Raw genomic sequence first — 57,671 nt, forward strand, 5'->3', positions numbered from 1 at the left:
TCGCTTTTTCATACGGCGACCAGATTTGATCCATGTCTTCAACAGGAGGCTTCAGCTGGTTCGGCGTGCCGCGGACGAGGTCTAAAAATCTTTGATAATGCGATGTTGCCAGATGCTCCGCCTTTTCATCCGTATCGGCGGCAATGACGGTGACGCCGACCATCGCGTACGGTTGATCGAGTACGTCTGACGGACGGAAGGAGCTGCGGTACAGCTCAAGGGCGGGCACGGTGTTTTTCGGTGAAAAGTGAGCCGCAAAGGCGAACGGAAGCCCGAGCTCTCCCGCAAGACGCGCGCTGAAGCCGCTTGAGCCCAGAAGCCAGATCGGCACGTCCAGCCCTTCGCCCGGAATGGCGCGGACTTGATTGCGCACATTGCCTGACGGTTTGAAGTAATTTCTCAATTCTTCAAGCTGCTCCGGAAAATCTTCCCCGCTGTTTATGTTTCTTCGTAAGGCTCTCGCCGTTAATTGGTCGGTTCCCGGCGCGCGTCCGAGCCCCAGGTCAATCCGCCCCGGATATAACGTTTCAAGGGTTCCGAATTGCTCCGCGATCACAAGTGAAGAATGATTCGGCAGCATAATACCCCCAGAACCGACGCGGATTTTTTTCGTGCCGCCGGCGATGTGGCCGATCAGCACCGCTGTTGCCGAGCTGGCAACTCCTTCTATATTATGATGCTCCGCAAGCCAATAGCGGTTATAGCCCCACTCCTCGGCGCGGCGCGCTAAATCCATGCTGTTGCGGAACGATTCAGCAACCGTTCCTCCCTGTACGACCGGCGATAAATTCAATACGGAAAACGCAGTATCTTTCAATGTATGTTCAGCCATCGTTTTCTCCTTTGCGGTTTAGTGTAAGCAGATCTTAAACAAGGTCTCTACCACACACCTTACCACAGCTTTTCCCGTGAGTTAAACAATTTGATTCGATGATCTTCGAACAATCAGTCAGCGGCGGTTTTCTTACGGATGAACAGCTCCTCGGCGACATCAATAAAAAGCTTGGCGGCAAGTGATGCGTCTTTCATGGAAGGAACCGCCAGCTGCACCTCCCTGAATACATCCGGCGCAAACTCTTTAATCACCACTTCTTCCGGGAGGGGATTGCCGGCCATGGACATATCGGATAAGATTGCCATGCCCAACCCCTCCCGCACCATATTGATGGACGTGCTGACATTAAACACGGTAAAGGCCGCGCAAAGTTCGGCACCGGCTTGTTTAAACAGGCCTGCAAAAGGTGACGTGTAACCGCCTTCGCAAACCACCATCGGTTCACCGTCCAGATCTTTTATCGTTACGGTTGAGCGTGCGGCGAGAGGATGATCTTTATGCATAACCGCTGCCATTTTGTCTTTTTTCAGCAGAAAGTAATCCATATCCTCTGTCGGGAACAGCAGAATGCCCGCGTCAATCATCCGGGATTGCAGCCATTCTTTTACTTCGTCCGCCGTTCCTTCATGAAGCACCAACTCAAGCTTCGGATACCGTTTTTTAAACACGCTGATCAGCTTTGGAATGAAATAAGCGGAAGCGGCCGGAAATGTGCCGATGTGTATCGTTCCCTGTTCAAGCCCTCTTTCCGCGGCCGCCAGCTGCTCGGCTTTTTCTATGCCTTTGAGCACCTCTCTGATATGGACGAGAATTTTTCCGCCCGTGTCCGTGAGCCTTACGCCGTTGCGGCGCTCGCGGATGATCAGCTTGATGCCGAGCTCTGACTCAAGCGCAGAGATGGCATGGCTGACAGCGGGCTGCGTCATATTCAGCGCCTGCCCCGCTTTTGTAAAGCTTCCCGTTTCAGCGATTTGAACAAAAACCCGCAGTTGTGTAATCGTCATAACGTTTTACTTATGCTCCTTATAAAAAAGATTCATTTTATTTATCTTACTGATTACCGTATCATATGATGGAATTGTTCTACAAGGAGTGAACGACGTGAAACAGCTTTCGAAAATACAGACGGCTCTTATGCTGGCGTTTCTAGTCACGGTATGGGGAATTAACTGGCCGCTGACAAAGGCCGCGCTTGCCTATTCGCCGCCTCTTCTGTTTGCCGGAATCCGCACGCTGATCGGCGGACTTCTATTATTAATGGTGGCGCTGCCCCGTTTTAAAAAGCTGCGTTTTAAAGAAACGTGGCCGATCTATCTTATTTCTGCCATTTTAAATAATTTTCAGCCATCGTGTTTTTCCAGCCGGTTTTAATGGGCGTTTTTTCTTGGCTGTGGCTCGGGGAATCGATGTATCCTTTAAAAATAGCCGGTCTTATTCTGGGCTTTGCCGGTGTCGCCGTCATCAGCGCAGCCGGTTTCGGAGGCCATATTTCCATCGCCGGCATTCTTTTGGCCTTAGGCTCTGCGGTCAGCTGGGCGCTCGGCACGGTATATGTGAAAAGAACGGGCGGACGCGCGGATTCTATCTGGATGGTCGCTCTTCAGCTTCTGATCGGCGGCGTGCTGCTTGTCAGCTCCGGCCGTTTTTCAGAAAGCTTTTCAGCCATTCAATGGAAAGCTCCATTCATTCTCAGCCTTCTGTTCATTTCAGTTTTTGTTATCGCGCTCGGCTGGCTCGCCTTTTTTACGCTTGTCGGTTCAGGGGAAGCAAGCAAGGTTGCCTCTTACACCTTCCTGATCCCGCTCATATCCATTGTCGTCAGCTCGATATTCCTGCATGAGCCGCTTACCGTCAGCCTTTTAGCCGGACTGCTTCTGATCGTCACAAGCATTTGTTTTGTGAATATAACACCGAAAAAACTGAAAACACCTGCTCTGGCCGCAGAAAAAAAGGCCGTTCATTAAAAAAACTCTTGCCGCGGGGCAAGAGTTTTTTTATTTATTGACGTCTCCCTTTCACAAGATACGCAGCCGTAATGAGGAGATAGATGGCCGCAGTGATGCATGTGATGACGATGGATGTCGTCGCAATTACGCCGATCAGGATGGCCAAAAGCGCAAGCACCGCGAACCATGTCGTGTATGGGAACCATTTGACGTAATAAGCCGGCTGTTCTGTTGAATGTTTTCTTGATTTCAAATGGGCGAAGCCGATAATCAGCCAGATGAACAGCACCGTATAGCCGAGTGAACCCATCAAATAATTAAACGTCCGGCTTCCTGCGAATAAAGAAATCAGGACGCCTACATATAAAAATGACGTACAAGTCAGAATCGCATAGACGGGAACCTTTTTCTTCGATAGTTTTGAAAAAACTTTCGGCACCCGGCCGTCAGAAGCCTGCGTAAACAAGACGCGGGATGATCCGTACAGTCCCGAATTCATAGACGAGATAATCGCAAGAAGAATGACGGCATTCATAATATGGTCGGCACCCGGAATTCCGATCATCTTAAATACTATGACAAACGGGCTTTCGGGAACGCTGTTGACTTGATTCCAAGGAATCAGGCTGACGATGATGAAGAACGGCAGCAAGTAAAAAGCGACAATCCGCGTTAACGTGCTTCGGACAGCTTTCGGGATCACCTTTTCGGGATTTTTTGTCTCCGCCAGCGTGACGCCGATGATTTCCGTTCCGCCGTATGAGTAGATCACGACGAGCATCGCCGTAATGACGCCCCCCGCTCCATGCGGGAAAAATCCTCCGTGATCCGTTAAATGAGACAGCCCCGGCGCCGTGTGATTGCCGAATGAGAAAAATAAAAGCAGAATCCCGCATAAAATAAAGATGACAATCACTGTAATTTTAATAAGCGCGAGCCAGTACTCCGTCTCGGCAAACAGTTTCACAGAAAGCATGTTTACGACCGTCACCACGATGGAAATGATCAGAGCCAGTATCCATATCGGACATTCCGGCAGCCAATATTGAATGAAAATGGCGGCTACGACCGCCTCCGCGGCAATATTGAGCACCCACATTTTCCAATAGATCCAATCTAAAAAGTATGCAGCGTACGATCCGAGCGACTGCTGAACCAAATCACGGAACGTCCTTGCATGTTTGTTTCTGACTGCCATTTCGGCCAGCCCTTGCATAATAAATAGCAGAATGATTCCGCCGAGGAGGTAGGCCAGCAGCACGGACGGCCCCGCCTCATCAATCGCCGTGCTGCTGCCTTTAAAGAGCCCGGCCCCGATCGCGCCTCCAAGCGCCATCATCATAATGTGTCTGGACGACATCGTCCGTTTTAACGTTTGCTTGTCCTTTTCCATCTATCACACGCCCTCTCGCAAAAAGTGTTCATCACATAAAAAAGCACGCCGCCTCTTTAGGAAAAGAGACGGCGTGCCTTAGGCAGCCGCGGTACCACTCTTGTTGATCCCGAAATATCCGGAATCCAGCTTAAAAACCTTTTAACGAAGGTCAGCCGTTAGGACATAGGGAATATTCCGACAATTCCGTTCCGCCCTGCCACTTCCGGGCGAGTTCAAAGAACAATCAGTCCGCGTTGCACCAACCCGCGGCTCTCTTTTTCTGACTGGATTCTTTTACTGCTCCCGTTCACAGTGTTTTATGTTAAATAAATCTCTTGAGTTTTTATTTTCTGAATATAGTATCATAATATACAGTCTTCTATTTTCAAAGTCAATACTAATTTTTGCCGCCTATTGTCCTACCCGGTGATTCGGAAATTTCAGCTGAAATCCGGACACAAGGCTTTGCTTTCCGGGCGCCGCGCTTTCCGCTTTCACCTTTGTGTTTGCGTATAAAAACAGCGCAAGCGCAATGCCGAATGATATGACGAGAATCCATACTTTTTTCATTCAGGTGCCTCCTCACTTTCTATCATCGGCGGCTTTTTCTCTTTTTTTATATACAAAATTGAAAAAACAATTTTAAAATTCTGTTTTCCTTATATTGAAACTTGCTTTATCATAAAAGTATGCGTTTACATTCAAGTAGGGAGGTTATAGCATGACCCCTGTGAATTCAAGCAGCATCGGGAAGATTCAGGCGGCCAGCAAAGGTTTGTCGCCAAAATTGAGAGCGATTGCACACCATATCGTGAAGGAACCGAAAGACGTGATTCACCTTTCCATCATTCAGCTGGCGGAAAAAACGAAAAGCTCTGAAGCGACGATTTTCAGGCTGTGCAAACGGCTCGGTTTTTCCGGCTATCAGGATTTAAAAATCGCGCTTGCTCAGGAGATCGTTCAGGAGCCGGTGCAGCACATTCATGAAGAAATGAGCCCCGACGACGATATCGAAGTCATCATCCGGAAAGTTTTCCGCACAAACATTTCCGGTCTGACCGATACCTTTCATTTATTAGATCCGGCCGACGTTGAAAAAGCGGTAGAAATGATCCACCGCGCGGACAGAATCGAATTTTACGGAAACGGCGGTTCCGGGCTGATCGCCACAGACGCGTATCATAAATTTATGCGTACGGGTATAAATTGCATCGCGCACACGGATTCTCACTTTCAGGCGATGTCAGCTGGTCTTCTCGGTCCCGAAAGCGCAGTCATCGGCATTTCTCATTCGGGGAGCAACAAGGACGTGCTCGACGCGGTGAAAACGGCCAAATCGCTCGGCGCCGGCACGATCGGCATTACAAGCTACCAAAAGTCGCCGCTCACCCAGATTTCCGACGTGGTGCTGTATACGTCAACAAGGGAGACGGCTTTCAGAACGGAAGCAATGTCCGCAAGGCTTGCCCAGCTGTCGGTCATTGATACACTGTATTTCGCCACGGCCCGGCTGCGGCAGGAGAAAACGCTCGCCAACTTGCAGCGAATCAGAAAAATGATCGCGCACAAACGTTTGTAATCGCTTTCTGAATATTTATTTTTCAAAAGAGAGAATACCGATACAGCGGGAATTGAGGCAATTTTATGAAAAAAATTTTCTTCTTCATCGTTGATTTATAAAAAAATTATTCCTATAATTGACTTTGTAAGGGCATACATTATCAATCTATCTTATTATTCAATCAGATTAGGCGGGATATATTATGAAGGAAACCCAAGCTGTTATCGGTCTGGATATCGGCACGACCAGTACGAAAGCCGTTCTGTTCGGACCAAGAGGCAAAGTGTTAGCCAAGCATTCGGTTCACTATGATTTAATACAGCCAAAGCCGGCATGGGCCGAGCAGGATCCTGAGCACATTTTGGAAGCGGTTATCGGAAGCATCAGGGGAGCCGTCACAAAGGCCGGACTGAGTCCTGACAATCTGCTTGCAATCGGCATCAGCACCGCCATGCACTCATTGATAGCTGTCGATCAAAACGGCGGCCTGCTGACCAAAAGCATCATTTGGGCGGACAACCGCAGCGCCGAGCAATCAAAACGGATTTTAAAAGAGATGAACGGTTTTGATATTTATAAAAGAACGGGTACGCCGATTCACCCGATGTCTCCGCTTTCCAAAATTGTCTGGATGAAAGAACAGGACAAGGAGACATTCGCGAAAACCGCCAAATTCATCAGTATGAAAGAATATATTCTGCACGAGTTTTTCGGAACTTATGTCGTCGATTATTCGATCGCTTCGGCAACGGGGCTGTTCCGTTTAGATACGCTTTCCTGGGATGAAGAAGCGCTCCGGATTGCCGGAATCCGGGAAGATCAGCTGTCGGACATCGTGCCGACCACTCATCAGCTGCGCGGCCTTGCGCCGGAAATCGCTGCACGGATGGGCATTCATGCGGATACACCGTTTATTATCGGCGCAAATGACGGCGTGCTCGCCAACCTTGGAGTCGGCGCGATCGGCAAAGGCGAAGTGGCCGTTACGATCGGAACGAGCGGAGCCGTGCGTTCGGTGACGGATGCGCCGATTATGGATGAAAAAGCGCGGACATTCTGTTACGCGCTGACTGACAAGCATTGGGTCATCGGAGGCCCGACGAATAACGGAGGCATTATGCTGCGCTGGCTTCGAGACGAATTCGCTTCTCCGGAAGTCGAAACGGCGAAGCGGCTCGGCATTGATCCGTACGATTTAATGATTGATATCGCTGATAAAGTGCCCGCAGGCTCTGAGGGATTGCTGTTTCTGCCGTTTTTATCAGGGGAGCGCGCGCCGTTTTGGAATCCGAATGCCCGCGGAACGTTTTTCGGCATCAGCCTCCGCCATAAACGGGAGCATTTTATCAGAGCGGTGCTGGAAGGCGTCATCATGAGCGTCTTTTCAATCGGTGTCGCACTGAGAGATTTGGCGGGCCCCGCAAAAGACGTGCGGGCTTCAGGAGGATTTGCGAGATCGCCGCTTTGGAGGCAGATTTTGTCCGATACGATGGGACGGGAAGTCCTCGTTCCGGAAAGTTACGAAGCCTCGGCGCTCGGAGCGGCCGTTCTCGCTTTGCACAGCCTTGGCGAAATGGAACGGATCGAGGATGTTCAGGACTGGATCAGAATTTCTCACCGTCATGAACCGAACGTCAAAAACAGCGAAACATATATTGAGCTGTTTTACTTATACGAGCGGCTGTATGACAAGCTCAAAGATGAATTTGACGTCATCAGTGAATTTCAGCTCAAACAAAGCCGTTAATTCTTCTTTGAAAGGGTGAAAAGGTCATGTTACTGTTTATTGTCATTGCCGCTATTATCGTTTTACTCTTATTGATTACGGTCGCTAAATTAAATCCGTTTATCAGTCTTTTGATTACATCCATCCTTGTCGGTTTCGCAACGGGCATGAATCTGCCGGACATTATCGCTTCGATGAAAACCGGGCTCGGCAATACGCTGTCGCTGCTTGCGATCGTGCTGGCCCTCGGTACGATGCTCGGAAAAATGATGGCTGAATCAGGCGGTGCGGAGCGTATCGCCCACACCCTGATCGGCCGCTTCGGCAAAAAGAAAGTGCATTGGGCGATGATGGCCGTCGCTTTTATCGTCGGCATCCCGGTCTTTTTCCAGGTCGGTTTCGTCCTGCTCGTGCCGCTTTTGTTTACGATTGCGATTGAAACCGGCGTTTCATTAGTGACGATCGGGATTCCGCTCCTTGCGGGACTTTCCGTCGTGCACGGATTGGTTCCGCCCCACCCGGCGGCGATGGCGGCTGTCGGCATTTATCACGCCAATGTCGGAAAAACGATTTTGTTTTCTTTAATCGTCGGCATTCCGACTGCCATCATCGCGGGGCCGCTTTACGGAAAATGGATTGGTAAGCGCATTCATAAACCCGTTCCCGAACTGTTGAAAAAACAATTTATTGAACGGAATGAAAAACGCAAGCTTCCGGGATTCGCAAATACATTGTTTACGATATTGGTACCGGTGATCCTGATGCTTATGGCAACGCTTGCCGAAATTGCGCTTCCGGAAAAAAGCGCGCTCTATGAAACTTTTAAATTTATCGGCGACCCTGTCACGGCGCTTTTGATCGCCACGGTGTACTCCTTTTTCAGCCTTGGTTTTTATCAGGGCTTTGACAGAGAAAGCATTTTAAAATTCAGCAATGACTGTCTCGGACCGATCGCTTCCATTCTGCTTGTGATCGGAGCCGGCGGCGCTTTTAACAACGTCCTGATTGATTCAGGCGTCGGCACGTATATTGCTGACATTGCGAAGCATTCAAGCTTCTCTCCCGTTCTTTTAAGCTGGACGATCGCAGCGGTCATCCGTGTCGCCACAGGTTCAGCGACTGTCGCCATGATGACGGCGGCCGGCATTGTTGCACCGATTGCATCTGTCATGCCGGGCGTCAGCAGTGAGCTTCTCGTTTTGGCAACGGGAGCGGGCTCTTTGATTCTGTCACATGTCAATGACTCCGGTTTCTGGCTCATTAAAGAGTATTTCGGAATGACAGTAAAAGAAACATTCCTGACATGGACGGCGATGGAAACGATTATTTCTGTCAGTGCGATCTGTTTTATCATGATTATTAACGCGTTTATATAAAAACAAACCCCGGCCGAAAACCGGGGTTTGTTTTTTTATCGGTCATTCACAAGGATATAAGCGGCTTTAACGGGTCCGTGGACGCCGACAACCAAATCCATTTCGATATCGGCCGAGTTGCTCGGTCCAGTAATATAGTTGATGCAGGAAGGAACGGTGACGCCGTCTCTGATCTGCTGTTTCAGTATATCGCTGGCCTGTGTCATTCTCGGCACAATGGAAGATTTCGGGATGATTGCGATATAGGTGGTCGGAAGCAGGCTGACAGAACGGCCGGCATGCTCTGACGCATACAAAACGACGGTGGCTGATTCTGCAAGCGTAATCTCGCTGAATGTGATGCCCACATTCGCTTGTTCCGCTTTTTCAATATTTTTCGCTCCTTGTTCCGCGTCCCATTCCCAAACTGGAATCCCTTCATCCGGCCACTCTTCTGTCATAAGGGTCTGCAAGCCGTACGTTTCAAACCGGCTGTCCTTCGGAATGATGACAGGCCCTCCTTCAAAGCGGTTCACCTGCGTGCGCAAAGCGTCGTAAAGCCCGGCTGCATCCGTTTCGATCAGTTCCGTATGAATGTTGACGCAGTGGTCTTTCAGCATCGTGACAAGATCGTCTTCCGTACAGTCCGCATGCGTTTGATATTGAGGCTGATACTTCCATTCAGGCAGGGACACGCCTGATTTTCTGCGCTCTCTGCCCAGATTTTCGGCGATCCGGTTTAAAAAGGATTCCTGATGTGTAACCGTCCCTTTCATCATCATTCTTCCCCCTTTTGTTTTTCCCGGTCTTTAAACCAATCTCTGAATCTCGATTTATGCGGCGCCGGGAAATCCCGTATTGCCGTCCATTCTTTTAACGGCCCCGGCCCTTTTGATATTTTGTCATCTTCCGTAAACGGCGTCATGGCGGCAGGCGCCCATTTCGATCCCATTTTATAAAGGGACGGGGATGACGAGCCGAGCCCGAAGGCTTTCATCGCCAGTTTTTCACTGATCGGCGCTTTGCCCTCTTTTTCCACGATGTTCTGCCGATGCTTGAGCAGCAGCTCGTGCAGCGGAATTTTAACGGGACATGCTTCCGTACAGGCCGCACATAAGGAAGATGCGTACGGGAGCTCCTTGTATTCGTCATATCCGCCGAGAAGAGGCGATAAGACGGCGCCGATCGGACCCGAATAGATGGACCCGTACGAGTGTCCGCCGACATGCCGGTACACGGGACAGACGTTGATGCAGGCGGCGCAGCGGATACATTGCAGCACCGATTGAAATTCCGTGCCGAGTATGCGGGAACGCCCGTTGTCCACAACCACAAGGTGGAATTCCTCAGGCCCGTCAGCTTCTCCTTGCTGACGAGGTCCCGTCAGCGCCGTAATGTAACTTGTAAGCCGCTGGCCGACCGCGCTTCTCGTCAGCATGCTGACAAGCACTTCAAACTCAGAAAATGACGGAACGATCCGCTCCATTCCCATCACGGTGATCTGCGTCTTCGGCAGCGCGGACACAAGGCGGCCGTTTCCTTCGTTCGTCACGAGACTGACCGATCCGGTATCCGCGATCGCAAAGTTGCAGCCTGTAATGCCGACATCCGCTTCGAGAAATTTTTTCCGGAGAACGCTGCGCGCGTGCATGACGAGCTCTTCCGGTTTTTCCGTCTGTTTGTATTCGAGTCTCTCTTTAAACACGTCACGGATCTGCTCTTTGTTTTTGTGAAGAGCGGGAGCAACGATATGTGACGGCGGATCGTGATCGTCAATCTGGAGAATGTATTCGCCGAGATCCGTTTCTGTGACTTCACAGCCCTCTTCCTCAAGCACTTCGTTCATATTGATTTCTTCTGTCACCATGGATTTGGATTTTACGATTTTTTTGGCGTTTTTCTGCCGGATGACATCGCGGATATAGGAGGACGCTTCTTCCGCCGTTTCGGCGAAAAAGACGTGTCCGCCTCTGTTGGCGACATTTTCGGCGAGCTGTTCCAAATAGAAATCAAGATTGTCCAGCACATGCTGTCTGATTTCTTCCGCATGGGAACGCCAATCCTCCCAGTTTCCCAATTCCTCGGCCGCCTGAAGCCTTCTTGTCCTGAGCCGTTCCTGCGCACCGGAGACGGCTCCTCTCATAAACTCATTATCTATTCCTTCTGATACCCGCTCTTTAAAAGCGGCGGTACCGATTTTCATCGCCATGATTTTCCCCCCTTGTTGTTTCTCGTGTTATCTGCTGTTCAGCACTTCGGCGATGTGCATGACTCTGACGTTTTTATCCTTACGGTCAAGACGCCCGCCGATATTCATCAGACAGCCGCAATCCGCCCCGATCAGCACTTCGGCCTCCGTGTCTTCCACGCAGGCGACCTTCTCATCCACCATTTGTTCAGAGATTTGCGCCATTTTCACAGAAAACGTTCCTCCGAATCCGCAGCATTGATGTTTTCCGGGAAGCGCGGTCAGCTCGAGCCCCTTGACATGGCGCAAAAGCTTCATCGGCTCCTCCGACACGCCGAGCAGCCTCGTCATGTGGCACGATGTATGGACTGTCGCTTTTTTTTGCAGCACCGCCCCGACATCCTCCACCCCGAGAACGTTGACGATAAAATCTGTTAACTCATATGTTTTGTCCGCAAGCTGCTGCGCTTTTGCCGCCCACTTCGGATCATCCTGAAACAGATGCGGATATTCACGGAACATCGTCGTACAGGAACCTGACGGACTGACGACGTACTCCGCTTCTTCAAACGCGGCAATCATCCGCTTCATCGCTTTTTTCGCATCCGTCACATACCCGCTGTTGTATGCGGGCTGCCCGCAGCAAATCTGCCCCTCGGGAAAATCCACCTCACACCCGAGCCGTTCCAGCACCTCAACCGTTGCCTTTCCGACATTGGTCTGGAACATATCCACAAGGCACGTGACAAATAATGAGACTTTCATGATGAACCCCTCTTTCATCCTCAATATGTGATCCGGTCATCTGATGACCTGTTTTTGGGAAAGCTCTATGAATATCCTACACTATTCTGAATATGGATTGGAAGGTTTTTCTGAAAAATCCTTTCGCCTGATGTGCTGAAGGGGACAAAAAAAGAGAAGCCCGAAAGCTCCTCATGCTGCTCTACATCCCGTTTTCCAGCAGGCGTCCCAGTTTTTGCACACCCTCTTTTATCGCGGCTTTACCGGCATAACTGAACGACAGGCGAAGATATTCCGCACCGTCTTCCTGATGCAGAAAAAAATATTTTCCGGGGACATAGGAAACGCCGTGAGAAAGAGCCCTCGCCAGCATTGCGGATGTACCCGCCCCAGGCGCTTTCACCCATACAAAGTAACCGCCTTCAGGCACGTGCCAGGATGCGGATTCCGGAAGATATCGCGCTGATGCGGCGAGCAAAACGTCACGTTTGCTTCGATATGCTTCCCGCAAGGCGGCGAGCCGTTCTTCCACATTCGTTTGTTCCAGATAGACGGCGGTCACCGCTTGGGAAAACGGGTGGCCTAAGTCTTTTTTTAACCATGACAATGCCGTGATGAATGCGGCGTCCCCTGCAATCCAGCCGATCCTCATACCCGGGGCGATGACTTTTGATAATGAACCGGCGTACAGCACCCGGCCGTTTTGATCCATGGCTTTCAAAGGCGGCGGAATATCGGTGAATCCGAGCTCACCGTATGCATCATCCTCCAAGATGAGAAAATCATACGCTTCGGCAAGCTGAAGCAGGCGGGTTCTCCGCTTCGCTGACATTACGGTTCCCGCAGGATTCTGAAAAGCGGGTATCGTGTAGAGAAGACGGGGAATCAGAAGCCCTTTTCGTTTTCTTTCCTCAAGCATGAACGCTAATGTTTCTGTTTGCAGGCCCTCTTGATCTGTCGGAATGCTCATGATATGCAGTGTGTAATTTTTAAAAATCTCGAGGGCTTCCATATAGACCGGAGCTTCAACGGCAGCGGCGGTTTGTTCATCGAGGAAAACCCGGGCTGCCAGATCTATCGCCTGACAGGCGCCTGACGTCACGAGCAGCTCATCGTCCCGACAGTGAATGCCGCGGGTGGCTAACCGTTCTTGAATCTGCTTTTTTAAAACGGCCGTCCTCGGGCTTCCCATATAATGCAGCGGCAGATCGCGCTCCTCATCCAGAAGGCGGGCGGCGGCTTCTTTCAGCTCCTTCTCAGGAACGAGTGCGGGATCGGGATAGCCGGAATGCAGGGGGATGCACGCTTTCGGAACTGCCGGCATCCATTCCCCGGGAGGATCGTTTGTCAGAGCTTTCTTTACATGGTCAGAAAAAAAAGATTCGGCCTGCATGTGATGTTATCCCCTTTCACAAGTCAGCTTCTATACATTTTCTTCAAAATAAGCCCCCAGCACTTCTTCCACATTCGTCAGATGCGCCGTCATCGCCGCTTCCGCTTCATCCGCGTCTCCGGCGGCGACGGCGCTGTAAATGCGTTCATGCTCTTCATACAATCGCTGCACGCTCGTTCGTTTAGAAAACAGCCAAATTTTTCTCGTTTCTCTCATTGTTTCCAAAAGGAGCGCGGAGACATGATTCATGAGATGCTTGAGCAGCCCGTTTTGTGATGCTTCCGCCAGCGCCATGTGAAAGGAGAAATCCGCTTTTTCGCCCAATTCCTCGTCTCCATCAATGTCTTTCATCTCCAGGAGAGCTTGGCGGATTTTTTGTAAATCGTCTTCGGTGCGTTTTTCAGCGGCCATGGCGGCGACGCCGAGTTCAAGCAGCTTTCTGACTTCGAGCAGCTGTTTGACGTCCTCTTTTTTCATCAAGAGGGCGGAAGAAAGCGGCTGGGAAACATGAGACGGCTCAAATTCTCTTATGTATGTGCCTTCTCCCTGCTTCATGTCGACGAGCCCCATCGCTTTCAAAGCCGACAGCGCTTCTCTGACCGCCGAGCGGCTGACCTGAAAACTCTCAGAAAGCGCCTGAACGGAATCAAGCTTTTCACCCGGCTTAAGCTCGCCCGCTTTTATCTTCTCCAGCAATGCGTCAGCGACTTCTTCGTAGATTTTTTTCGTTTTAATTTGTTTATATTTCAACGCGATCACCCCGTCACTTGTGAATCTTGATGTTTATCGTCTATTATACTTCTTTTTTCGCACCGCCGACAGGTTCAGACAATTTGTTCAAGAAAAGTATTGTACTTTCAAAACTTTCAAAATATAATGCTAATTAACCCGGTCATCAGATGACCTTATCATAAAAAGTAATCGCTTACATGACATAAGGAGGGGTTTTTTAGGGATGCAATGGACACAGGGGTACGCTCCTTTAGGGGGAAATTTGCTTTTATCGGCAGCTTGCGCGCTCGTGCCGATTATCTTCTTTTTTTGGGCGCTTGCGGTGAAACGGATGAAGGGGTACATCGCGGGGCTTTTCACGTTAGCCGTTTCACTTTTAATCGCTGTATTTGTTTACGGCATGCCGGCGGAAAAAGCGGTGATGTCCGCTTCTCAGGGAGCGGTGTACGGGCTGCTTCCGATCGGCTGGATTATCGTCACATCGGTCTTTCTGTATAAAATCACCGTGAAAACGGGACAGTTTGAGATTATCCGGAGTTCGGTGCTCTCAATTACAGATGACCGGCGTTTGCAGGCGCTGCTCATCGCCTTTTCATTCGGGGCGTTTTTAGAAGGCGCCGCCGGTTTCGGCGCTCCCGTCGCGATCTCGGCTGCTTTGCTCGTCGGACTTGGTTTTCAGCCGCTGTATGCGGCGGGGATTTGCCTGATTGCCAATACGGCGCCCGTTGCCTTCGGTGCGATCGGCATTCCGATTACCGCCGTCGAAGGTCCGACCGGGATACCGGCAATGGAAATTTCTCAAATGGTCGGCCGGCAGCTTCCGTTTTTATCCGTCTTTATTCCGCTTTACTTAATCATTTTGATGAGCGGGTTTAAAAAGGCTTTTGAGATATGGCCGGCCATTCTTGTTTCCGGCGTCTCCTTTGCGGCCGTGCAGTACGCAAGCTCGAATTTTTTAGGGCCTGAGCTGCCGGATGTGCTGTCGGCGCTTGTTTCCATGGCCGCGCTCGCTGTGTTTTTGAAATTTTGGAAACCGAAAACGGCCTTTCGTTTCGCGGCAGAACGGGAATCAGCAGCGGCCGCTGACCGGGCGCCGATCAAGTACGGGGGCGCCGCGGTGTTTAAAGCGTGGTCTCCTTTCCTTCTTCTGACGGCCATGATATCCGTCTGGGGGATTCCCAGCGTGAAGGCTGCCTTAACCGGTCATTACGAAGGAACGTCAATGTGGCTTTCCTGGCTGAATGCAGCCGGGCGTGCATTGACCTTCACGCCTCCCGTCCCATTTGTAAATCAGCAGATTCTTCAGGCGGACGGCACGCCGATTGAAGCCGTGTACAAACTTGAGCTTTTCGGTTCAGCGGGAACGGCGATTCTGATTGCCGCCGTCATCTCCAAGTTCGCCCTCGGCATGTCGTGGAAGACATGGGGCGAAGCGTTTATAGAGACGGTGAAAGAGTTAACGCTTCCGGTCGTCACCATTGTTTCTGTTGTCGGCTTTGCTTATGTGACGAATGCTTCCGGCATGAGCACGACACTCGGTCTTGCGCTTGCCATGACGGGCGCGATGTTTACCTTTTTTTCGCCGGTGCTCGGCTGGCTCGGCGTATTTATTACCGGCTCTGATACGTCGGCCAACCTGTTGTTCGGCGGATTGCAAAAGGTAACGGCGCTCTCTGTCGGGATGGACCCGGTTCTCTCCGTCGCCGCCAATTCATCAGGCGGTGTCACCGGAAAAATGATTTCTCCGCAATCCATTGCGGTTGCCTGTGCCGCTGTCGGTCTGGCGGGCAAGGAAGCCGACCTCTTCCGCTTTACGATTAAGCACAGTCTGTTTTTGCTTCTGCTCGTCTGTCTTATTACATTTTTACAGCATCATCTGTTTTCATGGATGATCCCGTAACACGGAGAACCTCCCCGGGGTTTGGCTCGGGGAGGTTTCAGCTGTACCGTTTTCTCGCCGATGACGGCGGAATATTTAATTGGTCACGGTATTTGGCGACGGTGCGCCTTGAGATTCGGATGTCATATTGTTCATGCAGCAGATCGGCAAGCTTTTGATCTGAAAAAGGCTTCTTTTTATCTTCTTTACCGACCAATGCCTCCAGATGCGCTTTTACGGCATAATTGGAGGCGCCGCCGTCCCCCGACGATTCAGCTTTCGCCGAGAAAAATGTTTTCATTTCAACCAGTCCGTACGGCGTCTGAACGTACTTCCCTTTGATGGCCCGGCTGATCGTTGATTCGTGGAGCTCCAGCGTTTCTGCCACCTCTCTTAAGGTCAGCGGCTGCATTCCGCTTTTTCCTGTGAGAAAAAAAGATTCCTGCCGTTCAGTCAGGACGCCGATAATTCTCGTGATCGTTTGTTTTCTTTGCGACAAAGCCCGGTTCAGCCAGCGCCATTCCTGATATTTTGCCGACAGATAATTTTTCGTGTCACGGCACCCGGCAGCTGACAAGAGCGGCTGATAATGGGTATGAAGCTGGATGTCAGGAAACGAACGGCTGTTGAGCCGCGCTTGAATGATGCCGTTTTTCACCGTGATGAAAATATCCGGTTCCACGTAAAAACCCGGCTCCTCATGCGCATAACGGAGCCCCGGCCTCGGATCAAGGGCGCTGATCATGTCAGCGATGTCCTGAATGTCTTTAAGCGGAATGCCCGTTTTTGTTGTAAGCGCTTTCCCGTTCTTTCTTGCAAATAGCTCAAAATAGGCTTCGGCAATCCATTCCGCCTGTTCGTTCCGCTCAGGAAGACGGCGGAGCTGAAGAAGGATGCATTCCTGCAAAGACCGGGCGCCGATTCCCGCGGGCTCAAGGGATTGAAGCTTTTTCAGAACCGCTTCCGTCTCCTCTTGTGAAGCGGATACATGGTCGGCGGCAGCTGGTATGTCCTCTTTTAAATATCCGTTTGCGTCCAATGAATGTATCAGATAATTGAAAATCTTTTTCTCATCATCGGACAGCTTCATGTCTAAGGCTTGCTGTTTGAGCGAATCCTGCAGCGTTTTGCGGGTATGTCTGATCTGCTGGCTTCCGTCCCGTTCTTTCATCCTGTTTTTATTTGTTTTATGGTAAGATAGTGGCGGCGTGTCTGTTTCCTTTCGTTCAATCAGAGGGTTTTCCAGTGAGAGCTCATCAATATATCCGGCCAGTTCCGCGGAATTGTATCCGAGTAATGTGATAGCCTGTTTAAGCTCTTGCGTTAATTGAGGCTTTAACATTTGTGTTTGCTGAAGTTTGATATCAATCATGCTCACTCCCCTTTTTTCATTGTACATGATTGGTTTCATACCGTATATACTTATTAAAAGGAGTTGCTTTATAAATGTCAGAACTTTTTTCTGTTCCTTATTTTATTGAAAACTTTACACAGCACATTGAAATGAATCCGAATGAAGACCGAATTCATGCGATGAACAGCTATTACCGCTCCGTCGTCTCAACCCTTGTTCAGGATCAGCTGACGAAAAACTCGGTTGTGCTCAAAAGAATTCAGCATTTGGATGAGGCGTACAACAAAGTAAAACGCGGAGAAACAAAATAAACCTTCCGCTTATTCAAAGCGGAAGGTTTTCCTTCGTGCCGGCGGTTTCCCCGATCAGACGGACGTCCGGCGCTTCGTGCATCCAGGTGTGATAATAGTTGGCGTTTTTCCCGTATGAATTATCAATGACGGTATTCGGTTTCCCGAGAAGCGAGGACAGGATGTGGCCGTGAAGCCTTGACGTTTCCACTGATTCGTACCTGCTGAAAAACAGAACCGCTTTTTTCGTCAAGAAATCGGAATAGCGTTTCCAAAACCGCGCAATCGGCAGCGGGTTTCCCGCTTTTTTATTCAAAACATTCAGTGTTTGGAAAAAAACGATTCCCCTGCGGTCGCTTGCTGACAGCACATCCTGCCAGTCGCAGCTTTTAACGGAAGGATTGTTTTGCAGCTTCGGATTGATTTCCCCATCCGTGCGGATAAAATGAAGCCTGCCGCGTGACGGAGCCGCTGACGCCGCGATCGGATACAGCTGATGGGCCATATCAGGCATAAGCCCGATATGATTCGCCGAAAAAAAGCGTTTCGCGGTCTCGTATGACACATGATCCCTCGTAAACAGGTGGAGATCCTTGTGCCCCGCAAAAAGCGCCGATGTCTTTTGCAGCCGTGTCTCATCCTGATAATAAATCGATTGCGGCAGGATGACGATCCTGTTTTCCGGAAAGGATTTGACGATTTTTTCCCTGAACGTCTGATAGTACGGATAGAGATCCCCGAAATTTCCGCCACCCTGACAGACGATGATCGTCTTTTTGTCCGCCCGGCGCCCGAATGGAAAATTGTCGGGATTCCAGCGCTGTTTCACGCGGATGCCGTGCGCTTTAAAAAACGCCTCCGTCCCTTTCATAATCAATAAATCCCCTACATTTCCGTATAGGGGATAGTCGGCATATATGATGTCAGATTGCGGCGGTATAACGCTGAGCAGACCCGTCAGCGTCTCTTTTAATCGGCTCATAACATGGCGGCTGTCCATGTTTTCTCCCCTTTCGTTTCAAACAGTTGCGCAAGTGCGTCAATGACACGCTGCTGCTCCTCAGAAGACAGGTCAGACCCGGATGGCAGACAGATGCCCCGGCTGAAAAGGTTCTCAGAGACACGCTCATGTTCGCTGTGAGGATAAAAGACGGAAGATGAGAAAAGCGGCTGCGTATGCAGCGGTTTCCACAGCGGCCGGGCCTCAATATTCTGTTCCGCAAGACAGGCGACGGCTTCTTCCGGCGTCACGCCGTTATCAAGCGTCAGAGCCGTCAGCCAGCGGTTTGAAACCGTTCCTTCAAGCTCCGGCATCATGCGGATGCCCGGATACGTTTCCAGCGCTTCCCGATACCTGTGAAAGATTTCTCTCCTCGCCCGGACGCGATCTTCAAGCACTTCCAGCTGCGATATCCCCACGCCCGCGAGAATGTTGCTGAGCCTGTAGTTATAACCGAGCTCGCTGTGCTGGTAATGAACGGCGGCATCTCTCGCCTGTGACGCAAGAAACCTCGCTTTTTCAATCGCGGCTTCATCGTCAGACACGAGCATGCCGCCTCCCGATGTTGTAATGATTTTGTTGCCGTTAAAGGAATATATGCCGAAACGGCCGAACGTGCCGCTCTGCCTGCCTTTATATGTTGATCCTAAGGACTCGGCAGCGTCTTCAATCAGACAGACGCCGTATGCGTCACAAAGGCTCATTAATTCATCCATTTTCGCGCTTTGGCCGTAAAGATTGACGGCGATCACCGCTTTCGGGAGTCTGCCGCGCCGTTTTGCATCCCGCAGCGCCCGCTCAAGCGCATCAGGCGACATATTCCACGTCTCCCATTCCGAATCAATAAAAACGGGCTCAGCCTGCTCATACACAATCGGATTCGCCGTGGCGACAAACGTAAAGGAAGGACAAAATACAGCGTCTCCTTTTTTCACACCCGCAAGCCGCAGGGCAAGATGGATGGCCGCCGTTCCCGAGCTTACTGCCGCCGCGCTTTTCACTCCCGCATATTCCGCGAGCCGCGCTTCAAACGAATTGACGAGCGGACCGAGCGGGGCAATCCAATTGGATCGGAAGGCTTCTGCGATGTATTCCTGTTCTTTTCCGCTCATATGAGGCGGAGACAAATAAATCCGTTTGTTTGTTTGCATGAAATCATCCTTTTTCATTATGGATAGGGGAGATGACGCGGGCCGGAACGCCGACCGCCGTCACATGGCCGGGAATTCGGCTGATGACCGCAGCCCCCGCGCCGATAACGGACCAAGGGCCGATGTCAATCTGCGGTATGACGGACGCGCCGATTCCGATGTGCGTTCCTTCCCCGACTTTCACTCCGCCGGCAAGCGCCGCGCGCGGTGAAAGATGGACGTAATCTCCGATTGCATTGTCATGATCGGCAACCGCGCCCGTATTGATGATGCAATGGGCGCCGATGTCAGCGCCCGCCTGAATGACGGCGCCCGCCATCACAACCGTTCCGTGTCCGACGGAAGCCGTTTCACTGACGATCGCCCCGGGGTGAATGAGTGCGGCATAATCGTCATCTTCAAGCCCAAGCGTTTCAGCGAACTGCTTTCTGACGCCGTTGCGGCCGATGCATATCGTGAATACGGCCTCGGGGACGAGTTTCCGAAGCATGGGCACGTCTTTCGTCCGGCCCGTATATAAACCGTTCCGAACGGCAAAACCGCTGAATCCGTCATCCAATATGCCCGCAAGCTCCATATCGGAACGGGCCTGCACGATTTCCTTCACGACTTTTCCGTGTCCGCCGTTTCCGATCAGCACGACCTTTTTCACGATGACATATCTCCGCTGCCTGTGAAGCGCTTTGCCGTCACATGGCCGGCTTGATGTATGCCTTCTGACACGAGAACTTTTTTCACTGTTAAAAGCAGAATCTTTAAGTCGAGAAGAAATGTGCGGTTGTCGACGTACCACACGTCGAGCTTGAATTTTTCCTCCCATGAAATCGCGTTTCTCCCGTTAATCTGCGCCCAGCCCGTAATCCCCGGCTTCACCTCGTGGCGCCGCGCCTGCTCCGCCGTGTAAAGCGGCAGATAATCCATCAGCAAAGGGCGGGGGCCGACCAGACTGATATCTCCTTTGAGCACATTAAAAAGCTGGGGAAGCTCATCGATGCTCAGTTTTCTGATCAGCCTTCCCGTTTTGGTCAGGCGGAGATGATCCGGAAGCAGCACACCGTTTTCATCACGCGCATCCGTCATCGTCCTGAGTTTATACAACGTAAACGGACGCCCGTTATGCCCCGGTCTCGTCTGTTTGAACAATACCGGAGACCCGATGGCGCATCTGACGGCGGCCATGGCGAAGAGAAGGATGACGCTTGCGCCGCACAATAACAACACCGCGGCCGCTATATCAAATACACGTTTCGCCTTCAAATCTGAACAGCTCCTTTCACTTTTCGGCATTTCTGTAAAGCAAGCCGCCTTTCTTCTTTCGTACAAATGAAGAAAAAAGCGAATGCGGCATAGCTTATGCATACGGCAAGCCCCGTAGCGATCAGGCCGGCCCAGCTGTCAAGCGGTGAAAACAGCCGGATACCCCGGCAGACAGCCCAGGCAAATACGGCCGCCGCCAACGGGCCGAACATTCCTTTGTAAAACGCGGTTTTCTGAAAACCGGTAATATGCGAAACATACAGCGGCGTGAAGACGGCATTTTTCAAAATGAGCGAGACTGCACCGGCGATGGTGATGCCGTACAGCCCGAGATGTGCCGGTCCGCTGAGAACCACGGCCAATATGACATTCAGTCCGCCTAAACATAAAGTAACGACGGCGGGCGTTTTTTGTTTATTAAAAGCCGTCCATACGTAAAAAAGCGGCATGACAGAGAGACTGACCGCCAAATACGCGGCGTGAATGTATAAAAGCGGCGCCGTCTGCACAAACGACGGGCCCAGCCAAATCGCCAGAAACGGTTCGGCGAGCCCTCCTAATAATGCGGCGGGAAGCGCGAGCAGAAGCCCGTTCAGCCGCACGGCCTTATTGGCGTAAGACAGGAGACCTTCCATATCGCCTTTTGAATAGTAGGAAGTCAAAACCGGCGCAAACAGTGAAGCAAGCGTCCCGGCAAGACTTCTGAGCAGGAGCGGGAATTGAATAATCGCCGCATAGACACCCGCTTCAGACGGCCCCAGCACGAGGTTGGCCGTCATGAGGTCAATCTGCAGAAACAGCAGCACGCCGATCTGGTTGACAGAACTCCAGGCACCGGCCGAAAACAGCACTTTGCTCGTCTGTAATGACAAGGTTTTACGGCTGAAAGAAAACCACGGAATCAATTTCTTAAAAAAGAAAAAAGTCAGCACGGCCGCACAGACAGCTCCCGCTAATGCCGAAAGCTGGATCTGCCAGATTTTCGGCGGCAGGCACGTAAACAGAGCGAGCACACACAGCACCCTGACCAGCATTTGCACGGCCTGAATGGAGCTTGTGATATAAAGCTTGTTGGCGAAAAACGGCCCCGTCGCGAACCCCGCCATAAAAAACGTCAGCATAAACAGCACGCTGCCGATCACGATAGAGAGCCTCACATCCGTTAAGAGCCCGGCCGGTACATTCATAATCTTGTCAATAAAAAAAGCCGTCCCGGCGAGCGGCACAGCGAGCAATAGAGATATCACGACAGACGCGGCTAAAAAATTGCTTACATACGCATTGGCCTCGTCCTTGTTCCCCCTGTGGGCGGCGACGGAGAAAAACCTCACAACGACAGAGCTCAGCGCAACGGTAATTATAGAGAAATAGTTAATGATATTCTGTGTCAGATGGACAAACCCAAAAGCCTCCACACCTAATGTTTTCACAATAAAGGGAGTCATCCACACTGATAAAAACACCGATAGTAAAAACGCCGTCACATTGGCGCCGAAATTAATGGCAAATTTCATGCTCCTTCCGCACTGCCTTTCTCTTTCGATTTCCGTTCGAAAAACGCATGCAGAAGAAGAGGAAGGCGCATTTTGCACAGGCCGAGCACCACGCGCTCCCCCGCCAGCAGCTGTTTATGGCGGCACGGCGTCCTGCGCACCGCCGTTTTTACCATGTCATACGTTAAGATTCTGCCGATGTGCGCCGTAATCTGGTGTGACGGCTGCGGGGCGGCGCATGCGTTGGCGATCAGCATCGGAATCTGATGCTTGCACAAATATGTATCGATATCGCTCCGGCAGGCGTCCGTCAGCCCGTTCGCCTCATAAAAAGCCATTTTCGCTGCATATTGCTTTTGCAGTTCTTGATCTAAGTGGGGCTTAAACGGTGTTTCTGTAAGACTTTGCGGATTTTCCCGGTAGATATACAGCCCTTCGTCTATCACTTTGACACGCGCGGCTTGGCGGAACGCTGCCAAGTTAAACGGAGAGTCCTCGGCAAACCGGATATCTTCATGGAACAACAGCCCTTGCAATGCTTCTCTCCGGTATATATAGCGCCACACATACCAAATAAACCGATGTTCGTGCGCACGTATCAGCAATGCAGTCATTTCATCCGCTGTGAAGACGCGGCCCGCCGGAATGGACGGCGGCATATATGTTCTTTCTTTAGACGGCGTTTCCTTATAATAACCGCAGCCGGCGATATCCAGCCGGTTCTTCTCCGCTTCTTCATAAAGCCGCTCGAACATCGTTTCCGTCACATAGTCATCTCCGTCCGCAAAACCGATATAACGGCCGCGGGCGGCTTTTATTCCGGCATTGCGGGCCGAGCTGAGGCCGCCGTTTTCTTTATGAATCACCCGGATCCTCGTATCTTCTGCGGCGAATTGTTCGGCAATCCGGCCTGACTGATCCGGTGAACCGTCATTGACAAAAATGATTTCGATGTCTCTCAGCGTCTGTTTTGTTAAAGAAACCGCGCATTTTTTAATAAAAGGCTCTGTCTTATACATCGGCACGATCACGCTCACAAGCGGCGCGGTCATTGGGCATCACCGCTGATTTTCGAGCGCAGCCCGGCAAAATAAACACTGCGCAAAGAACCGCCTTCCTCATGCTTGCCGCTGAGCAGCCGGTTTACGGCGGACGTTACGGCTTCAGGGTCGGGACGTTCAAGCAATGTCATGTTCGGTATGTTTTTCAGCCATTGATAGCCTTCCATCACCTTATGATCAAACGAACGAATGACGACACAAGGCGTTTTCGTCAGCGCACAAAAAATCATCCCGTGAAGCCTGTCAGTGACGACGGCTTCCGCGCCTTTCAGCGTATTCCAAAGCGCTTCCAGCTCCTTTTCGCGTGTATGGCGGCTGACCCTCCGGCCGACCGTCGTGGTAAAGGAATGCAGCTCTCCGTACTCTTTTGCCAAAGCTTCTTTTACCATCGTTCTGTCCTCAGCCGTCAGCGCACTCTCCTTATCCTCCCGTAAACAGAGGTAGATCCCTTCCCGCGGGATGTGCCGCTCGCTTTTATCCAAATATAAGACCATGTCAGGCTGTTTGAGCACTGTTTTTCCGGGAAAATGACGCTTCATCCATTGATACGTCGTCTCATCTCTCGCCATTAACAAAAGGTCGGGATGCGCATTGTACACTTTTCTGGCGCGCTTCAGTTCCTTCCGTCCCTTTTTTGATTCAGAAAAGTGAGCCGTCGCCGGAAGCTGAACGATCCGATATTCCCGGAATGTTTTGATAATAAAGCGGCGCGTCCATTCCTCATACCGGTACAAATCCCCCATGTTCCCGCCGCCGATGATGAATACCATATCATCGGGGTGGCGCTTTTTGATCAGCGCTTTTGCTGATCTGTATATATCCTTCATATCCACCTCGACAATGTCAAAATCGGGATACTCCCGTTCAAGAAACGTTTTGCTTGCGTAGGCGATGGCGTGATCGCCGAGATTATCGTGGGACGGGAGCAGCGTCAGAATGATCTTTTTTCTTGCCGCTGAAAGCCCCGACCCATCCGCTGCCGTTCCGAAATGAAATTGGGACGGGTATTTGACCTTTAGCAAAAGCCATTCCGCGAGATTGATTTTTAAAGATTGTATCGACATGTCTTCACCCTCTGATTTTCATTTTGTACTCGATTGCCCGCTGATACGCGGCTGAGGCCAGCGACACGAACGGAATCAGCTTCAGCTTCGCCAAAAGCAGAAGGCATGAGCGTTTGGCGTCAAACGGCGCCGTTCCGGTTTTGGAAAGGCTCAGGCGGAACACGGGATCAGCGCATATCCGGCTGATATTCTTCCATTTCTCAGAAAACCGGCCGCCGTTATTCCGCTTCCATTCATTCAGCAGGCAGACTGTTCCGTGCTGAACGATGAAAAAATCCAGCTCCTGCCGGTATTCCTGTAAGCAGCCGTTTTCACGCAAAAAAGCCTCGTTCAGCCGATAGAGAACGAGACCTGAGTCAAACAGCTTTTTCTGATAGCTTTGCACAATGGAAGTCAAGTGAATCCGATAATGATAGAGCGGCTGATCCACGTACGAGACCGCACCTGCGAAAACATGCGCCCTGAGGCTGAAGTACTGATCCTCCACGTGCTCCAGCTCATCACGAAGCGGAAAGCGCAGCTGATGATGCTCGATCATCGTTCTTTTGTACAGCTTGTTCCATGAAAAACCGCTGACTCTTCCTTCAAATAAATCTTTCAGGTACCGTTGTTTCGGGCGGCCCGCGTACGCTGAAGCGATCGTTGAAACGGCGGTTTTCCCCGTATCCGCAAATTCGGCCGCATACTCGCAAATCACGAGATCAGCCTGATCAGCCTTCGCTTTTTCATACATGCTGAGGCAATAATCAGGCTCAACCCAGTCGTCCGCATCAATAAAAGCGATAAATTCGCCGCGCGCCGCCTCAATGCCCTTGTTGCGGACCGCGCCGAGCCCCCGGTTTTGCTGATGAATGACCCTGATTCTCTCATCCCGCTTCTGATAGGTTTCAAGAATCGCCGGGCTTTGATCCGTTGACCCGTCATTAACGGCCACGATTTCGATATTGGCGAGCGACTGATTGAGCAATGAATCTAAGCATCTTTCTAAATAAGTTTCCGTATTATACACAGCAATTAATAAACTGACCGCGGGTGTTTCCATATAAACCTCCAGTGTCCATTACCGGGAAAAAATCGTTCTGTACGGAAGCACAGACGAATCGACCGGCATAAGCAAGTAACTGTAAAGAAAATAACAGACAATAATGGCGATATAAATCAGCGCATTTGATTTTTCATCAAAAATCCTCACAAAATAAGGGATCAAGATCATTTGGTACAGGCCGAAATATATATTAAACCGGGCAAAAATAACATCCTTTGTCGCCAAAAGACCGAAGAGCAGGCCGAGCAGACAGAAATTCACGATGACATCAATGTCAGGCCAGAGCTTCCGCAGCCGCTCCCGATAGCAGAAAGCCAAAAACAGCGGCAGAAGCAGCACCGCGATTTTTACGACGTTCATCCCGTTCGTATTGGTCATCAGCCATTTCTCATAATGGCCGTACGAGCTGTTTTCCAGCACGACGACAAACAGCGAAATGAACTTCTGATACAGAAACGTCATAAGAAGAAACAATGCCGACAGTCCGAAAATCGCGGGCGACCAGGCTCTTTTTCTGACGAGAAAATAAACCGGAATCATAATCAGCGCTGAGGAATGAAAAAGCGAACACAGCAGCACGATTGACATATAACGCTTCCAGCTTCCGCTGATCACGTAGCGGACGGCCCAAAACAAAACGGCCGCCACCATATACTGCCTGATCCCGTTAAAGGAAGCATAATAGTGATACGTGCCCAAAAACAAAAACACACTCAGCTCAAACGGACGGCCGAACTCAACGAGCCCCTTTAAAATAAAGCTGCACGTCACGACCGCCACGGTGAAATACATGATTTGCGGATCTTTCGTGATAAAATTCATGAGCCAGATGAGAGCCGTAAACCCCGGATCAACGGCTGCTTTTTTCGCTCCGAACCCGAAGATCTCCCAAATGCTGCCGTAATTTCCCGCCAGCTTGTACATCAGCGCGTACGTCTGAAAATCCGTCCCGACTCTGTAGCGCAAACCGGAGACCAATACGAGCGATAGCAGCGGAACGATCATGACGAGCTGATTCGGCCGGTATCCGGTCGAAAGCGATTGATCACGCCCGCCGCACATTTTCGCGAACCATGACCAAATATACACAATTCCCATATTGACTACGTATACAATCATTCGTTACTGTTCCTTTTTCCAATTCATATTGTAAAGCTTCATAACAGCCCCCGCATTTTCTCCCGCGTCATATCCCTGCCGTCTGAGGGTTTCTTTAATGCGCGCCCCGTCAGGCTTTGCCGCCTCTGCTGCCCGTAAAACCGCTGTTGCCCATTGTCGGGGCGGTTCTTTAAGGCTGAGCCTTTTGACCAGCCCGAGCCCGGCATCGGCTTCTTCCGTTATGCCGTCTGATATCACGCACGGCACCCCGGAGGCCTGCGCTTCAACGAGCGTGACAGGCAGCCCTTCATAAAGAGACGGCATGACAAATACATCCAGCGTTTTCAGCAGGGCATGAACGCGTTCTTCTATGCCGATAAAACGCACATCATCATCAAGCCCCAGCTTCGCCGCCAGATTTTCCATGTCGGTGCGAAGCGGACCGTCCCCGGCGAGAACCAGCTGTAAACCGATGCCCCGCTCTTTCATATCAGCGGCCAGCCGGAGCAGAAATTCGTGGTTTTTTTCTTCTGTAAAGCGGCCGATATGGCCGATCACCAAACGGCCGTCTGCAATGCCCCGCTTCCTTTTTTCAGCTTCTGTGTCCGCGCACCCGCCGGCAAATAAGTCGAGATCAATGCCGTTCGGCAAAAGATGCACGTCTTTTTCTTTCCCGAATAAGAAACGGCCCGCGTCTTTTCCGCAGGCGCACAGTGCCGTGGCGTTTGCCGTAATCAGCCGTCTGAAAACAAACAGCTGCATCCCGGCAAGCCGCGACGCCCGCCCCCGCCACGACGTACTGTGCGAATGGCAGATCCGCACCGGGACGCCGGCTAAACGAGAGGCAAGCGCGATGAATCCCGACTGAAAATCGGTATGGGCGTGCACGGCGGCAAACGGGCCTTTTTCCTGAATCACCCGCTTGACCTGTTTTACAAATGTAATCGGGTTTGTGCTGCCGATGCTCGGCACATAAAAAAGCCGTCCGCCGAGAGCGAGAATTTCCTCATCATAAGCGCACGGATCGTTCCTATGGGTTAAAAAATCAAACTGCACCTTCGTTCTGTCCATCTTCCGGTACAAATTCATCATCATCGTTTCTGCGCCGCCCCTGTTCATCCCGCTGAAGACGTGCAGCACCCGCATCGGTTTGTCAGTCATGTTCGGCAAGCCCTTCTTTTTGGCGGATGTCCCTGTTTTTATGATAACGGTTCATGACCGCGGGCGGCGTAATGGCGCGGATGAGCGGTTTTGCGATATACGCGTAATGGGAAAGCGGCAGCTTCAGCCGTCTGCACGCCTGAAAAACGAGCACCGCATTATCAATGGAATACGTAAACGATCTCCTTTTAAACGCATCACTGTCTTCTCTTACTTTATACAGCGTTTCTTGGAGATTGTACCCCCGGAAACCCGCTTCAAAAAAGCGCAGCCACAAATCGATATCCTCCATCCGCCGCGTCCGCCTGACTGACCGGTAGCCGCCAAGCGCTTTGTACGCTTCAGCCCGCATCATAATGGTGCCGTGGCAGAATGGTGTGCCTTTCGCCATAATTCCCGGTTTCGGCACGGGCGGCAAAAGCCGGGCGCCCCTTACACCGAATTCGTCAAATACGAGCATGCCCGTGCCTACGACTTGATAGTGGGCGTGCTTGTTTAAGAAAGCGGCCTGTTTTTCCAGTCTCCTCGGGTTGGAGATGTCATCACCGTCCTGCCTGGCGATATAATCCCCCGTTGCGTATGTCAGACAGCGGTTAAGCGAAGCGGCAAGCCGTTGATTTGTCTTATTTTGAATCAGCGTAATCCGGTCGCCGTAATGATCCGCGTAACGGCGCGCAATCTGATACGTTCCGTCAGTTGACGCGTCATCACACATAATCAGTTCCCAATTCTTATAAGATTGGCTCAGGATGGATTCAATACTCTCCGCTAAAGTCTCTTCGCAATTATAAATTCCCATGATGACGGAAATTTTCGGTTGTGCTCCTGCATTCATACGCTTTTCTCCTTTTTATCCATATAACCGGCGTAAATGTGCGCCATTTCCTTTACCGTACGTGTTTCTGAAAAACATTCCGCCGTCCTGCGCCCTTCTTGTCCCATTGCTTTTCGCAGACCCGGGGATCGGTACAGCTTTTCAATCCGATCGGCAAATGCCGCGCTGTCCCCTGCCGGCACGAGAAAACCGTTCACGCCGTCTTCGATGACCTCACGGTGCCCCCTGTTGTCTGCGGCAACGGCGGGCTTTTCGGCAGCCATTCCTTCAAGCAGATTCATGCCGAGCCCTTCGCGGATGCTTGAGGCGACGGACAGATCGGCAAGCTGAATCAGTTCATGAATGTCACGGCAAAATCCGTAAAACCGCACAATGTCAGATACCCCGAGTGATTCAGCCTTTCTTCTGTACGGCTCTTCCATCGCGCCTTCTCCGGCAAATACGAGTTTCAGCTCCGGAATGCGGTTCTTCAGCAGTGCCGCAGCCTCAATGAGAAGTCCCTGGTTTTTATTGCCGTTTAATTCAGCGGGGTATATGAGGATAAATTCCCCGGCACCGAAGCCGTGTTTTTCTCTCAGACGTTCACTCTCTGCCCGGCTCACAGGGTGAAACCTGTCTGTATTCACGCCGATGCCGTGTATTTTCTTCGCGCCGCAAGCTGTTTTTTTCATTTGCTTGGCCCGTTCGTAATCCTCTTCATTAATCGTAATCAAACAATCCGTGTAAGAAGAGAGAAATTTTTCGATCGGGTAATAAAGAAGCCAGTTTTTCAGGGGCGCTCCGTCGCAGAAGTGAAAGCCGTGCGCGGTGTACAGCACCTTCGTCCCTTTTTGGCGCGCTTGTCTCGCCGCAAGGCGTGCAAGCACGCCGCCAACCGGCGTATGACAGTGAATCATGTCGTAGCCGTTGTCCTGAATGAGCCGTTTCAGACGCCTGTAAACAGAAAGATTTTCGGGATGAAACGGCGAGCGCCGGATCGGAATGGAAAACTTTTCATCAACGAACGGAAGATTCATATTGCCGCCTGCCGCGACGTGCACCTCCCAGCCCATATCCTGAAACCATTGAAAATACGGAAGATGAAAGGCTTTAAAATGATAATCGACTGTGGCGCAGAATAATACTTTTTTCGTCATCTTTCTGTCCTCCCATCACACGCCTGCGGCCGCTTCTTCATGTACTGATTCGATCGCCTCAAACAGCCTTTTTCTCAGCTCTTCTTCAGGCAGACGGCTGAATTCCTCCATAAAACGGATGAGCACGGCCCAATTCCCGTCCACCGCTTTCCCGATATGGATTTTCGGAAAAATCTGCTCCGTATGTACTTCATTATGATTCAGCAATTCTTCATACATCTTTTCTCCCGGACGGATGCCGGAGAATTCGATGGGAATCTGTTCTGTCGTATAGCCTGATAAATGAATCAGGTTTTTGGCCAGATCGACGATTTTGACGGGTTCTCCCATATCCAGAACGAAAATCTGCCGCCCTTTTGCAAGCGCCCCCGCCTGAATGACGAGTCTTGACGCTTCGGGAATCGTCATAAAATATCTTGTCATCGCCGGGTGCGTGACGGTGACGGGTCCGCCTTTTTCAATCTGCTTTTTGAAAATCGGAATGACGCTGCCGCGGCTTCCGAGCACATTTCCGAAACGGACGGCGGCGAATTTGGTGCGGCTGATCTTTCCGAGGTTCATGATGACCATTTCCGCAAACCGTTTCGTCGCGCCCATGACATTGGCCGGATTGACCGCTTTGTCAGAAGAAATCAGCACGAATGTTTCCGTTCCGCACATGTCGGCGGCTTCGGCGACATTTTTCGTGCCGATGATGTTGTTTTTAACGGCTTCTTCCGGATTATGTTCCATTAACGGCACATGTTTATGGGCAGCCGCATGATAGACGACGTGCGGCTCGTATTTTTTCATCAAAGTAAAGATTTTATCTCTGTCCTGAATATCGGCGATCTCCGCGTGAAAGAGCACCTCTTTGCCGAAGCGTGCGGACAGCTCGGTATGTACGGAATGAATGCTGTTCTCCCCGTGGCCGAGAAGGACGATTTCCCGCGGAAGAAACGCGCTGATCTGGCGGCAGATCTCAGAACCGATTGAGCCGCCGGCGCCCGTGACCAGAATCGTTTTTCCCTTGATGCTGTCAGAAATTTTGCTCGTATCAAGGGTGACCGGCTTTCTGCCGAGCAGATCTTCGGCTTTTACATCCCTGATGTGTCCGGCAGCCTGCGTTCCGAGCAGGATCTCATCAAATTGCGGCATGATTTTAATATGGGCGCCCGTCTGCACACATTCTTTGTATAACGTCTGAAGCTCATGGGTGCAAAGAGACGGAATGGCGATGATAATATGGTGAATTCTCAGCCTCTGCACCGCCGGCATAATGCTTTCTTTTCCGCCGATGACGGGCAGGCCCATGATTTCGAGCTTATGCTTCGTCTGATCATCATCAATAAAAGCTACAGGCATGATTCCGAGATCGTTTTTCTGGGTAAGCTGACGGACGAGCAGCGTCCCCCCCGCACCTGCGCCGATGATCAGCGCCCTGGAAGAGTCATTTTGCTTCCTGCCGATCGTTTCTTTCAGCACCCGTGAAATCATCCGGCTTCCTCCGATGAACAATAGCTGAACCATCCAGCTGACGGCCAACAGCCGGAACAAAATCGTGTGGAACACCCCGTATTGGACGGCCGCCGTTACGGCTGCTGACAGCGTGATCCCCTTCATCAAGGCAAGCAGCTCGCCTATTCCCGTGTACGTCCATACCTGCTTATACTGGTGAAACATAAAAGCGCATACATGATGGCTGATCAGCATGCTCACGGCAGTCAGCAGCAACGCTCCGGAGTCATAAAAGTGATAAGAATCCTCAAAAAATTGATATCCTATAACAACGGAAAGTAAAACGAGATACGTATCCAATGCAAAAATCATTGAAAGTCTTCTCCGGTAAGTCAATCTTTCCCCTCCTCATTTATCGGTTTAGCTGATACGGTTTTCGTAAAAAAACAGACATAACAGCTAAGCCGATAACAATGCATCATCTTAAGATAAATTGGGCATTTAACCCGTCCTCACACCCCGCCACCGACGACCAGCATCTAAGGCAGCGAAAAACGCCGCCCACAGCAGAGCCGAGTGCCTCCGTTGATAAAGGTAAGGAGACATCACCTGCACCGCTCAATACGAGTAGTGCTCCGTTTTTTTGATTTTCTTTTTATTCAGCAGCGCCCCCAAAAGCTTTGCCTTTGACTGCTGGAGCGCGTCTCTCGCCTTTTGGACGGTATCCATTTTCGTTTTTCCGCTCAAGACGACGAGAACGCTTCCATCTGTCTGGTTCGCTAAAATCTGTCCGTCCGCCACCGCCAAAAGCGGAGGTGAATCGAAAATAACCAGACTGTACCGGCTGTACATCTCCTGAATCAGCTCTCCCATCGCCTTTGAAGATAAAAGCTCAGCCGGATTCGGCGGCGTCGGCCCGCTCGTTATGACGTAAAGGTTATCAATCAGCGTTTTTTGCACCGTTTCGCCGAGGGAAGCGTTTCCGACTAACACATTCGTAAGGCCTTGTACATTTTCAAGCTGATAGGTCTCGTGTATCGTCGGTTTTCGTAAATCCGCATCGACGAGCAGCACCTTTTTTTCCTGCTGCGCAAATACCGCGGCAAGGTTGGCGGCGCTGAATGATTTTCCTTCTCCCGGAACGGAAGAAGTGACGAGAATAGAGCGCAAATGGGTCTGAACAGAGGAGAACTCAATATTTGTCCGAATGGTGCGGTATTGTTCAGCCACCAATGATTTGTGATGTAAAACGGATATTTGAGCCAGTCCCCTTCTTGATTTCTTTTTTCTGAATCCCAAACGCCTCACTCCCCGAAATATTTTTCATCAGACCGTGTCTGCTGATTTTTGATGTCATACACAACCCCTAAAACAGGCAAGTCTGTTTTTTCGCTGAGCTGCCGCTCGCTTTTAACGGTTTCATCAAGAAAATGGAGAAAAAACGCAAGCGTCACACCCGCCATGAGAGCCGCACCGAACGCCATCATGATATTCCGGATGCGCGAAGGCTTGACCATCGGGCTTTCCGATGCTTTTGCCTCAGACAAAACAATGACGCCTTTTATATTCATCCTGTCACGGACTTCTTTTTTAAATGTCTTCATCAGCGTGTTCGCTATAGCGGCGGCCTGTTTCGGGTTCTCGTCCTGCACCGCTACAGTAATGATCTCTGAATCGGTTTCGCTGCTTGTCGTGATCTTTGCTTTTAAAGCGGATGCCGTCTCAGAAAGATGCAGCGTCTGTTTCACTTTCTCAAGCACTACCGGGCTTTTCATTATCGTTTGAAACGTATTGTTGTAATGAAGATTCAGCTGAACGTCGCTGAGATTCGAATTTTTTTCACCGCTTGTTTCATGAATGAGCACTTGGGTCGATGACTGATAAACGGGCGAAATCACCCGGAATTGGATGTATCCCGTCACCAGCGTTACAACTGCTGTCATGATAAAAATCAGTAAAAGTCTGTGTTTAATAATGTCAAATAATTCTTTAAAACTCATATTCTCATTCATGTAATTACAGCCTCATCCTTATTGCATCAGGCTTAAACGCCCCCTTCTGTTAATGATTGGATTATAAAAGAAAAGGTCGAAATTTGAAAATTTCAAATTAAGCCATTTGGTTCTTTTTAGAGAACATTATCATGATTTTCCTCTTATTTACTGCACTTACCTTATAATTTTAAATTTTATAAAGAACGAAAAATTTCTTATAATGAACAAAAAAATGCCAGTATACAGGGGAGAATTCAGCACAATGATTGGAAGAATAATTCGTTTATACCGCAGAAGAAAAGGCTACTCTATTAATCAGCTAGCAGTTGAAGCAGGTGTCTCTAAATCTTATTTAAGCAAGATAGAACGGGGGGTTCACTCAAATCCGTCCATCCAGTTTCTGAAAAAAGTATCCGCCACCCTTCAGGTCGATCTGACGGAGCTTTTTGATGCCGAAACGATGCTGCATCAGATGGGAGACACAGAAGATGAGTGGCGCATCCACCTTGTGCAGGCCGTGCAGTCGGGCATGCCGAAAGAAGAACTGTTCACCTTTACGAACAAACTGACTGAAAAACGGCCGGAGCCCGCACCCTACCGCAACAGAAAACTGACTGAATCCAACATTGAAGAATGGAAAGCGCTGATGCAGGAAGCAAAAGAACTCGGCTTGTCCGTTCAGGAAGTCAGATCATTTTTAGAACGGAAGCGTTACTGAGGATATGCTGATGAAAGGGCTTTTATTCGCTTCATGTCTTCATCTCTGTTTATAATGAAAAGAAAAAAGGGGATGAAATCATGACAAAACTTACCGTTCAAACCCGCTGCGGCGCACTGAAAGGAACTGCCGGCCGCGGTGCCCGCACATGGAAGGGCATACCGTACGCGAAGCCGCCCGTCGGAGAGCTGAGATTTAAAGCGCCGGAGCCGCCCGCACCTTGGGACGGCGTAAAACATGCCGATTCGTTCGGACCGGTTTGTCCGCAGCCGGATGATATGCTGTCCATATCGTTTTCCGGGGATATACCGCCTCAATCTGAAGATTGCCTTTACCTCAACGTTTTCGCCCCCGATTCAGAGGGCGAAAAAAAGCCTGTCATGGTATGGATACACGGCGGGGCATTTTATTTAGGTGCCGGAAGCGAACCGCTTTACGACGGATCTGCCCTTGCCGCTGACGGAGATGTCATTGTAGTGACACTCAATTACAGGCTCGGACCGTTAGGCTTTTTACATTTGTCTTCTATTCATGACGCGTATTCCTCCAATATCGGGCTGCTCGATCAGATCGCCGCGCTGCGCTGGGTGAAGGACAATATCTCCGAATTCGGAGGAGACCCGGATAACGTCACGATATTTGGTGAATCGGCAGGCGGCATGAGCATCGCCTCCCTTATGGCAATGCCTGACGCAAAAGGCCTGTTTCATAAAGCCATTTTAGAAAGCGGCGCCTCTCATACGATCCCGGCGGACATGGCAAAAGACATCGCGGCGGCATTTATTCATGAAGCCGGCACTGATCAATTGCAGGAGCTTTCCGTTAATGACCTGCTTAAGACTGCGGATAAAGTGCGGCGCTCACTAGATCAAAACATTTTCCAGCTTTTGTTTCAGCCCGCCATCGATCCGGCCACATTGCCTGCGGAACCGGTGAAAGCCATAGCAGACGGGGCCGCAGAAGGCATACCTATGATCATCGGAACCAATCGTGATGAAGCATATTTGTTTTTCACCCCTGATACAGATATTCATTCCGAGAAAAAGCAGCAAGATTATTTGCATTATCACCTCGGAGAAAACTGCACCGAGCAAGCGGCAGATTTATATCCGCATTCATTAAAGGGACAAATCGATATGATGACGGATCTGATTTTCTGGTGGCCGGCTGTCGCTTTCGCACAAGGACAGTCCCAGCATGCACCGGTCTGGATGTACCGCTTTGATTGGCATGGCGAAACACCGCCGTTTCATAAAGCCGTTCACGCTCTGGAATTGCCGTTTGTGTTCGGAAACTTTGATTCTTTGAGAAAGACGCTGCAAGAACCGCTCGGTGACGACGCAGAACAGCTTTCCAAACAAATCCAATCCGCATGGCTCGCTTTTGCAAAAACCGGAAACCCGAACACCTCTCACTTCAATTGGCCTGAATATGAAACCGATTCACGCGAAACTTTGCTTTTCAACACGGATACCGCTGTCGAAAGTGATCCCGATGCAGCAAAACGCCGCATCCTGTTTCAAGCATAAAAAACGCCAAGGGAGCCGGCTCCCTTGGCGTTTCGTTTTCATCTTACTTCAGACATCGCAGAATATCCGTTTCCACATTACCCCTGATATGTTATATTCTAACCCAATAAGTTAAACAAACATTCATAAAGGAGTTTTTATATGGAGAAATCAAGTATTATCGGCACAGCTGCCGTTATAATTGGGGCGCTTATGACCTTAGTTTCATTTATCTTCCTGCGCGACACTGATTTCTATGCTGTGAGGTGGATAGGGGTTGTTATCATGGTTGCAGGGTTTTCATGCGGGCCGGCCCACACCATTTCAAAACATAAAAACAAACATGAAAAAGAAACCCGGTAACCTTTACTGGGTTTCTTTCATACACTTCATTTCATCTCACTTCATAATGCAACTCCGCAAATTGCTTATAGCGCCTGACATCAGTCAGCTTCAGCCCTGTCTCCCGGTCTCCGGGTTTGAACAAAGAAATTCCGCGGCCGAGCAGAACGGGGGCGATCTGAATGATAAACTCATCGACAAGTTTTTCCTCCAAAACCGGGTGCAGCAGATCACTCCCGCCGACAATCCAAATCCGCTTGCCTTCTTGGCGTTTCAATGCTTTTATAAAATCGGCAGGCTCTTCCTGAATAAACCGCACATGTTCAGTGCACCCGGTCAATGTCCGCGAAAACACATAGCATTCTTTACCTTTGTACGGAAATTCCTCAGGCAATAAAACCAATATGTCCTCGTATGTTTTTCTGCCCATGATGATCGTATCGACAGATTCATAGAAAGCTTCATAATCGGTGCCGTCTTCACCTTCAGTTCCGATTAACCAATCTAAAGAGTGATTTTCCCGCGCAAGATAGCCATCTGCGCTGACAGCTCCGTAAAAAACGAGCTTTCTTTGACCGCTCATAAAAATCCCTCCCCCTTTTTTATTATACCTTGAACATGCGGATGAAATGAAAAATGATAGAACCGGATAAAAACCCCTGCTACCGGGTTTTCGTTTCTTCCTGCTTTGGAGATGCTGTTAATATGCCGTCTATCCATCTTCCGGTAATCGGCATAAAGAAATGAAGGATGATCCCGCCTAAACAAACGGTTAATAACGTTCCGATGCCTACCGGACCTTTTAGCATCACGGCCAGTATGAAAAATATGAAGTAAATGACCGTTCTTGAAAAAAAGATGCTTCTCCCGGTTAAATCGCGGACAATTAGCGTTAACCGATCAACCGGGATCGGGGCGAAATTTGTGTGCAGATAGGTTGCGGTTCCTATCCCTATCACAACTAAACCGATTGCAAAACAGCCCGCTTTTCCGTACCATAGTTCAGGCGTTATGACTCGATGCAGAAAAAAAAGCCACATATCAATCCCGATTCCCGTTATAAACGCCGTAATCATCCCTGAAAATTCCGGCCTTTGCCTTTTTAACATTGAATTACAGCAAATTAACAGGAAAGCGATGATGATTTCCCAGCTTCCCACGGTAAGCCCTGCATGGACGGACAATCCCACAATAAGCGCATCAAAAGGCGACGTTCCAAGATCTGATTGAATCGTGACAGAAATACCAAAGGTCAAGATCATGATTCCTAAAACATAAAAAACATATTTCACTTTATCGTCCTCATTTTCTTATTTTATGTTGCAAATACAACAAAATTACGGTATGTTTACTATACGGTATTTTCATTGCAAATACAACAAAAAATCAGCTGATATGATAAATGAAGAAAGGAGCTGTATGACCATGAGTATTCAATTAAAAAAGTGCAGCCTTAACGATATTACAGAGCTCCGGGAGATAAGCATTGAAACATTCAATGATACATTTAAGGATCAAAATTCACCTGAAAATATGAAAGCTTATTTGGAAAATGCATTCCGCTCTGAACAGCTGAAAAAGGAATTATCCAATCTGTCTTCTCAATTCTATTTTGTTTATTATCATGATGACCTTGCGGGGTATATAAAAGTCAACATGAACGAAGCACAGTCAGAAAAAATGGGGGAAGATTCTCTTGAGATTGAGAGAATTTATATAAGAAAAAACCATCAGAAACACGGGCTTGGCAAATATCTGCTGAATGAAGCTGTGAAAATCGCAACAGCACACAATAAAAAGAACATCTGGCTGGGCGTATGGGAAAAAAACGAAAATGCAATCGCCTTTTATCAAAAAATGGGGTTTGTCCAAACCGGAGAACACTCTTTTTATATGGGGGATGATAAACAAGTCGACTTTATCATGACCAAAACCCTGTCGTAAAAGGATACAAAAAAACCCGGACAAGCGGGACTGACCCCTGTTTTTGAGACAGGGATCAAAACACCTTCATACAGCCAATTGCCGATATTGTATCGGCGATTGGCTGTTTAGTTTCGTTTGAATACGAATATTGTTATAATAATGAATGTATTCTATGGCAGTGCGTTCTACGATGGTCGTCGTAGTTCGATCAATGCTGTTAAGATAGAACGTTTCAGACTTTAGTGAGGAATGAAACGATTCGATGGAGGCATTATCAGCGGGCGTCCCTTTGCGGGACATGCTCATGGTAATGCCTTTTGTTTTAACAGCTTTCTGATACTCATAAGATGTATAAACAGAACCTTGGTCACTATGTAACACGCAGTTCTCTGGCAGTGCGGGCAGCTGATCAAGTGTGTGTAAGACAAAGTCTGTGTCCTGTCTATCGCCAATTGTAAAAGCAATCACTTCTCCATTGTATAAATCCAATATACTGGAAAGATACAATTGTTTCTGCCCATAAGGCAAATATGTGATATCCGTTACTAGCTTTTCCAGAGGGCGTTCAGACTGAAAGTTTCGATCCAATATATTCTCGGCCACGGCATATGGCTGCCCATCTTTCTTGCGCTTTTTCACCTTAACCCGGCATTGCCACTGATTCTTCTGCATAATGCGCTGAACCGTTTTATGATTCACACGCATTCCCTTTTTTAATATGGCTGTGATTTTCCGATAGCCATATCGAAACTTGTGTTCTCGGCACAACGTGCCGATTTGTTTTTCTAAATGGTATTTAGGGTTATCTTTCATCAGATTCTTCTTCCAACGATAATAAGATGCTCGTGAGATACCTAAATGAATACAGATATCCTGTATGGTCATTGTGCCGCGCAATGCTTCTACAAGCTCGACTGGCGTTTCGCTATCAGCTTCCTTTCCAATTCGTTGCACTTTTTTAAAACTTCATTCTGTTGTCTCAGATAACGATTTTCTGCCTGCAGTTTCTCTAATTCGGAAGAATACTCCGGGCCTTTTCCGTAAGTGTATTGCTTTCCGACAGGCTGTTCGAATCGATGTGTATCCCCAGTCTTATGCCATCTAACCCATGTCTGAACCTGTGTCTTATTCTTAATATTCAATTCCTGCATGATCTCTTTCATAGGCACGCCTGCCAATCTCATTTCTACAGCCTTCTGTTTCACTTCAACCGGATAACTCACTCTTGTCCCCATAGAAAAAACACCTCCAAGTCTAATTTCGGCTAACAATCATCCGTTTTCAAACTTGAAGGTGTTTTTTGTTTGTCTCATCTTATGGGGTCAGTCCCAAGCTGCCGGGTTTTTTCTCTTATTTTAATTTTCCCGCGCGAATATCATCGGTCATTCCTTCGTACGGCGCTTCTGAAATCAATGTTTCGTTATTGATTCCCGCATTGTTGAGATACGTAATATCCGCAAACTCGGGAACGACATATTTCGGGTATGTTTCATATTTCTCACGTGACTCTTTCATCACGTCAATGTAATCATTTTGGTAGCACACCGTGATTTCCGGATGCTCATGCACCCATTTCGGGAAGAAAATAATTCCGTGCATCCGTTTTTCATTCGGCATAAAGTTTAAGGAAACGTCTGTGCCTGTCGGTTCAGTCCATGACACTTTGTATACGCCTTCTGTCAGCTTGACGATATTCACTTCCTGGTCGCGCACCCAGCGGCCGCCTACCATTCCGCTATGAATCCGATAGTCGATCGTATGATCATTTTTAATATAGATTTCATACTCCCAGCCGTTTTCATACGTGTAAATCATATGGCTTCCGATAAAGTTTTCCATGTTGACTCACTCTCCATCTTATTATTGAACTTCATAAACATCTAACCGAATGTCATCCGGCAATCGGACCGCAGCCCCGATAAACAGCCGGTCCTGCAGATGCTGATATGCCTCGCTGCTTGTTTCAAACATAGGCACAGTGCGGAAATACACGTGCTCGGGATCAATGATGCGCCCCTCTGCAGCCTGTTGGCGGAACGGTTCACTGACTTGGCGGATGCCGTTGTTCTCTACATAGATGACTTCATGCTCCTCCGTCTCCAGCGCATATCTGGCAGAAAGATCGACCCGGCCGTTCGGACGGATGATCTGGGCATCTGCCCCGCCCGGAAGCACACGTCCCTTTACGGCGCCGCTGACCGTTCCGCCCCGTATCGGAATCAACTGCCTTTTCCCTAATCCAGTCTGCCCCGCAACGATCGGTTCATCCACTTCAATCTGCAGAGACATCACTTTTTTTAAAGAAGGTTCCTTCAAGACGTATCACCTCCCGAGTCACTATGTTTATTTAAACATGTAACTATTTACACGTTTAATTGTAACGCTGTTAAAATGGACTGTCAAATGATGAACTGTTTCTGATTATGTTTTCCAATGTTCAATAAAAAAAGACAAGGGCGGCAAATGCCGACCCCTTGTCTTTTTCGTTTAGTGTATGCTCATACCAGACGAGCGTCTTTATTAATAATCGCAATCTTTATTTCTGCATTCTTTCTTTCTTACAGCGTCTATTGAGTGCCCCATGATCTTGTCATTTGCCTTATCGTAAGTACCATCGAATTTATTCGATGTATCACCGTTGTAATAGCCAAATACCTCTATCCCGCCCATTGGATCTATTTCGTATTTATCTTTAAATGTAACGTTATGTATGCCTTCATAATTCACTTTGGTAAATTTCTCCATTCGTTCTTGAGCAATCTTTATCTCTTCAGCCTGAACATTTTTATCATTCATACTCTTCATTATAAAACCTACGGCTGCTATAAAAATAACTATCAAGATAATAATGTATTTTTTCACAGAATCATCCGTCTCATGAGTTATGATGAAGCTCGCGGACTGGAACAAATGGTCGGTGACATCCGGTGCATTTAGGCGTCTTAAGATTTTTCTTCCGCATCCACAGAGGAGCTCCCTATTTTGTCTCCTACAGGATCATATAAGCCGTCAAATTCTTTAGTTTTATCGCCGTTTAGATACCCCTCAACTGTAATTCCGCCGGTTGGATCAATAAAATAATCATCATAAGAAATTTTCTCTACACCCTTGTACTCACTACGCAAGTACTCGGTCATTTTACTTTTGGCTTTTTCGAAAAGAGCATTTTCTTCCTTTTTCACATCATATTGATGCTTCATAACCAACCCTCCAACGGTTATAATTAACACTAGAACAATAGTAAGGTATTTTTTCAAAAAAAATCATCCCTTTCCCTACCCTATTTTACATGACAAGAAAGGTGCCGTATATCTTGAGCAAGAAAATCAGGACTTCAAACCTGACAGATGAAACATATTACAGGATGAGTCAACGTGCTTATAACTATGACTATCTTAAAAGGAAATTAGAGAAGAACGATTATATACGTATTAATTCCTCCATTTCAAAACCTACTTACTGGTACGTCGATCAAATAAAATCAGACGATAATACAGGACTTGATGCGGTTGTATTAGTACAAGCAGTGAAGAATAACGGAAAATGGATAAAATCAAAAAACCCCGAAAACGTGGTCGTCGCCTTTGCGGGAACCGATATCGCAAAAGACCCGATCAATGACGGCGGGAATATTTTTTTCGGAAATGATCCGAAAAAAGAAGTGTATTATTTTGTAAAAGAAGATGCGGAGGATACATCGAACGATCGGAACCTACAATAGGATTTGGTTCATCATAAATGTTTGATAGCTTAATATTGCAGTGCTTCTTTGACTTCCCCTCATGGATTAAGTAAACACAACTACTGAAAACTTGATATGAATATACTTTCAGCATGTCAAAAGCAAAGCTAACCAATTCAGAATTCATCGCGATTGTTGCTGACAAGTTAAGATTGGAACTTAAAGCGAGTGAAATGCTGATCTGACGTTTTTCCTATCGTTGAGTTGTCATGATATTTGTACCGTTAATATCGGAGATACCTCGACAAATGAGACGGTAGAGGCGATTGGTCTCAGGAATAGGTTTGAACTGTATGAGAAACATATCACGAATTTTGTAAGATAATTAAACAAAATAAATACCCACTCATCCCTGATGTGGGTATTTTACCTTTCTTCGGCATTGACCACTGAAATACCTATCTCCTTGTTCGTTGGATCATATATACCGGAAAATTCTTTTTCTTTATTATTATTTATGTAGCCTGAAACTTCAACTCCGCCTGTCGGATCGATATTGTAGTCTTTTGAAAAATGAACTTCCTTTACATTTTTATAGTCTTTTTTTAAGTAATTCTTCATGTGCTCTTGCGCCTCAATCACAAGTTTTTCTTCGTTTTTATGTTTATCATATTGACGCTTCACGAAAAACCCTCCCACTGCTATAATTATAACAATTAGGATAATAATGTATTTTCTCATGCGTATCATCCTTTCGGAACTATTTTACAATATAAGAAAAGTGATGTATATATGCCAAAAGGAAAAGAAATAACCGTCTCTAATGTCACAGATAAAGAATATTACCGTTTGAGTCAAGCAGCTTACCATTATAAAATGTTAGCCCTGCATATGAAATATAAAACTCCTTATAAAATAAGTAAGACGTCATATTGGTACGTTGAGAAAGTGAAGCAGGATTCTGATACGGGTCTTGATGCCTTTGTATTCTCAAAAGGCATCAAGTCCAAAAACGGTAAATGGATAAAATCAAAAAACCCCGAAAACGTGGTCGTCGCCTTTGCGGGAACTGATATCGCAAAAGACCCGATCAATGACGGCGTAAAAGCGGACGGCGGGAACATTGTTTTTGGAAGCGACCCCAAAAAAGAAGCTCATTATATCGTTGAAAAGGACGCGAAGGATACGTCTAAAACACTCGGAAAATATAACGGCACACCTTCTCAAGACGCCATGCTCACAACCGGAAAGTATAAGCTGATGACGAAAACATCGCAAATTGATCAAGCCGATCAGCTGGTACGCAGCGTAAAGAAAAAGTATGCCGGAACGTCAACGATTATTTCAACAACCGGCCATTCACTCGGCGGCGCTGAGGCCGAATACAGCGCGGTGAATAATGATGTGTATGCCGTCGCGTTTAACAGTCCTTCCGTCGTGAAGCTGCACGATGAAGAAACACAGAAAGAGATCAACAGCGGCATATATGATCCTTACATCCGGTCAATTATCAATCCGGACGACATGGTCGGGGCAGGTTATTGGAACGAATATGACCGCCACAACGGGACAACGATTTACACGAAAAACCCCTCTCTCTCACAGTTCAGCCGAAAGCAGCGGCTTGATGGGAAATTGAGCGAGCAGATCGGAAAAAATCTCGCTTATTTCTTCACTACCGTCATTCTGAGAAATCCGGATACACACGGCTTAAACGAAGCAAATTTCGTGTTCGACAGAAACGGAAATATCGCAAATCCGAACGGAGATGAATTAGTCTTTGATAAAAACCTCGGCGCTCTTCTGCCGGCCGGTGCAATCGGAAGCGCAGATACAATAAAAGTAACGCCGACAAACGCAAAGAAGCTGGCTGAAAAGGTGCAGGCAATGACTGAGGATTTGCGGACGATGAAAAAAGAAGCGCAAAACGCCTATCAGGAGCACGATGAAAAAATTGCCGAACTGAAAACAGAATTCTACGGTCAAGTCGGACACGGCTTGTATGATCAGCTTCAAGCACAGGACGTGACCAATACCATTGAAGATATTGCGCTATCTTACGATAAAGGCCCGATTTTTTATGACACTCAGGCTGAGCAGGCGTTTATTGATTCTTTGCAGGCAGCGATCACAGACCTTGAAGAGATCGGCGGATTCTTACATAAAATAGCAGACGAATTTCAGGAAAAAGACCAGATGCTCGCAAACTGGTTAAGATGATAGAGGTGGATACATAATGCCGACATTAGACGAACTTTTAGAACACAAGGACGATCCAATGAAGAAAATGCTGCAGCGGCAGATGCTGAAAACAGGGATGACGCAGGCAGCGGGGACAAAACTGGAAACAGTGCGCCGAACGCTGAAACCGACATTCGAAATGAATACGTTGATTATATGAAGTGTATTCAGCACTATTGAACAGCTTTGAAGGCAAGGCGCAAAAAGCTCTCGCGCAGCGGATCAGTGAAAGTGCGCGGCTGATTGCCGGCACCGAACATAACAGAGACACATTCGTTAACAGTTTCAAAACAAGATAAAATAAAAAAACCTCGCAGATTTAACATCTGCGAGGTTTTTCCTATCGTCTTAACTGAGACGCGCTCGGAGGGATTCGAACCCCCGACAGACGTGGTACCGGAAACCTATAACGATATTTCATCCGTTCGAGCATCCGTAACCTTTACGGACACTTAATGCGATTAACGGTCCCGAATTTAAGGACGCGGATACCGCATGTACTTGTCCGTATTATATACCGAGTATTCTCCGCACGTCAACACGCTGATAAATAAAAAAAAACGCCCCATCCGATTAAGGACAGGGCTGTTTATTATTTCGAAATTCCCTCGCGCGCTTTCATCAGGCGGAGGTCGTTTTGTATTTCTCGAATGTAACTAGAATCGGATTCCTTGTGGTGTAAAATACGAGCCAGCCCGATGAGCACGCTGCCGAAGAAAGCCGCCCCTAAAAAGGAGGCCGTAGCGTAAATCCATCGTAGCGGGTGCGGTTCGGCATACGTATAGCCTTCCGATAAGCCCGGTGTATATGTTTTCAAGCCGAATCCAAGATACAAAAACGCGATAATACCTACTGCAAGTATAGCAAATCCAACGTATTGAATAAATTTAACCAAATTCCACGCCTCCCCTATTCGTAGTTAAATTATACTATCCGACCATCTTTTTCCGCAATACCTGTTCGTTATGTAAACGGACACCCACGTATTCATACGCAAGCGCCCGCAAAAAGTTCCGTTATTTTATTTCGTAGTTCCCTCTCGTTTTGTTCCGATTTCGAAAAGACCCGTCGCCGCCAGACCCGCAAAGCCGCCGGCCCACAAACGCAGCACCAAGTCGAGGTCAGTAAACGGATAGGCAATCGCGCCCAATCCGATGCCGATGACGAAACTGAGAGCCGGCACAATATTCGTCGGCAGCTTAACCGTTTTCTTAACGAGCTGAACGAGCGCCGTTAAGATAGGCGCGAGGATAGTCGCGAAAATTAATACTTCTTCCATAATTATCGTCTCCCTTTTCGTTTATTTTACTGTTGCGCCTGTGGACTTCGCGGCATAAATATTCACCTTTCCGAACTGGTCCGTCTTGATCGTGTACACGTCGGTCTGTGGATTACCGAGAACCTCGTACTTCAGGCCGCCGAATTTCTTAGGACGCAATAATCCGCATTCGTTCCCTTTGACCGGCGCTTTATTCGTAGGATAGATGCGCCATGAGGCGGCAGACGCCGGAAGGTAGACGTATTTCTTGCCGCTGGATGACGGCTTAGAAGAGCCGGCCGCCCCCGTCAGTTTTAACACTTGGCCGACCGAAATCTTATTCGCATTCTTAATGCCATTGTATGCTTGTAACTTCGCCATACTGACGCCAGTTTTCACCGCAATTTCGGACAAAGTGTCGCCTTTCTTAACGGTGTATGTCGATCCGGATGTTTTGGCCGGCTTGCTTGCGGAGGACTTGCCGCCGAGTGCTTTGAGTTCCGCAGCGATTGCCGCTTTTACGGATTCCCAACGGCCTTCCGCTAATACGCGATGCGGGCAGTATTTGCCGGACCAGTCTTGGTGTTTGCGCAGACGATCGATTCCCCAGCCGCGCTCCTTCAGTAACTGCGCAATGAATTTGATCGCCAGCTTTTCGGCCGCATCGTACTTAGCGCCGCCCGATTTCGAGTAACAAACCTCGACTCCGATGGACGTGCGGTTTCCGGAATTTGCGCCGCTACCATCTCCGGTATGCCATGCGTTACGATCTGTCGGAATCCCCTGAACGACTTCCTTATCGTCAACTGCGAAATGGTAAGACACTTCGTTGTTGTTTCCGATCATATATCGGATCTCTGCATCCGCTGAAGCATCGTTGGCCGTATTATGAAACGTGATGTATTGCGCATCCATTGAATTCGGACACTTAATCGAATACTTACTCGCAGACACTAGGTTCTTACGTACTGAAATCGCCATTAAATCGTCTCCCTTTTCGTTTTTTTTTGCATTAAAAAAGCCCGCCGGGACTCTCACCTGACGGGCGTGTTGCTTTTAATCGGTTATTCTCTTCCGCGGAATTTCTCTTCGAGTCTATCGATCTTGTCGATGATGACGTCGTACTTATCACTAAATTTATCGAGTAAGTCCTGTAGCCGCGATTCGCGCTCCCTGTTCGATTTCATTACGTAAATCAGCAGCCACGTAAAAAGGACCGCGAACGGTCCCTGCGTTAAAAAGTATTTGAGTACGTCTAATTCGCCGCCGTTCAATAACTACGCCTCCTGTCCGCCTGTTTCTTCCGAAGGTTCTTCGATAGGAGGGTTGTTGGGGTCGTAAACATCTCCGGTGATTTTCTCGTAGTCATCCGGTGTTATTCGCTTTCCTACAACATCATACACCTGTTTCTTAGTCCATAATTTCTTCTCATAGAAATACTTGATATCTGAGAACCAGTCGATCATGTTTAACCTCCCATAGCTACTAAATAATATAGATTCGCAACCTTCTCAGCTAATATTTCTGTTTCGCTTGGTTCAGGCGGTGGAGGCTGTAAGCTTTCGATGTACTCTTCTGACGCGGATTCTTTCCACACCTGATTTTCCAGATCGAATTTTGCTTTGAATAGTCCATCAGGGGGCCTCACATCTGTGTATCCTTCCGGAATGCCCATGCCATCTTCCCATTCAATTTCCCCCGCATCTATATAGTTGAAATTTTCATCATACTGATAAAGCCACTTCATTTAATCGCCCCCTTCATCCCGCTTTAAATTGAAAGCCTAGACTGATGTATTCATTTGGCCTCTGTGTGTTTGAACAGCTTTCAATAATAACTTGACCGTTCACCTCGACCAGCAGCCGATGATACTGAGGGATACCATTCATTCCGATTTGCGAAGAGACTCCAAGCCACTGAAAAGCCCTTCCCGGTCTATACCCTTCAGGCAGAACGAATGCTACAACTCCGGAACCTACCGTCCCTTTTGCCATCGCGCCTTCTACGGACACCGTTCCTGCTGTATCTTTGGAATAACGAACTTTGTATTGAGTTTGATCACCATTGGAAGAATCCGTATAATTTGTCCAACCGTTTTTAAGCGTCGGTTCTCGCCACTCGTTACTCTCAAAGTCCGTAGATGTAATAATCCGTTTCCACCCTTTGAAAACGCCGTCAGTATGAACCGTAGCATGCCACAAAGTGTTATCATGGCTACGCCAAGCTATGATGGACTTTCTTCCGGAATCGCCTTCGATAACATCATAGTTGAACCAAGAACTATCATTTGCAACAGGATTGTTTTTAACTGATGTGCCATTCGCATAATAAAAACCGGAGCTTAATGCGAGAATGTCTGTTTCATTGGCTAATTGAGTCCGTTTTCCATCATCCTTTGTCAACTTCGCAATCTGACTGTCATTCCATTTGTCTCTTTCAGCCTGAGAAATATGACGGATGCCATTGGTGTCGTGGGCTCGGAATTGGTCGAGAGGAGCTTGCTTAACGTTGTCTACGTTATTAAGTCCGATCTGCCCCTTTGTCACTGAGTGCGGGTTATCCGTCCGATCAGTATGTTCGTCCGTATACGCTATGCTGTCCGCAAGGGCCTTATCGGCTTTTGCCTGCGCTCCGTCCGGCGTCTCCTGCTTCACATTCTCAACGTTTCCCAGACCGATTTGCGATTTCGTTACACTATGCGGATTGTCTGTCCTTTTCGTATGAGTGTCTGTATATGCCTTCGCATTCTTTTCCGCAGCATCGGCTTTTTCTTGCGCCCCTTCTTTCGTTTCAATATTTTCAAGGTCTTCGAATTTCTTGCGCAGCTCTTCGACTGTTTCGACCACTTCGTCGTATAAGTCGTTGATTTGTTGGCGCAGCTCTTCAAAGTCATCGACGTAGTATTCCGCCAACGGTACGATATCCGTATCAATCAGCGCCTTGTCGATGGTAAACGAAAACTTATGGATGGAAAGCGCCTGTTTATTCGCGTAATACAGATAAAGTTCCGCCTGCACATCGCCGCTGTGTCGGATCTCTTCGGCTGATAGAACGTACTGCGCAACCCCTTCGACTTTATCCGTGATCTCTACGCTTCTTATAAACCGGCTGCCGTCCGCCATTAACATGACGAGCTTCCCGGTAACAGCAGACAACGGCAACGGGACGCCGTCTTTTGTTAATGAGAAGATTAAACGCGCTGTATAGACATCTTGCGTGCTGAACTGTATTGCGGTTTTTATATTCGTTTTTGTCCGACTCGTCACCTCAAACGCAAGTGATGCGTTATTGTATATCACTACAAAACCTCCTTAGTGCTGTGGCGTAATGATCATTTGCGCTACACCGTAGCCTTTTTCCGCGTCATACGGAGATTTGATTTTCATAACGGTCCCATAACCGCCGCTTTCCGCCTTGGTTGCGATGCCCTCGATTGCGGATACGCTATCCCCTATGGCCACTGTTTCGTCAATCCTGACAAAGACTTGACCAATTAAGCCGATGACATGCCACTCATCGCGAGAGTCGCGCGGCACGTATTCAAGAGTCGGATCATAATTGGGGTTTAATTTTGGCACGCTTAACTCTTCGCCGCCATCGATAACCGTTTCGTAAACCAAGCCGCCGAATTCGTTTCTTTCGAACTGATCGTTCCAATAGAACGCTGCGCCTCCGAGTACCAAGCCGGCCGTTTCCGAAACAACTCCGAGTATCTTATCCCCTTCGCCTGCTTTTCGTATCTTATCGCCTTCTAGCGCAACGAGATAGCTAGAATCAATTTTCTGACCGTCAACAGATTCGAAATACTCCGCGAAGTCTTTGAAATCTGAGACGCTCTCCACTCGTCCTGTACCGCGAATGTGTCCTCCAGTTGAATCGAGTTCCCATTTCGTATTTCCGGTCGAGGCGCTTCCGCTTCCGTATCCCCCTCTGACGCTGTACCCGTTATCGTTGATAACCCCGTTGGCAGCGAGTACGACCCTCGACGGCCCGTCACCTTTTGTATGTGAATTGTTTGACGCTATAATTGCTTGACGCGAAGCTGTTGTGGATGAACCACCGCTGGCGCCTAGAACGACGTTTCTAGGTCCTTTCGTTGTACATCCGCCCGTGGTCGCAATGACCGCGCTTGTAGTGTCTACCGGATGTCCTGATGTCGAAGCTGCCCGAAACCCTCCTTTAACGTTATTGGGAACGAATGAATACTTTTGCCCTCCGAGAATTGCCGCATCCTTATAACCATACGACCGGACCATTAAGATATTTGTTTGTGTGTTTGGTGACGTAACACCAGACGTACCTCCCGACGTGTGCAGAATCCCGTTATCCAGATTAACGTTGTACACACCGCCTCCGATCTCGATGCCATTATGCGCCGAATCGTGAATAACGAAGTCAGAGATGAAAACGTCGTCTGTCCGTTGATCTCCGCCAGTCACCTTAACATCACACCCTGCCTTTTTAAAGCCTGACACTTGTAGGTTTGTGACGCTTATTTTCCGACTTTTATACTGAAACGCGATCACTGAATTACCTTTGTAGTCATATGTCGGGTCGCCGATGGCTGTAAACCCGATTATCTTAACGCGTTGGTAAGCCGATACGACAAGCGCCCTCGGTCCTATCCCTTCATACAGAGAATTAAATACAGGTTCTCTGGCTGTACAGTCGACCATCGTTACGTCTCTTGCCGTCTCGCTCCACGGATCTGATACGAGGTGGTGTCCAATGTGGCGCAAATCGTAAGACCTAACATCGCGAAAAGATTCATGACCGCGTATATGGACGTTACACGGAGCCGGCCACTTAGCATGTGCTTTTACCTCAACGCCTCTGACATTTCCCTCGGTATAGTTATCGATAAGCCAAACATGTTTTGACCCATCATCTACCTCAATTCCGTTTGAATTTGAGGCCCCTTTATCGTGGGCTTTTCCGCTTGGGTATGTCATGACGTTGTGAGTAATGAAGATGTATTCACTATAATGTGTAGTGATTCCATCATCCCCATACCCAGACCCTATGCATCGGTCGACCCAAACGTATTTACTGCCTTTTGCCGTGTAATCTTTCGCTGAGATATCATAGGTAGGCGCAGTTATATCGAAACAATGAAGCCCCGGGTTAATCCCCTCGACTTCCCGGACGATACCGAACTTCACTTGCGCAAAAGTTAAGCAACTCGAATGAATGCCTCCCGTTGCGCCCACCCCGCCTTGACGATCCGGATTCCAGTCGAGGGACATTCCTTGGACTACGATATTCCGGTTGCCGGATGTTGGGTCCGCGTTAATGATGACCCACTCGCTCGCCGGCGTGTCTTCGTGCAGCTTCAGCGTAGTAACGCCCATGCCTTGGCCTATCAAATACGTCCATGACGGCAACTTGACACCTTTAACGATATACGTGCCGGCCGATAGATTGAGTCGCACCTTACCGTTCCCAATCGCCTTTTTAAACGCTTCTGTACTATCGTTAACGCCTGTCGGATCGGCTCCGTAGTCGTCAACGTTTACATCACGCTCAATTTTTCGCAGTAGCTTGTTATACTCTTTATCGAGCCGCTCTTTCAATAACGGCGCGATGTTTCCTTCCGCGTCTACACGAGCATCAACGACCTCTTTTACGTTTGTGCCGTCCGCGTTAAGGATCAGATTTCTGATACGGTTATATAAGCCGTCGATATATGTGCGCAAAGAAAAACCGCCATGGTCGATTTGATCCGACGTGTGGGCGGTTTTCGCGTTCTTATGTGCGGCCAGTTCCGTATACGATCCTTTAATATCGTCCGCAATATCATCGAGGTTTTGGTTGTGGTCGTTACGAAAAACACGGTCCCACGCTGCCCCGGCCTTTCTGTACGGAAATTTCGGCATTGTATTCCTCCTCGTTATTTATTCTCTAGCGCGGTCAGGCGCTTGTTTATAGATTCGAGCTGTTGCGAAAGTGTCGATATATCCACCGTAGCCGTACCGACCTTGATGCGCTTCAGCTTTGTGAAGTCAGATGCGCTCATTAAGCCGTCCGTTGTTTCGGTAGCCAGCGAGACAGAAACTTGACCGTCGGGCCCTAAGACGATACTCGCCAGCTTCACGTAGTCCGACGAACTCATAAGCCCATCCGTTGTTGCGTTTGCCCGGCCGTACGTAGGAATCGTCAGCTTTGTCGGATCATACCCGTCTTCGTAAATCGCATCTTTTCCGATGGTTATGTTCGCACTTATGGCGCTGCCTTTCACTTTCCCAGTCGACGTGTCGATAAGTTTGGAGAGCGTACTCTGCGTACGACCAAGCTTTGCAACAGTTTTACTGATATTCGGCCGCAATTTTCCGAAAGTGAAAACAGACGGTTTATTCGGATCGGAATAAGATTCGACACTGACAACGCGAAGTTTGGTGCGTAAATCAAATGGCTCTAATACACACCATACGTAATCACCTTTTCGGATGTCCTGCATTTTCAAAGCTTCGACTTCTACATATGTCAAACTGATTGATATTTCGATCTTATCGGTCAGTTCCTTCTCTAGCCGTTTCTCAAGTTTCCCTTCGTCCTTCGCCGTGTAAGAATCGTCGAATATTGGATTTGCGTGTTTAATTCCGTAGATTGTAGCCAAAGGGCTTTTGTATTCAGCTTCAACTGCATATTTCCCTGTCTTGTCGTCCTTCTTTCCGAAGCCCTTGATAAACGTTTTGATAGAAGAAGTGTCAATCTCCTGTGTTGGATCTTTTACATTTACTCGATCGCGAATAACATAGTCCGTATCTCTCGCTATCTCCTTCGCGAAATATACTTTCTTTCCAATACAATCATATTCAGCCGAGTATTTTTCCTTTATATCGTTTAACAGACCGAGTGAGTACCCGTTCCCAAAGTCCTCTACTTCAAACGAATCACCGAGCCCATCCGGTACAACCTCGTAGGAATATCCAGAACCTTTTAATGCGATATCCAGCATATCCTCGAGGTAAAGTTTTTTCTTTTTCCCCGAAGTCTCGTACACGTAATTCTCTCCGAGATCTGAAAATGATCGGTGTAAGGCCGTAATGTCGACCTTTAGTCTCTTGCCACCGATCGGTACATAACGCGTCTTTCTGATGATAAATTCCTCGTCTTCATAAAAGAGAGAGCCTTCATTCTGAATCAGCGGAAAGGAGTGCGCGTTCCGATCCGTCTGTATAACTGATACATCTAAAGATCTACCGTTATCGATTTCATCTTTCTTCGTCACGCTGAAGTCTGTTAGAGCTTCGACCTGATTAGCGAGATTTTTTACAATTAGACTCGACACAACGCACCTCCCTACGCGTAATAGTGGAATCTGAAATCAAACGTGATCTCAAAATCCTCGCTCGTTCCGCTTAACTCAAAATCGTTCCACCCGGGCTCTAACGTAATGAGTCCGAAATTTGTCTGCCCGAAGATGCTAACGTTCCCCTTTTTCGCAGTTACCCCGGAAATTTGAATCGCTTCCTTCGCGGTAGATGTGCCGGAAAACGTCCACAGATCGCCTGTTGTTCTATTTTTGATCGACAATTTGCTAGATGCGCCTTTATACGTAATTTTTAAAGACATGTATCTCGGATCTAGCCGGACGGCTCCCGCATTGAAAATACGAAAAGTCTTCGTCTTGTGTTTGTACGAAGGGATATCGTCCGTCAGCCCTTCGCCTATCTGCCATTTGTTCGCATCAAAAGTAAATGCATCCAACGTTGTGCCGACTGATTCGCAATAGGTCGAGGCGCTTTGGAAAGTCAACGTAAAGTCGCCGAAGCTGCCAATTCTGTCTGGCGTGAATGATGCGCTCAGCTCGACCCGCCACCGCTTTTTCGGCGTCGCTTCCGAAACTAAAAAGAACTCCTCCTCGCGGTGAAGCGCGTGAAAGAGTTCCGCTTGTAGCAAATGAAAATCAACGTCATCGGCTCCGAGCAAGAGACATTCAGCAGTCAACGTTCGGGCTCCGAAGGTTTTTCCTACTCGAACTAGGCCATCTCTTCCCGGAATCGTTTCGTAATCAATGTCGGGAGTGGGCGAAGCAATCTTGAAACTTCGCACAAGGACCGATAAATCGCGAGCCATATCGATTATGCGTCCGTCCTTGTAAAGTATCCGGAAGTTGCTATCCGTAATGGGGACGCCTGATGGAGGCGTTGTATAGACACTCGAAAAAACGTCGATAGATACCTCCGGCTCTTCAACGACAACCGGGGCCGGGTTGTTTGTCTCCGGCGTAGAAGGAGTCGACGGATTCGATGGAGACGGGGCGGTGTCATATTTCGTCAGATTATACGTTTCAATAATTCTGTTAAGCTTTGACGCGTAAGATGGGTCCGTTGCGTAGCCGGCATCTACTAGCGCAGCCGTGGCTTTTTTGTAATTCTTCTCGCCTACGACCGCCTTATAATGGTTCGGGTCCCAACTGACGCCATTTACGTAAAGCTTCGCAAGGTCTTGCATCGACTCATACCACGTCGGATACTTCCGGAACTTGGCGTCCACTTGAACGTTCCTTCCGTTGATTACTTCCCACGTTTTCATGGTGACGTATTTTCCGTTATATTCGCCCTTTACTCCAAAAAGATTCTTTCCGTTAACTGCAAGGCCGCTGGTTCCATAAGCACTCTCGAGACATCCTTGCGCGATTACAAGACTGGCGAGAATTTTATAATTTACGAATATCTTCTGCGCATCCGGAGCGATTTTCTTAATGAAGTCCGTATTTCCCATTCGAAATCACCTCCCGCTCCTTAGACTTTCTATATCAAGGCCGTCTTGCTGGATCGCGCTAATATGCGGCTCAATTATATAACCGAGCTCGTATCCATCTACGATTACAGAAGCGCCGCCCTTCGTCTTAATCGCCTGCTCAATCGAACTAAGCGCGCGCAGCATATCCGAAGATAAGCCGGAATCTCCTCCGAGGCCTGTCGTGTGGCCTGCGTCTATCATTCGCATAAGATTCGCCTGTTGCGCTTCAGTAAGCACCATTTCGTTACGCAGGGCCCGGATATCGACTTCGTGGCTCATCGGATTAGCGAATTGAGACGCTAGGCCGCCGATGTGAAGTTTATTGATCTGTCCGAGGCCGATAACACCGCCAGTGTGGAAGGCGCCCTCATTCCCTCTTCCCCGACTTACTGCTCGCTCTGTCTTCATGGTGACATCCGATGTGATTGTCGTGATCCGCTTCGAAATGTCCTTACTTAAAGCATCGTTCATTCTTTGGGCTTCTGAAGTAATCTCCTCGACTCGGCCTCTTGCAGTACGAAGATTTGCGATCTCATCGTCAATTGCTTTAACAGACTTTCGATATTCATCCGTTTTACGATCGGCTGCTGTCGTGTTGTTTTTCAGATTCGCCTTCGCATCTTGTAAGCGCCCAATCTCCTTATCGATCACTCTCACGCCTTCGCCCTTTTTGGCGTTTAATCCAACTTGACGGAGCTCAAGGTCGATCATCTTCTGACGAATAGTATCCAGCTTAGATATTTCTTCGTTTACCTTATCAAGTTCGGTCTTTTTAGCTGAAATTTTCTGTAAGCTGGTGTCTAATTGGCTTCTTAGTGTCTTTAAGGTCCCTTTCTGAACTTCAAGGACAGTCTCTTGTGAAGCTACTTCTTTCGTGTTTCCTTCGAGTTTAGCGTCTCTTATATTCCCTTCAGTTTCTTCAATTAGAGCAAGCTGATCTGCTATCTCACTCTCGCTTTTGTGCCTCTCTTTTGTCAGATCTTTTATTTCTCCTGTAAGCTGCTTCTGCTTACTTAGGTTGTCTTCATAATTTTTATCTGCGAGGTTTTTCTGTTTTTCCAGATCAAGTCGCAAATCTTCCGCCTTTTCCTCAGTCAGCCGCTTTAACGCCTTAGTATTTTTTGCGAACGCATTACCTTGATCGGTGATCGCAGCGCTTGTTTGCGGTGCCTTCTCTAAAACCTTGTCGTTAAGCGACAGATAACGATCAAATTCACTGTTTGTCAGTCCGGATTTCTTACGCAGTCCTTCCTGCTCTTCCTTCATACGCTTAATTGCGTCGGAATCCGTTTCCGCTTTAATTCGGTCGTTCAAATCGAGGTAATACGCAAATTCATCCGCAGTCAATTTTGTCTTAGTCTGAAGTTTTTCAAACTCCGCAGATAAATCGTTAAGCGATTCAACTTCCTTCTGCTTAGCTTCAGCCGATTCTAAGCTCACGGTATTCATCTCGTCATAACCGGACTTAACACCGGTTAATAAACCGCCAAGAATCGAGAGCCCGGTGATCACCCATCCGGCCGGACCCATCGCAACGAACAAACCGCGTACTGCGATTCCGAGTTTCATCATGGACGACGCAACCAGCGCCACCGCTGCCGCCGCACCCGCCATTTCGAGTCCCGTCGTAATGATCCCCGGATTCAGTTCACTAAGGAACTCGACCACCTTCGTACCGGTATCGACAATTTTTCGGAAAGTAGGTAAAAACTCGTTACCGATCGCGATTCCGAGGCCGTCGAGCGCAGACGTAAACTGTTCGAATGACCCTTTGAGGTTATCCATCTGCGTTTTCGCTACTTTGTCCGCTGTCCCGCCGGCTTCCTTCAGCGTCTTCGAGTAGTTGCGCAGTCCCTTTTCCCCCACGCCCAAGAGCGTAACGAATCCGGAAGCCGCTTCAACTCCGACGAGCTGTGCCGCCGCTGCCGTTTTCTGCGCCGACGTCATCCCTTCGAACTTCTTCGAAATATGGCCGACGAGTTCCGGTATCGGCTTTAAGTTTCCGTGCGCGTCCTTTACTTCGATTCCGTACTTTTTCATCGCCTTGGCCGACTGACCGACCGGATTCGTAAGGTGTAAGAGTGACGCACGAAGCGCCGTACCCGCCATCGATCCCTGAATACCGGCATCTGACATTTTCGCAACGGCTGTCGCAGTATCTTCGATGGAGTATCCGAGAGAGTGCGCGACAGGGGCGACGAATTTCATTGCATCCAGTTTGTTATCCTACCGGCTCTTTATCCGGTAGTTCTTACGGTTTCCCGCAAGCTCAGACTATATCTTCACCCGCGTCAAAGACGTTAGGGTGCCACGCGCTCGTGGGTGTTTCATCATAGCTAATACGCCGTAGACTACTTCACCTAGTCGTTACACGTTCCGCAAGTTTCCTATGCGGCTTCGCTCGGTATTCTCATATCACTTAAAAACTCCGAGACTACAACCTCAACCCTATTTAGATCCCAATAGGGAATCCTTAGTAACGGAATGCGCTTCCGTTCACAGTAGTCGTTTTTGATGCCATCTCGAATTTTAGTTAATCTCAGTCCTTCTTTCCCGCCGAAAAAATCAATTGCTTTAAAGTGTTGTCTGCCGTCGAACTCGATTAAGCCTATAACCCTCTCGCCCTCTGTAATGGCGAAATCAAAAAGTAACGGTTTTTTGTATTTACAATCAGAAAATGAATATTGGATTTTAAAAGAGATTTTCCGCTTAACCAGAAAGCGCTCGATTAAATTTTCTCCCCGGGAAATGGAGCACTTCGGGCATTCATTCCTTTTTGTTAATAGATTATTAGCCGAGGGCTCAAAGACGTGGTTGCAAATGTTGTGCCTAACTCGTACTTTTTCCCTACTGGTTTTGTACGGAGTAAGCAACGCATAGTCATTACCATACATCTCCTGAAATCGCTTTTCAAATTCGTCAGGACTTAGTCTTTTTGACAGTCCTACACGAGCTTTAGCGCATACAGGACACCCTGTGTTCTTTCTGATGAAATCTTTAGGGCATAGTAGAAACTCATTGCCGCAAACTGTACACAAGGTCTTAACACGCGTTACATTATTCACGTAAGTTCCAAGAATTCTATATTTTCCTTCCGTACGGTCATTAACAATTTTCAAAAATTCTTCATGTGTTCTTTTTTTCGGCATAAAAAAATCCCCCTCTTTAACTGCGAAACTTTTTAAAGAAAAGGACTGAGCGTTTACTTATTATTTAAAGTGACTTAGAGTTCACCGAATTCACGTGGTGTTACGCTACTTGTTCCCAAGCGGCCGGGCAATTTTGTTTACCCAATTGCGGAAGGTCCGTATTGGCCGTCGTCATCGCTTTTACGAGTACGTCAACGGCGTGCCCGGAGTCTTCCGCTTTAATGCCGAAGCCGGTCATGATGTTCGAAACGATATCCGCTGAACGTCCGAGTCCTTCGCCTGAAGCCGCAGCCAAGTTAAGCACGGCTGGCAACGATCCGACTTGCGCTTTTACGCTGAATCCCGCCATCGCAAGGTATTGAAGACCCTCGGCCGCCTCGACCGCGGTGTATTTTGTTTCGGCGCCCATCTTAGCCGCGATGTTCTTTAGATCTTCGAAGTCCTGACCGGTCGCACCGCTGATCGCTTTAACTCGCGACATGGCCTCCTCGAAGTCAGCCGCTTTCTTAACGGAAACGCCGATGCCAGCTACGACTGCGCCTCCGACCGCAAGCGAAGCCTTTTGGACGAGGGCCATTTGCTTCGAGAGATTCGCAGATGAACGGCCCATTTGCGCCATATCATTTCGAATCTGTGCCTGCCTACGCGTCCAGTTTGACATGTCTAATTCAATACGCGCCCGGATTTCTCCGACTGTTGTTCCGGCCATCTATTTACCTCCTTTCCGAAAATTCCCCTGTAAAGCCCGTAGTTGTTCGAATTTATCACGGTCGAATTTCACTTCAGGGCGAAGTCCTGCCGCCCGAATCAACGTATTCATGAGCTGTTTATACTCGTCGTCCTCACTTGCCCGGCTATTCGTTGCAAGAAGTACGCGAATGTCTTCTATCCGCCTTACCGCGCCTTGCTTCGTCTTGGCGCGCACAAATTTCGGGATATCTACCATATAAAACTCGTTTTCTATCTGATACTGAGTGGCGCCTAAACTG

At 48.5% G+C, this 57,671-nt stretch carries 56 protein-coding genes, 4 pseudogenes and 1 other annotated feature (1 of these 61 only partly in view); of the genes and pseudogenes, 14 read left to right on the forward strand and 46 right to left on the reverse strand.

Annotated features, from left to right (window positions below; translation table 11 throughout):
- Both NYE50_RS18135 and NYE50_RS18140 read right to left on the reverse strand, forming a co-directional pair.
- A protein-coding gene (locus NYE50_RS18135; RefSeq protein WP_053285140.1) for an LLM class flavin-dependent oxidoreductase crosses the window boundary here: on the reverse strand, positions 1–832 show its 5' portion. It extends 176 nt beyond the left edge of the window; only the first 832 of its 1,008 coding nucleotides appear in the window; it begins with the start codon at positions 830–832; its stop codon lies beyond the left edge, outside the window.
- A 113-nt stretch (positions 833–945) separates the two neighbouring features.
- Positions 946–1,839, reverse strand: coding sequence for a LysR family transcriptional regulator (locus NYE50_RS18140; RefSeq protein WP_053285139.1), 894 nt, complete (start codon positions 1,837–1,839; stop codon positions 946–948).
- Positions 1,840–1,936: 97 nt separating this feature from the next.
- On the opposite strand from NYE50_RS18140, the pseudogene NYE50_RS18145 reads away from it, so the two are divergent.
- A pseudogene (locus tag NYE50_RS18145) lies at positions 1,937–2,799 on the forward strand (DMT family transporter).
- Between the two features lie 34 nt (positions 2,800–2,833).
- Here the strand turns inward: NYE50_RS18145 and NYE50_RS18150 are convergent.
- Positions 2,834–4,174 (reverse strand): amino acid permease, encoded by a 1,341-nt coding sequence (locus NYE50_RS18150; protein ID WP_029973563.1) that lies wholly within the window; start codon positions 4,172–4,174, stop codon positions 2,834–2,836.
- 61 nt (positions 4,175–4,235) lie between these two features.
- Positions 4,236–4,476: a binding site (T-box leader), on the reverse strand.
- A gap of 91 nt (positions 4,477–4,567) precedes the next feature.
- The gene (locus NYE50_RS18155) at positions 4,568–4,726 is read right to left on the reverse strand and encodes a hypothetical protein (RefSeq protein ID WP_014418916.1); all 159 of its coding nucleotides are present in this window, start codon (positions 4,724–4,726) and stop codon (positions 4,568–4,570) included.
- A gap of 151 nt (positions 4,727–4,877) precedes the next feature.
- Here NYE50_RS18155 and NYE50_RS18160 point away from each other — a divergent pair, with 151 nt between their 5' ends.
- The 3 genes from NYE50_RS18160 (at position 4,878) to NYE50_RS18170 (ending at position 8,819) form a co-directional block, all read left to right on the forward strand.
- On the forward strand, positions 4,878–5,735 hold the full coding sequence (locus NYE50_RS18160; protein WP_159354605.1) for a MurR/RpiR family transcriptional regulator: 858 nt from the start codon (positions 4,878–4,880) through the stop codon (positions 5,733–5,735).
- Positions 5,736–5,919: 184 nt separating this feature from the next.
- On the forward strand, positions 5,920–7,464 hold the full coding sequence (gntK, locus tag NYE50_RS18165) for a gluconokinase (RefSeq protein ID WP_029973560.1): 1,545 nt from the start codon (positions 5,920–5,922) through the stop codon (positions 7,462–7,464).
- A 26-nt stretch (positions 7,465–7,490) separates the two neighbouring features.
- The gene (locus NYE50_RS18170) at positions 7,491–8,819 is read left to right on the forward strand and encodes a GntP family permease (protein WP_014418918.1); all 1,329 of its coding nucleotides are present in this window, start codon (positions 7,491–7,493) and stop codon (positions 8,817–8,819) included.
- A 35-nt stretch (positions 8,820–8,854) separates the two neighbouring features.
- Here NYE50_RS18170 and NYE50_RS18175 read toward each other — a convergent pair whose 3' ends face one another.
- From NYE50_RS18175 to NYE50_RS18195, 5 genes are all read right to left on the reverse strand, one after another.
- Complete coding sequence (locus NYE50_RS18175) at positions 8,855–9,577, reverse strand: LutC/YkgG family protein (RefSeq protein ID WP_021495223.1); 723 nt, start codon at positions 9,575–9,577, stop codon at positions 8,855–8,857.
- A complete protein-coding gene (locus tag NYE50_RS18180; protein ID WP_007407375.1) occupies positions 9,577–11,007 on the reverse strand; it encodes a LutB/LldF family L-lactate oxidation iron-sulfur protein in 1,431 nt (476 codons plus the stop codon). The genes NYE50_RS18175 and NYE50_RS18180 overlap by 1 nt, the downstream gene beginning before the upstream one ends.
- Before the next feature lie 27 nt (positions 11,008–11,034).
- Positions 11,035–11,751, reverse strand: coding sequence for a (Fe-S)-binding protein (locus NYE50_RS18185; RefSeq protein ID WP_014418920.1), 717 nt, complete (start codon positions 11,749–11,751; stop codon positions 11,035–11,037).
- Positions 11,752–11,932: 181 nt separating this feature from the next.
- A complete protein-coding gene (locus tag NYE50_RS18190) occupies positions 11,933–13,123 on the reverse strand; it encodes an aminotransferase-like domain-containing protein (RefSeq protein WP_159354606.1) in 1,191 nt (396 codons plus the stop codon).
- Between the two features lie 30 nt (positions 13,124–13,153).
- Positions 13,154–13,873, reverse strand: a complete 720-nt coding sequence (locus tag NYE50_RS18195) for a FadR/GntR family transcriptional regulator (protein ID WP_017418877.1) — start codon at positions 13,871–13,873, stop codon at positions 13,154–13,156.
- A 205-nt stretch (positions 13,874–14,078) separates the two neighbouring features.
- Here NYE50_RS18195 and lutP point away from each other — a divergent pair, with 205 nt between their 5' ends.
- The gene (gene lutP, locus NYE50_RS18200; RefSeq protein WP_159354607.1) at positions 14,079–15,755 is read left to right on the forward strand and encodes an L-lactate permease LutP; all 1,677 of its coding nucleotides are present in this window, start codon (positions 14,079–14,081) and stop codon (positions 15,753–15,755) included.
- A 37-nt stretch (positions 15,756–15,792) separates the two neighbouring features.
- Here lutP and rpoN read toward each other — a convergent pair whose 3' ends face one another.
- Entirely contained in the window at positions 15,793–17,106 is a 1,314-nt protein-coding gene (gene rpoN, locus NYE50_RS18205; RefSeq protein WP_159354608.1) for an RNA polymerase factor sigma-54, read from the reverse strand.
- A gap of 74 nt (positions 17,107–17,180) precedes the next feature.
- Here rpoN and yvfG point away from each other — a divergent pair, with 74 nt between their 5' ends.
- The gene (yvfG, locus tag NYE50_RS18210) at positions 17,181–17,399 is read left to right on the forward strand and encodes a protein YvfG (protein WP_003151570.1); all 219 of its coding nucleotides are present in this window, start codon (positions 17,181–17,183) and stop codon (positions 17,397–17,399) included.
- A 13-nt stretch (positions 17,400–17,412) separates the two neighbouring features.
- Here the strand turns inward: yvfG and NYE50_RS18215 are convergent, their stop codons facing one another.
- The 15 genes from NYE50_RS18215 to NYE50_RS18285 form a co-directional block, all read right to left on the reverse strand.
- The gene (locus tag NYE50_RS18215) at positions 17,413–18,378 is read right to left on the reverse strand and encodes a polysaccharide pyruvyl transferase family protein (RefSeq protein WP_172869894.1); all 966 of its coding nucleotides are present in this window, start codon (positions 18,376–18,378) and stop codon (positions 17,413–17,415) included.
- A complete protein-coding gene (locus NYE50_RS18220; RefSeq protein WP_017418873.1) occupies positions 18,357–19,529 on the reverse strand; it encodes a DegT/DnrJ/EryC1/StrS family aminotransferase in 1,173 nt (390 codons plus the stop codon). Before NYE50_RS18220 ends, NYE50_RS18215 begins: the two co-directional genes overlap by 22 nt.
- Before the next feature lie 4 nt (positions 19,530–19,533).
- Positions 19,534–20,181, reverse strand: coding sequence for an acetyltransferase (locus NYE50_RS18225; protein WP_022553817.1), 648 nt, complete (start codon positions 20,179–20,181; stop codon positions 19,534–19,536).
- Entirely contained in the window at positions 20,178–20,786 is a 609-nt protein-coding gene (locus tag NYE50_RS18230) for a sugar transferase (protein WP_007407383.1), read from the reverse strand. The genes NYE50_RS18225 and NYE50_RS18230 overlap by 4 nt, the downstream gene beginning before the upstream one ends.
- Positions 20,783–22,300: an MATE family efflux transporter gene (locus NYE50_RS18235; RefSeq protein ID WP_159354610.1), complete on the reverse strand. Its 1,518-nt coding sequence runs from the start codon at positions 22,298–22,300 to the stop codon at positions 20,783–20,785. The genes NYE50_RS18230 and NYE50_RS18235 overlap by 4 nt, the downstream gene beginning before the upstream one ends.
- The gene (locus NYE50_RS18240) at positions 22,297–23,331 is read right to left on the reverse strand and encodes a glycosyltransferase (RefSeq protein WP_159354611.1); all 1,035 of its coding nucleotides are present in this window, start codon (positions 23,329–23,331) and stop codon (positions 22,297–22,299) included. Before NYE50_RS18240 ends, NYE50_RS18235 begins: the two co-directional genes overlap by 4 nt.
- The gene (locus NYE50_RS18245; protein WP_053285132.1) at positions 23,328–24,404 is read right to left on the reverse strand and encodes a polysaccharide pyruvyl transferase family protein; all 1,077 of its coding nucleotides are present in this window, start codon (positions 24,402–24,404) and stop codon (positions 23,328–23,330) included. Before NYE50_RS18245 ends, NYE50_RS18240 begins: the two co-directional genes overlap by 4 nt.
- Before the next feature lie 4 nt (positions 24,405–24,408).
- The gene (locus NYE50_RS18250) at positions 24,409–25,446 is read right to left on the reverse strand and encodes a glycosyltransferase family 2 protein (RefSeq protein WP_053285131.1); all 1,038 of its coding nucleotides are present in this window, start codon (positions 25,444–25,446) and stop codon (positions 24,409–24,411) included.
- An 18-nt stretch (positions 25,447–25,464) separates the two neighbouring features.
- Positions 25,465–26,568, reverse strand: a complete 1,104-nt coding sequence (locus NYE50_RS18255) for an EpsG family protein (protein ID WP_007613926.1) — start codon at positions 26,566–26,568, stop codon at positions 25,465–25,467.
- A gap of 3 nt (positions 26,569–26,571) precedes the next feature.
- On the reverse strand, positions 26,572–27,708 hold the full coding sequence (locus NYE50_RS18260) for a glycosyltransferase family 1 protein (RefSeq protein ID WP_159354614.1): 1,137 nt from the start codon (positions 27,706–27,708) through the stop codon (positions 26,572–26,574).
- On the reverse strand, positions 27,701–28,543 hold the full coding sequence (locus NYE50_RS18265) for a glycosyltransferase family 2 protein (protein WP_012118512.1): 843 nt from the start codon (positions 28,541–28,543) through the stop codon (positions 27,701–27,703). Before NYE50_RS18265 ends, NYE50_RS18260 begins: the two co-directional genes overlap by 8 nt.
- Positions 28,540–29,679 (reverse strand): glycosyltransferase family 4 protein, encoded by a 1,140-nt coding sequence (locus NYE50_RS18270; RefSeq protein ID WP_159354615.1) that lies wholly within the window; start codon positions 29,677–29,679, stop codon positions 28,540–28,542. Before NYE50_RS18270 ends, NYE50_RS18265 begins: the two co-directional genes overlap by 4 nt.
- Positions 29,680–29,694: 15 nt before the next feature.
- Positions 29,695–31,512, reverse strand: coding sequence for a polysaccharide biosynthesis protein (locus tag NYE50_RS18275; protein WP_185156493.1), 1,818 nt, complete (start codon positions 31,510–31,512; stop codon positions 29,695–29,697).
- 222 nt (positions 31,513–31,734) lie between these two features.
- Positions 31,735–32,415: a CpsD/CapB family tyrosine-protein kinase gene (locus NYE50_RS18280; RefSeq protein WP_029973548.1), complete on the reverse strand. Its 681-nt coding sequence runs from the start codon at positions 32,413–32,415 to the stop codon at positions 31,735–31,737.
- Positions 32,416–32,420: 5 nt separating this feature from the next.
- Positions 32,421–33,128, reverse strand: a complete 708-nt coding sequence (locus NYE50_RS18285; protein WP_022553826.1) for a YveK family protein — start codon at positions 33,126–33,128, stop codon at positions 32,421–32,423.
- 244 nt (positions 33,129–33,372) lie between these two features.
- Between NYE50_RS18285 and slrR the strand changes: the two genes are divergently transcribed.
- The 3 genes from slrR (at position 33,373) to NYE50_RS18300 (ending at position 35,699) form a co-directional block, all read left to right on the forward strand.
- Positions 33,373–33,828, forward strand: a complete 456-nt coding sequence (slrR, locus tag NYE50_RS18290; RefSeq protein ID WP_017418863.1) for an HTH-type transcriptional regulator SlrR — start codon at positions 33,373–33,375, stop codon at positions 33,826–33,828.
- A gap of 80 nt (positions 33,829–33,908) precedes the next feature.
- Positions 33,909–35,357, forward strand: coding sequence for a carboxylesterase/lipase family protein (locus NYE50_RS18295; RefSeq protein WP_172869887.1), 1,449 nt, complete (start codon positions 33,909–33,911; stop codon positions 35,355–35,357).
- Positions 35,358–35,498: 141 nt separating this feature from the next.
- Positions 35,499–35,699, forward strand: coding sequence for a hypothetical protein (locus NYE50_RS18300; protein WP_014418938.1), 201 nt, complete (start codon positions 35,499–35,501; stop codon positions 35,697–35,699).
- A gap of 31 nt (positions 35,700–35,730) precedes the next feature.
- Here the strand turns inward: NYE50_RS18300 and NYE50_RS18305 are convergent, their stop codons facing one another.
- Both NYE50_RS18305 and NYE50_RS18310 read right to left on the reverse strand, forming a co-directional pair.
- Positions 35,731–36,261: a dihydrofolate reductase family protein gene (locus tag NYE50_RS18305; protein WP_159354617.1), complete on the reverse strand. Its 531-nt coding sequence runs from the start codon at positions 36,259–36,261 to the stop codon at positions 35,731–35,733.
- Positions 36,262–36,340: 79 nt separating this feature from the next.
- Complete coding sequence (locus NYE50_RS18310; protein ID WP_014305880.1) at positions 36,341–36,970, reverse strand: YczE/YyaS/YitT family protein; 630 nt, start codon at positions 36,968–36,970, stop codon at positions 36,341–36,343.
- Positions 36,971–37,103: 133 nt separating this feature from the next.
- Between NYE50_RS18310 and NYE50_RS18315 the strand changes: the two genes are divergently transcribed.
- On the forward strand, positions 37,104–37,622 hold the full coding sequence (locus NYE50_RS18315; RefSeq protein ID WP_021495236.1) for a GNAT family N-acetyltransferase: 519 nt from the start codon (positions 37,104–37,106) through the stop codon (positions 37,620–37,622).
- A 66-nt stretch (positions 37,623–37,688) separates the two neighbouring features.
- Here the strand turns inward: NYE50_RS18315 and NYE50_RS18320 are convergent.
- The 5 genes from NYE50_RS18320 to NYE50_RS18340 all read right to left on the reverse strand — a co-directional run bounded on the left by NYE50_RS18320 (position 37,689) and on the right by NYE50_RS18340 (position 40,861).
- Positions 37,689–38,839, reverse strand: a protein-coding gene (locus NYE50_RS18320) for an IS3 family transposase (RefSeq protein ID WP_099721935.1) whose coding sequence is annotated in 2 segments (ribosomal slippage) — positions 37,689–38,566 and positions 38,566–38,839 — 1,152 coding nt in all. Because the reading frame shifts where the segments join, the coding sequence is not laid out codon by codon here.
- Between the two features lie 115 nt (positions 38,840–38,954).
- Positions 38,955–39,443: a phenolic acid decarboxylase gene (locus NYE50_RS18325; protein ID WP_014305882.1), complete on the reverse strand. Its 489-nt coding sequence runs from the start codon at positions 39,441–39,443 to the stop codon at positions 38,955–38,957.
- Between the two features lie 21 nt (positions 39,444–39,464).
- Complete coding sequence (locus tag NYE50_RS18330; RefSeq protein WP_159354619.1) at positions 39,465–39,920, reverse strand: DUF3237 domain-containing protein; 456 nt, start codon at positions 39,918–39,920, stop codon at positions 39,465–39,467.
- Between the two features lie 204 nt (positions 39,921–40,124).
- Positions 40,125–40,409, reverse strand: coding sequence for a DUF1433 domain-containing protein (locus NYE50_RS18335; RefSeq protein WP_159354723.1), 285 nt, complete (start codon positions 40,407–40,409; stop codon positions 40,125–40,127).
- A 137-nt stretch (positions 40,410–40,546) separates the two neighbouring features.
- The gene (locus NYE50_RS18340) at positions 40,547–40,861 is read right to left on the reverse strand and encodes a DUF1433 domain-containing protein (protein WP_159354620.1); all 315 of its coding nucleotides are present in this window, start codon (positions 40,859–40,861) and stop codon (positions 40,547–40,549) included.
- A 56-nt stretch (positions 40,862–40,917) separates the two neighbouring features.
- Here NYE50_RS18340 and NYE50_RS18345 point away from each other — a divergent pair.
- Positions 40,918–41,323 (forward strand): annotated as a pseudogene (locus NYE50_RS18345) (lipase); the annotation flags it as partial.
- A 97-nt stretch (positions 41,324–41,420) separates the two neighbouring features.
- A pseudogene (locus NYE50_RS18350) lies at positions 41,421–41,531 on the forward strand (sporulation transcription factor Spo0A); the annotation flags it as partial.
- 181 nt (positions 41,532–41,712) lie between these two features.
- Here NYE50_RS18350 and NYE50_RS18355 read toward each other — a convergent pair.
- On the reverse strand, positions 41,713–42,027 hold the full coding sequence (locus NYE50_RS18355; RefSeq protein WP_014418946.1) for a DUF1433 domain-containing protein: 315 nt from the start codon (positions 42,025–42,027) through the stop codon (positions 41,713–41,715).
- Positions 42,028–42,078: 51 nt separating this feature from the next.
- Here NYE50_RS18355 and NYE50_RS18360 point away from each other — a divergent pair, with 51 nt between their 5' ends.
- Positions 42,079–43,506: a lipase gene (locus NYE50_RS18360; RefSeq protein ID WP_060674024.1), complete on the forward strand. Its 1,428-nt coding sequence runs from the start codon at positions 42,079–42,081 to the stop codon at positions 43,504–43,506.
- Between the two features lie 16 nt (positions 43,507–43,522).
- Positions 43,523–43,826: pseudogene (locus tag NYE50_RS18365) on the forward strand (hypothetical protein).
- 293 nt (positions 43,827–44,119) lie between these two features.
- Here NYE50_RS18365 and NYE50_RS18370 read toward each other — a convergent pair.
- The 13 genes from NYE50_RS18370 to NYE50_RS18430 all read right to left on the reverse strand — a co-directional run bounded on the left by NYE50_RS18370 (position 44,120) and on the right by NYE50_RS18430 (position 57,391).
- Positions 44,120–44,422 carry a hypothetical protein gene (locus NYE50_RS18370; protein WP_039063545.1) on the reverse strand — a complete coding sequence of 101 codons (303 nt, stop codon included), beginning with the start codon at positions 44,420–44,422 and terminating at the stop codon, positions 44,120–44,122.
- Positions 44,423–44,548: 126 nt separating this feature from the next.
- A complete protein-coding gene (locus NYE50_RS18375) occupies positions 44,549–44,806 on the reverse strand; it encodes a holin (protein WP_013351583.1) in 258 nt (85 codons plus the stop codon).
- 21 nt (positions 44,807–44,827) lie between these two features.
- Positions 44,828–45,766, reverse strand: a complete 939-nt coding sequence (locus NYE50_RS18380) for an N-acetylmuramoyl-L-alanine amidase (protein WP_340766161.1) — start codon at positions 45,764–45,766, stop codon at positions 44,828–44,830.
- 83 nt (positions 45,767–45,849) lie between these two features.
- Entirely contained in the window at positions 45,850–46,059 is a 210-nt protein-coding gene (locus NYE50_RS18385; protein ID WP_013351581.1) for a BhlA/UviB family holin-like peptide, read from the reverse strand.
- A 3-nt stretch (positions 46,060–46,062) separates the two neighbouring features.
- Complete coding sequence (locus NYE50_RS18390) at positions 46,063–46,251, reverse strand: XkdX family protein (RefSeq protein WP_224988692.1); 189 nt, start codon at positions 46,249–46,251, stop codon at positions 46,063–46,065.
- Positions 46,252–46,253: 2 nt separating this feature from the next.
- The gene (locus tag NYE50_RS18395) at positions 46,254–46,532 is read right to left on the reverse strand and encodes a hypothetical protein (protein ID WP_224988691.1); all 279 of its coding nucleotides are present in this window, start codon (positions 46,530–46,532) and stop codon (positions 46,254–46,256) included.
- 13 nt (positions 46,533–46,545) lie between these two features.
- Entirely contained in the window at positions 46,546–48,084 is a 1,539-nt protein-coding gene (locus NYE50_RS18400) for a BppU family phage baseplate upper protein (protein ID WP_224988690.1), read from the reverse strand.
- 12 nt (positions 48,085–48,096) lie between these two features.
- Positions 48,097–50,661: a peptidase G2 autoproteolytic cleavage domain-containing protein gene (locus tag NYE50_RS18405; protein ID WP_224988689.1), complete on the reverse strand. Its 2,565-nt coding sequence runs from the start codon at positions 50,659–50,661 to the stop codon at positions 48,097–48,099.
- A 14-nt stretch (positions 50,662–50,675) separates the two neighbouring features.
- Positions 50,676–52,076 carry a phage tail protein gene (locus tag NYE50_RS18410; RefSeq protein WP_224988687.1) on the reverse strand — a complete coding sequence of 467 codons (1,401 nt, stop codon included), beginning with the start codon at positions 52,074–52,076 and terminating at the stop codon, positions 50,676–50,678.
- Positions 52,077–52,087: 11 nt separating this feature from the next.
- Positions 52,088–53,512: a glucosaminidase domain-containing protein gene (locus NYE50_RS18415; RefSeq protein ID WP_340763456.1), complete on the reverse strand. Its 1,425-nt coding sequence runs from the start codon at positions 53,510–53,512 to the stop codon at positions 52,088–52,090.
- 6 nt (positions 53,513–53,518) lie between these two features.
- Positions 53,519–55,741 carry a phage tail tape measure protein gene (locus NYE50_RS18420; protein WP_340766163.1) on the reverse strand — a complete coding sequence of 741 codons (2,223 nt, stop codon included), beginning with the start codon at positions 55,739–55,741 and terminating at the stop codon, positions 53,519–53,521.
- A 179-nt stretch (positions 55,742–55,920) separates the two neighbouring features.
- Entirely contained in the window at positions 55,921–56,682 is a 762-nt protein-coding gene (locus NYE50_RS18425; RefSeq protein WP_340766165.1) for a hypothetical protein, read from the reverse strand.
- Between the two features lie 100 nt (positions 56,683–56,782).
- Positions 56,783–57,391 carry a phage tail tape measure protein gene (locus NYE50_RS18430; protein ID WP_340766167.1) on the reverse strand — a complete coding sequence of 203 codons (609 nt, stop codon included), beginning with the start codon at positions 57,389–57,391 and terminating at the stop codon, positions 56,783–56,785.
- Positions 57,392–57,671 lie beyond the last annotated feature (280 nt).

Source organism: Bacillus sp. EU55 (genome assembly GCF_038005925.1).
Taxonomy (GTDB): domain Bacteria; phylum Bacillota; class Bacilli; order Bacillales; family Bacillaceae; genus Bacillus; species Bacillus velezensis.

Bases quoted from the DNA above. Each gene is read 5' to 3' on its own strand.
- NYE50_RS18245 (WP_053285132.1), bottom strand. From the start codon at position 24,404: ATGTCGATACAATCTTTAAAAATCAATCTCGCGGAATGGCTTTTGCTA.
- NYE50_RS18415 (WP_340763456.1), bottom strand. From the start codon at position 53,512: ATGGGAAATACGGACTTCATTAAGAAAATCGCTCCGGATGCGCAGAAG.
- NYE50_RS18380 (WP_340766161.1), bottom strand. From the start codon at position 45,766: ATGGCGATTTCAGTACGTAAGAACCTAGTGTCTGCGAGTAAGTATTCG.
- NYE50_RS18315 (WP_021495236.1), top strand. From the start codon at position 37,104: ATGAGTATTCAATTAAAAAAGTGCAGCCTTAACGATATTACAGAGCTC.
- NYE50_RS18190 (WP_159354606.1), bottom strand. From the start codon at position 13,123: ATGCAGGCCGAATCTTTTTTTTCTGACCATGTAAAGAAAGCTCTGACA.
- NYE50_RS18240 (WP_159354611.1), bottom strand. From the start codon at position 23,331: ATGACCGCGCCGCTTGTGAGCGTGATCGTGCCGATGTATAAGACAGAG.
- NYE50_RS18395 (WP_224988691.1), bottom strand. From the start codon at position 46,532: ATGAAGTGGCTTTATCAGTATGATGAAAATTTCAACTATATAGATGCG.
- NYE50_RS18215 (WP_172869894.1), bottom strand. From the start codon at position 18,378: ATGGACAGCCGCCATGTTATGAGCCGATTAAAAGAGACGCTGACGGGT.
- NYE50_RS18175 (WP_021495223.1), bottom strand. From the start codon at position 9,577: ATGATGAAAGGGACGGTTACACATCAGGAATCCTTTTTAAACCGGATC.
- NYE50_RS18300 (WP_014418938.1), top strand. From the start codon at position 35,499: ATGGAGAAATCAAGTATTATCGGCACAGCTGCCGTTATAATTGGGGCG.
- NYE50_RS18150 (WP_029973563.1), bottom strand. From the start codon at position 4,174: ATGGAAAAGGACAAGCAAACGTTAAAACGGACGATGTCGTCCAGACAC.
- NYE50_RS18185 (WP_014418920.1), bottom strand. From the start codon at position 11,751: ATGAAAGTCTCATTATTTGTCACGTGCCTTGTGGATATGTTCCAGACC.
- NYE50_RS18180 (WP_007407375.1), bottom strand. From the start codon at position 11,007: ATGGCGATGAAAATCGGTACCGCCGCTTTTAAAGAGCGGGTATCAGAA.
- NYE50_RS18285 (WP_022553826.1), bottom strand. From the start codon at position 33,128: ATGAATGAGAATATGAGTTTTAAAGAATTATTTGACATTATTAAACAC.
- NYE50_RS18420 (WP_340766163.1), bottom strand. From the start codon at position 55,741: ATGAAATTCGTCGCCCCTGTCGCGCACTCTCTCGGATACTCCATCGAA.
- NYE50_RS18305 (WP_159354617.1), bottom strand. From the start codon at position 36,261: ATGAGCGGTCAAAGAAAGCTCGTTTTTTACGGAGCTGTCAGCGCAGAT.
- lutP (WP_159354607.1), top strand. From the start codon at position 14,079: ATGCAATGGACACAGGGGTACGCTCCTTTAGGGGGAAATTTGCTTTTA.
- NYE50_RS18140 (WP_053285139.1), bottom strand. From the start codon at position 1,839: ATGACGATTACACAACTGCGGGTTTTTGTTCAAATCGCTGAAACGGGA.
- NYE50_RS18405 (WP_224988689.1), bottom strand. From the start codon at position 50,661: ATGCCGAAATTTCCGTACAGAAAGGCCGGGGCAGCGTGGGACCGTGTT.
- gntK (WP_029973560.1), top strand. From the start codon at position 5,920: ATGAAGGAAACCCAAGCTGTTATCGGTCTGGATATCGGCACGACCAGT.
- NYE50_RS18325 (WP_014305882.1), bottom strand. From the start codon at position 39,443: ATGGAAAACTTTATCGGAAGCCATATGATTTACACGTATGAAAACGGC.
- NYE50_RS18220 (WP_017418873.1), bottom strand. From the start codon at position 19,529: ATGCAAACAAACAAACGGATTTATTTGTCTCCGCCTCATATGAGCGGA.
- rpoN (WP_159354608.1), bottom strand. From the start codon at position 17,106: ATGATTGATATCAAACTTCAGCAAACACAAATGTTAAAGCCTCAATTA.
- NYE50_RS18430 (WP_340766167.1), bottom strand. From the start codon at position 57,391: ATGGCCGGAACAACAGTCGGAGAAATCCGGGCGCGTATTGAATTAGAC.
- NYE50_RS18335 (WP_159354723.1), bottom strand. From the start codon at position 40,409: ATGAAGAGTATGAATGATAAAAATGTTCAGGCTGAAGAGATAAAGATT.
- yvfG (WP_003151570.1), top strand. From the start codon at position 17,181: ATGTCAGAACTTTTTTCTGTTCCTTATTTTATTGAAAACTTTACACAG.
- NYE50_RS18425 (WP_340766165.1), bottom strand. From the start codon at position 56,682: ATGCCGAAAAAAAGAACACATGAAGAATTTTTGAAAATTGTTAATGAC.
- NYE50_RS18295 (WP_172869887.1), top strand. From the start codon at position 33,909: ATGACAAAACTTACCGTTCAAACCCGCTGCGGCGCACTGAAAGGAACT.
- NYE50_RS18170 (WP_014418918.1), top strand. From the start codon at position 7,491: ATGTTACTGTTTATTGTCATTGCCGCTATTATCGTTTTACTCTTATTG.
- NYE50_RS18155 (WP_014418916.1), bottom strand. From the start codon at position 4,726: ATGAAAAAAGTATGGATTCTCGTCATATCATTCGGCATTGCGCTTGCG.
- NYE50_RS18265 (WP_012118512.1), bottom strand. From the start codon at position 28,543: ATGAATGCAGGAGCACAACCGAAAATTTCCGTCATCATGGGAATTTAT.
- NYE50_RS18260 (WP_159354614.1), bottom strand. From the start codon at position 27,708: ATGACTGACAAACCGATGCGGGTGCTGCACGTCTTCAGCGGGATGAAC.
- NYE50_RS18250 (WP_053285131.1), bottom strand. From the start codon at position 25,446: ATGGAAACACCCGCGGTCAGTTTATTAATTGCTGTGTATAATACGGAA.
- NYE50_RS18375 (WP_013351583.1), bottom strand. From the start codon at position 44,806: ATGGAAGAAGTATTAATTTTCGCGACTATCCTCGCGCCTATCTTAACG.
- NYE50_RS18390 (WP_224988692.1), bottom strand. From the start codon at position 46,251: ATGATCGACTGGTTCTCAGATATCAAGTATTTCTATGAGAAGAAATTA.
- NYE50_RS18235 (WP_159354610.1), bottom strand. From the start codon at position 22,300: ATGAAATTTGCCATTAATTTCGGCGCCAATGTGACGGCGTTTTTACTA.
- NYE50_RS18160 (WP_159354605.1), top strand. From the start codon at position 4,878: ATGACCCCTGTGAATTCAAGCAGCATCGGGAAGATTCAGGCGGCCAGC.
- NYE50_RS18360 (WP_060674024.1), top strand. From the start codon at position 42,079: ATGCCAAAAGGAAAAGAAATAACCGTCTCTAATGTCACAGATAAAGAA.
- slrR (WP_017418863.1), top strand. From the start codon at position 33,373: ATGATTGGAAGAATAATTCGTTTATACCGCAGAAGAAAAGGCTACTCT.
- NYE50_RS18270 (WP_159354615.1), bottom strand. From the start codon at position 29,679: ATGACGAAAAAAGTATTATTCTGCGCCACAGTCGATTATCATTTTAAA.
- NYE50_RS18255 (WP_007613926.1), bottom strand. From the start codon at position 26,568: ATGATTGTATACGTAGTCAATATGGGAATTGTGTATATTTGGTCATGG.
- NYE50_RS18355 (WP_014418946.1), bottom strand. From the start codon at position 42,027: ATGAGAAAATACATTATTATCCTAATTGTTATAATTATAGCAGTGGGA.